The following is a 55,825-nucleotide window of genomic DNA, read 5'->3' as shown; positions in this document are numbered from 1 at the left end:
TGTTGGGTCACAACCATGGTATAAAACCGTCAACAGAGGTTACGCCGTCAGTAGCCTCGCATCTTGCCGTGATGGCCCCTGCTTTATTTTTTTAACGCGATGACGACGGCTCAGGTTCACCGCTGGCGCTTTAAGAGGAGAGACGATGTTTCACGGATTAAGTGCATTTCCGTTGACCCCCCTGAAAGAGGGAAAGATCGACGAGCAGGCTTTCACAACCCTTCTGCGCACACTGGTGGATGCGGGCGTAGATTCGCTGGGTATTCTTGGTTCCACGGGCAGCTACGCGTACCTTACCGTTGCAGAACGGGCCCAGGTAACACGCTGTGCGGTTGAGCATGCGGGCCGCATCCCTGTGATGGTGAGCATCGGCGCACTTCGGCTGGACGATATTCTGCGTCTGGCCGACGACGCGCAGGCGGCCGGGGCGGCTGGCGTGCTAATGGCCCCGGTCTCGTACCAGCGGCTGACGGCGGAGGAGGTCTATTCGCTGTACGAGCGGGTTACCCGCCAGCTCTCCGTTCCGCTGTGCGTTTACGATAACCCGGCCACCACCGGCTTTACATTTAGCGATGAGCTGATGTTTGCCGTGGCGGCGCTACCGAACATCGGCTCCGTGAAATTTGGCCGCGTGCCGGAGGATATCGCGCAGGTACGCTCGCGCCTTCCGGACAACGTTACCATGGGCATCAGCGGTGACTGGCAGGCAGCACCAGCCCTGCAGGCCGGGTTCGACGTCTGGTACTCGGTTATCGCAGGCGTGTTCCCACAGACCGCGCTGGCGATTGCGCGTTCAAAAGAGACGACGCAATCTGAACGGCTTGAGCCGCTGTGGGCGCTGTTCCGCCGTTATGGCAGCCTGCGCGTCATGGCGGCCGCAGCCGAGATGATGGGAAAAGTCACGGTGCCCGCACTGCCGTTTCCCCTGCAGGCGATCCAGGGCGAGCCGCGTGAAGCGCTGGCGAGACTGATTGTCAGCCTTGAGCTGGCCTGAACCACCCGCTGGTGCTCCGCGTACCCGGCAAGCGGGATTTACACTCCACAGGCCCGGTCCGCGTTGCGCCACCGGGCAAGACCGTTATTCCGGCAACAACCCGACAAAACAGCGTTTTTTACGCGGCTCCGACATCAGTTCCTCGAGCTTATCCACGCAGGCCAGATAGTGCGGCGTCTGCTTATGCGCTAATACTGCCTCTTCGTCTTTGTAGGCTTCATAGATAAAGAACCGGGTTTTCACCCGCGGATCCTGCAGTACATCAAAGCGCAGATTGCCCGGCTCCTGAATCGCCCCTTCATGATTGGCGCGAAACACCTCCAGAAACTCATCTACCCGTTCGGGTTTGATATTGATCTCTACCAGCGTCACATTCATTTTGCTTCTCCCTGTTTCTCTTCCTGCCAGAACTGGAACGCGTCCCGCGCGCCCATGTTCTCGTGGACCACTTTTTTCACCGCCTTCAGCATGGCGAGCGGCGCGCTGGACTGGAAGATATTGCGCCCCATGTCCACGCCGGATGCCCCCTGGTCGATGGCGCGCCAGCACATCTCCAGCGCCTCGTTTTCCGGCAGCTTCTTGCCCCCGGCGATGACAATCGGCACCGGGCAGCTGGCGGTCACTTTCTCAAAGCCCTCGTCGACATAATAGGTCTTAACGAACTGCGCCCCCATCTCGGCGGCGATGCGGCTGGCGAGCGAGAAATAGCGGGCGTCGCGCGTCATCTCTTTGCCCACCCCCGTTACCGCCAGCGTCGGCATGCCATAGCGCCCGCCCGCGTCCACCAGCTTGATGATGTTGTTGATGGACTGGTGCTCAAATTCACTGCCGATATAGACCTGCGCCGCTACCGCGCAGACGTTCAGGCGCAGCGCGTCCTCCATCGCGACCGCCACGCACTCGTTGGAAAGCTCGCCCAGAATCGAATTCCCCCCGGAGGCGCGCAGCACCACCGGTTTGTTGGTGGCCGCGGGCACCTGGCTTCGCAAAATGCCGCGGGTGCACATCAGCACGTCGGTCTCGCCAAACAGCGGGGCAATGGAGAGATCGATACGTTCAAGGCCGGTGGTTGGCCCCTGGAAGTAGCCGTGGTCAAAAGCCAGCATTACCGTGCGGTTGCTTTGCGGGTTGAAGATGCGTGAAAGCCGGGACTGCATGCCCCAGTCCAGCGAACCGCAGCCCTTCAGGGTGTAAGGTACGTTGACCTGCGGCGTACCGATACCAAAATCCTTGCCGTCTTTGATGTCGTCTAAATCAGCCATGTTCTCCCCCGTCAGAAGTCGTACTTATCAATGTTCTCTTTGGTGAACACCACCCGCTCCGGCAGCAGCACGATGCCATTGCCCTTCGCCTCATACTGGTAGCCCTGCACGCTGTTCGGCTCAACCTTCAGCGTCCCAATGTCTTTAATCTCTACGCTGTCGCCAACGTTAACATCGCCCGTTTTCAACATATGATCGGCGACGTTGACCGCAATTTTGCCCTGCTGCACCACATCCCACAGCCCAAAGGCTTTTACCGTGCCGCGCTCAACGTAGGGGCGCATTACGTTCGGCGTACTAAACCCGACGATCGCGACCCCTTCCCGCTTCAGGTTTTCTGCCGCCTGCGCTGCCGCCGGCAGGGCGTTAGCGTCCGGGGCGATGATCGCATCCAGATCCGGATAGGCTTTTAAGATCCCTTCGGCGGTTTGCAGGGATTTGGTGGCGTCGTTATAGCCAAACTGGGTGGTGACGACCTGCCATTGAGGATGGTCCTTCTCGATTTTGGCTTTCGCCTCTTTGACCCACTGGTTCTGGTCGGTGACGGTCGGGCTGGAGTAGAAGAAGGCGACTTTGGCATTCGGTTTGGTGACCTGCTTGCCGGCCATTTCTACCAGCAGGCCGCCCAGCTGTTCCGGTGTGCCCTGGTTGATGTAAATGCTGCGGCACTCCGGTTTGGTGTCGGAATCCCAGGTCAGCACCTTCACGCCGCGCTGCATCGCGCGCTTCAGCGCCGGGCAGAGACCGTCCGGCGACACGGCGGAGACGATAATGGCGTTGTACCCCTGGTTGACGAAGTTGTTGATCAACTGCACCTGGCCGGAGACGCTTGGCTCGGTCGGGCCATCGTAGGTCACATCCACGCCGAGATCTTTACCCGCCTCTTTCGCGCCGTTACCGCCGCTGGTAAAGAAGCCGACACCCACCAGTTTCGGGATAAAGGCGATGCGGTCTGCCGCCTGCGCCGAGGCGAAGCTGAGGGCCATCGCCAGCACTATCAGTTTTGTTTTCATCGTACGCTCCGGGTAGTTTTCAGGAAGATATTGCGCACCCATTCACGGTGCAGACTCAGCGAACGTCCCATCACCACCACAACCAGTAGCGCCCCTGATAGCGCGCTCGACACCTGGTTGGGGATGCCGACCATCTGTAACCCCTGTTGCAGGTAGCCCACCAGCAACGCCGCCAGCGCCGTACCCACAATCGAACCTGACCCGCCGTAGATATTCGCCCCGCCGAGCACGGCGGCGGTGAGGGCCGGCATCAGTAAATCGCGCCCGAGATCCGAACGCGCCGAACCGAAATAAGAGACCATCACCAGGGCGGCAATCGCCGCAGCCACGCCCACCAGACCATACAGCGCGTAAGGCATGCCGTTTACCGACAGCGCCGCATAGCGTGCCGCACGGGGGTTCTGGCCGATCAGGAACAGATGCCGGCCAAAGCGTCCGCGATGGGTGATCAGCCAGAAGAAAAGAGTTACGACGGCGAAGAGCACCAGCGGGATCGGCACGCCGAAGAGCGTCAGGTTAGCGAAGGCGGTAAAGCTCTCCGGGAAGCCGCCAATCCCCTCATAGCCGGTCGCCCCCGCCATGCCAGAGAGCAGCAGCGCCCCGCCGCCGTAGAGGTAGAGCGTGCCGAGAGTAATGACCAGCGGGCTGATACCGGTGTAGTGAATCAGCGCGGCGTTGAGCAATCCGCACAGCAGACCGAGCAGCAGCGTCATCGGAATGGCGACGGCCATTGGCCATCCCGCCTGCGTCATCACCCCCAGCGCAATGGCGCACAGGCCGATAGTCGACCCCAGCGAAATATCAATCCCACCGCTGACGATCACCAGCGTCAGAGGCAGCGCCACAATGCCGATGCAGATAAAGTCGCTGGTGCTGAACAGCAGCATGTTGATATCGAGCATCCGCGGGTTAATGGCGCCAAAGAGCAGGATCTCCAGCACCAGCAAGATCAGCAGCGCGCTTTCCCAGTTAAGCTTCATTTACGCCACCTCTTTTTTGCGTTTTGGAAAGGGGGTGACGTGTTTTCCCCCTTTGTTGCCCGGCTGGAAACGGCTGTATTTCAGCGCCCGCTGATGTCGTGCCAGCGCCTGACGCAAGCGCCCGTCGAGCACCAGCACCCCCAGCAGCACCAGCCCGGCGATAAAGTCGTTCCACCAGGCCGGGAGCCTGAACAGCACCAGCACGGTGTCAATTTGGGTCAGGAAGAAGGCGCCGAGCAGCGCGCCAATTAGCGTGCCCGTCCCGCCCAGCAGCGAAATTCCGCCAAGTACGCAGGCGGCGATCGCTTTCATCTCCAGTCCGCTGCCGGTCTGGTTTGGCACAAAGCCGATCTGCGCGGCAAAGATAATGCCCGCACAGGCCGCCAGCATGCCGTTCAGAGTAAAAGCGAGCATGCGGGTGCGGTTTACCGCCACGCCCAGCTGGCGTGCGGCGGCGAGGTTGTCGCCCACCGCATAAAAATCACGCCCGAAAGCGGTGCGCGACAGGATCCACGCCCCCACGGCGGCGATAAACAGCACCACAAAGCCCAACGGTGAAATCCCGAGGGCGACCGGCGCTGAGAGGCCTTTCAGGGCCGGTGGCAGCCCTTCTATCCACTTCCCACCGGTCCAGAGCAGCATGCCACCGCGATAGAGCCCCAGCGTGCCGAGGGTGGCCACAATCGCCGGGATACGCAGCCCCACCACCAGCAGCCCATTAAACGCACCGGCCAGCGCGCCTATCATCAGCGCAAAGAGCATAGAGACCGGCAGGCTATAGCCGTTATTAAGCGCCACGCCTACAGCAATGGCGCAGAGGCCGACGGTCGATCCCACTGAAACATCAATATTACGGGTCAGCATCACCAGCGCCGCGCCGATCGCCAGCAGGATCAGGATCTGCGCGCTGGCGAAGATCATTCCCAGCGTCTGTAGACTTAAATAGGTCGGATTCAGTGCCACCAGTACGGCAAACAGAGCGAGGATCGCCAGTAAGGCGCTCAGTTCACGGTTCTTTAATAAGGTCTTCATGCCTGGCCTCCGAACGCCAATGCCATCATGCGATCGAGGCTGACCGCCTGGCGGGGCAACTCGCCGCTGAGCCTCCCCTGGTACATCACCAACACGCGATCCGCCAGACCGGGAAACTCATCCAGATCGCTTGAGATCATCAGCACCGCCACGTTTTGCGCCGCCACGCTCTTAAGCAGCTGATAGATATCGGCGCGCGCCGAGACGTCTACACCGCGCGTAGGTTCATCGACGATCAACAGCAGTGGATTGGCCTCCAGACAGCGTGCCAGCAGGACCTTCTGTTGATTACCGCCGGAGAGGGTGCGCACGGTTTGATCTGCATGGTTGAGTTTGATCCCCAGCGCCCGGTGATAACGCTCCACCACCGCAGATTCCCGCTTGCGCTGTTGCCAGACAGAGGGCTCGTTCAGCGCCACGGTGTTCCAGCGGATCGGTGCATCCAGAAACAGGCCCGATACCTGCCTGTCTTCCGGCAGGTAGACCAGCCCCTTCCCGAGGCGGGCCGAAACGGTATCGTGGCCGATCTCCTGATTCTCCAGCCAGACGCGCCCTCCGCGTGCCGGACGCAGGCCATAGAGGGTTTCCGCAAACTCCGTGCGCCCGGATCCCACCAGCCCGGCGAGGCCGACAATCTCGCCGGCGTAAATTTCCAGGCTGAGATCGATAAACCCCTCCCCGGTGAGATCGTCCACCCGCAGGACCGGGAAATCCTGCGCCTGGGTACGGCGGTTTCCCGGCAGGGCCAGCCACAGTTTTTGTGTATCGCTTAAGCTGCGATCCCGGCTGACCGGGGTCATGGCAGCGATCAGCGCATTGTCATCCAGCTGCGCGGTTTCGCCGCTGAGTACCACCGCGCCGTCACGCATCACCGACACGTGGCTGGCGAGCGCGCGGATCTCCGGCAGCTTATGAGAGATAAAAACAATGCCGACCCCCAGCGCCTGGAGCGCGCGGATCTGGCGGAACAGGCGCTCGGTTTCCCCGGGCGTGAGCGATGCGGTAGGTTCATCAAGGATCAGGATCTGCGCCTCGCGCATTAACCCGCGGAGGATCTCCACCATCTGCTGATCTGCCACCTCCAAAGTACTGGCGGCCGCGTCGAGATTTAGCTGGCACTGCAGCTGCTGGAGCTTATCGGTCAGGCGTGTATTAAGGTCGTTGCCGCGCGGCAGGCGGAAAAGAATGTTTTCGCGCACCGTGAGATTGGGAAACAGCATCGGCTCCTGCGGCACCAGATAGATGCCAAGCCCGTGCGCCTGACCGGGCTTAAGACGCGCAAATGCGTGACCGGCCACAGAGAGTTCACCGCGATCGGGCGTCTCAACCCCGGCAATGATCTTCATTAGCGTCGATTTTCCCGCACCATTACCGCCCATTAACGCATGCACCTGGCCTGACAGCAGTGTGAAATCAATGCCTTTCAACACCGGAACGCCAGAGAACTGCTTATGGATATCGCGTGCCTCTAAGAGTGTTTTCATCATCACGCCGCCATTGAACAAAAGATTTTTAGATTTAATAATGTTCAAAAGCGTAGACCCTGAACTATATTTACAACCGTGCAGGGATCACAGTTTTATGGTTTGAGATCCAGAGATTAGCCAAACAAATTAAAAGATCCGTTTTGTCGCGTGGCTCACATTTTCGCGGCGCAACATCACGAACATATGATCTAAATTTTTATAAGAGTTCATCTATGAGCGAGAAACGCATTGTCGAAGAGAGCCGGTTTGCCGGACTGGCGCTGTCAGAGGAAGAGCTGGTGGCTCGCGTGGCCTGGTGTTACTACCACGACGGCCTGACCCAGAACGACATAGGCGAACGGTTAGGCCTGCCGCGCCTGAAGATCTCCCGCCTGCTGGAGAAGGGGCGTCAGTCGGGGGTGATCCGCGTACAGATTAACTCGCGCTACGAGGGGTGCCTGGCTCTGGAAACCGAGCTGCAACAGCGTTTTGGCCTGAAGCTGGCCCGCGTGTTACCGGCCCTGAATACCCCAGCGATGAGCGTACGCCTGGGCATTGGTGCCGCCCAGTCGTTAATGGGCGTACTGGAACCCGGGCAGCTGCTGGCAGTGGGATTTGGTGAAACCACCATGAGCTGCATCCAGCACTTAAGCGGTTTTATTGGTTCACAGCAGGTACGGCTGGTGACCCTTTCGGGCGGCGTCGGGCCCTATATGACCGGTATTGGCCAGCTGGATGCGGCCTGTAGCGTAAGCATGATCCCCGCCCCGCTGCGCGTGTCGTCAGCATCCGTTGCCGGGATCTTAAAGCGTGAAGCCAGCGTAAGGGATGTGATCCTCGCCGCCACGGCCGCCGATGCAGCCGTAGTCGGTATCGGATCGGTGAACCAGCGTCGCGATGCCACGATTTTACGCTCCGGCTACATCAGCGAGGGAGAACAGTTGATGTTCGCCCGTAAGGGCGCCGTGGGGGACATCCTCGGTTACTTCCTTAACGCCGGCGGCGAGCGGGTTGAGGATCTGGAGATTCATCAGGAGTTACTCGGCGTGACCCTCGAAGAGCTGGCGCAACTGCCCACTATCGTTGGTGTGGCCGGTGGCGAAGAGAAAGCCGATGCGATTTATGCCGCACTGAAAGGTCGCCGTATCAATGGCCTGGTGACGGAAGAGACCACAGCCCGCGCGGTGCTGGCCCTGGCAAAATAGGGGCGTAGCTCGTGCAAACCACGAGGCATGCTCATGAGTTACCTTTTAGCGTTAGATGCAGGGACAGGCAGCGTTCGCGCCGTGATTTTCGATCTACAAGGCAACCAGATTGCCGTCGGCCAGGCTGAGTGGAAACACCTGAGCGTGGAGAATGTGCCTGGGTCGATGGAGTTTGACCTCGATACCAACTGGCGGCTGGCTTGCCAGTGCATTCAGCAGGCGCTGACGCGCGCGCATCTGAACGCGGCGGATATTCAGTCCGTCGCCTGCTGCTCGATGCGCGAAGGGATTGTGCTGTATGACCGCAACGGCGAGGCCATCTGGGCCTGTGCCAACGTCGATGCCCGCGCCAGCCGCGAGGTAGCCGAACTTAAAGAGATCCACGATTACCGTTTCGAATCCGAGGTGTATGACGTTTCCGGCCAGACCCTGGCCCTCAGCGCCATGCCGCGCCTGCTGTGGCTGGCGCACCATCGCCCGGATATCTATCGCAAAGCCGCCACCATCACCATGATCAGCGACTGGCTGGCGGCAAAACTCTCCGGCGAGCTGGCGGTCGATCCGTCCAACGCGGGGACCACGGGCATGTTAGATCTCTTCTCCCGCGACTGGCGTCCGGCGCTGCTCGACATGGCCGGGCTGCGCGCCGATATTCTCTCTCCGGTGAAAGAGACGGGGACCGTGCTGGGGGCCATCACCCGCGAAGCCGCGCAACAGAGCGGCCTGCGCGAAGGCACGCCGGTAGTGATGGGGGGCGGCGACGTACAGCTGGGTTGCCTGGGATTAGGGGTTGTGCGCGCCGGGCAAACGGCGGTATTAGGCGGCACTTTCTGGCAGCAGGTGGTAAACCTGCCGCAAGTGAGAACCGATCCTGATATGAATATTCGCGTTAACCCGCACGTCATCCCCGGTATGGCCCAGGCGGAGTCGATCAGCTTCTTTACCGGGCTGACCATGCGCTGGTTCCGCGATGCCTTTTGCGCGGAAGAGAAGCTCATTGCCGAGCGGATGGGAGTAGATACCTACAGCCTGCTGGAAGAGATGGCGAGCCGCGTGCCGGCGGGATCCCACGGTGTGATGCCGATCTTCTCCGATGCGATGCACTTTAAGCAGTGGTATCACGCAGCACCGTCGTTTATCAATCTCTCCATCGACCCGGAAAAGTGCAACAAAGCCACGCTATTCCGCGCGCTGGAAGAGAACGCGGCGATTGTCTCCGCCTGCAACCTGACGCAAATTTCGCACTTTTCCGGGGTGACGTTTGACAGCCTGGTCTTTGCGGGCGGCGGAGCGAAAGGCGCCTTATGGAGCCAGATTTTAAGTGACGTCACTGGCCTGCCGGTGCGCGTGCCAGAGGTAAAAGAGGCGACGGCGCTCGGCTGTGCAATTGCGGCGGGTACTGGTGCCGGGCTGTTTGCGGATATGGCCTCAACGGGGGAGCGGCTGGTGAAATGGAGCCGCGAATTTACGCCGAACCCGGAACACCGGGAGCTGTACGACGGCATGATGCAGAAATGGCGGGCGGTATACGCGGATCAGCTTGGGCTGGTGGATAGCGGGTTGACCACGTCAATGTGGCAGGCGCCTGGGCTGGTGCGGGTATCCCCCTCACCCCGGCCCTCTCCCTGAGGGAGAGGGAGTAAAAGTCCCCCGCACTGGGTGTGTAAGTCCCCTCTCCCCGTGGGAGAGGGTTAGGGTGAGGGCATCAGGCCGCACAATATTTGAATCCCATCACAATCACCGCATTCCCCTTTTCCCTTTTACTCTCCGCTGGCTAAATTAGTAACTCATCCGACCACATAACAATAAATTAACACTGGAAGAGAGTATGAGCCGCTACCCGTCGTTATTCGCCCCGCTCGACCTGGGGTTCACCACCCTCAAAAACCGTGTACTGATGGGATCGATGCACACCGGTCTGGAGGAGCGTCCGGACGGCGCTGAGCGCCTGGCGGCTTTCTACGCCGAGCGCGCCCGCCATGGCGTGGCGCTGATTGTGACCGGCGGCGTGGCCCCCGCCCTTTCTGGCGTCACGATGGAGGGCGGCGCGGTACTGAATGACGCCAGCCAGCTTCCCCATCACCGCCTCGTGACCGACGCCGTCCATCGTGAGGGAGGCAAAATCGCGCTGCAGATCCTGCATACCGGCCGTTACAGCTATCAGCCGCATCTGGTGGCGCCCTCTGCCATTCAGGCACCGATTAACCGCTTCAAACCGCAGGCGCTCAGTCACGATCAGATCCTGGCGCTGATTGACGACTTCGCCCGTTGCGCCGCACTGGCACGGGAAGCAGGATATGATGGCGTAGAGGTCATGGGGTCGGAAGGCTACCTGATAAACGAGTTTCTCGCCGCCCGCACCAACCAGCGCGACGACGAATGGGGCGGCGATTATGCCCGCCGCATGCGTTTTGCCGTCGAGGTGGTGCGCGCCGTACGGGAACGGGCGGGTGCAGATTTTATTATCGTCTACCGTCTCTCGATGCTCGACCTGGTGGAGGGCGGCGGCACCTTCGACGAAACCGTCCAGCTGGCCCAGGCAATAGAGGCCGCCGGAGCCACGATCATCAACACCGGCATCGGCTGGCACGAGGCGCGCATCCCGACTATCGCTACCCCGGTACCGCGCGCCGCGTTCAGTTGGGTGACGCGTAAGCTGAAAGGCAAAGTCTCTATTCCGCTGGTGACCACCAACCGTATTAACGATCCGCAGGTGGCGGACGATGTGCTTTCACGCGGTGATGCCGATATGGTCTCCATGGCGCGCCCGTTCCTCGCCGATGCGGAGATCCTTTCTAAAGCGCAGAGCGGACGCGCAGATGAGATCAACACCTGCATCGGCTGTAACCAGGCCTGTCTGGATCAGATCTTTGTGGGCAAAGTCACCTCCTGCCTGGTCAACCCGCGCGCCTGCCACGAAACCAAACTGCCGGTGATCCCGGCGATCGTTAAAAAGCGTCTCGCCGTGGTCGGTGCAGGGCCGGCAGGGTTAGCGTTTGCGGTAAATGCCGCCGCTCGAGGGCACAGCGTCACGCTGTTTGACGCGGCGGCCGAGATTGGCGGGCAGTTTAATATCGCCAAACAGATCCCCGGCAAAGAGGAGTTTTACGAGACGCTGCGCTACTACCGCCGGATGATCGAGGTCACGGGCGTCGATCTGCAGCTCAACCAGAGAGTGAATGCGCCCGATCTGATCGGTTTCGACGAGGTGATCCTCGCCAGCGGGATTGCCCCGCGTACCCCGGCGATCGCGGGTATCGATCATCCGAAGGTGCTGAGCTATCTCGACGTGCTACGCGATAAAGTGCCGGTGGGCGAAAAGGTGGCGATTATCGGCTGCGGCGGAATCGGCTTTGATACCGCCATGTACCTGAGTCAGCCAGGGGAGGCCACCAGCCAGAACATTGCCGAATTTTGTGTGGAATGGGGAATCGATACCAGCCTGAACCAGTCCGGTGGGTTACGCCCGGAAGGGCCGCAACTGCCGCGAAGCCCGCGCCAGATTGTGATGCTGCAGCGTAAAGCCAGCAAACCGGGTGAAGGGCTGGGTAAAACCACGGGCTGGATCCACCGCGCCACCCTGCTCTCACGGGGGGTGAAGATGATCCCGGCGGTGAGTTACCAGAAGATCGACGACGACGGTCTGCATGTGACGATCGGCGGAGAGTCGCAGCTGCTGGCGGTGGATCAGGTGATTTTATGTGCCGGGCAGGAGCCGAAACGCGATCTGGCAGATCCGCTGCGCGATGCCGGCAAAACGGTGCATCTGATTGGTGGATGTGATGTGGCGATGGAGCTGGATGCCCGACGGGCGATTGCGCAGGGGACGATGCTGGCATTAAGCATTTAATTTTTCCCCTCACCCCGGCCCTCTCCCCACAGGGGCGAGGGTGTATTCGTCCCCTCTCCCCCGTGGGGAGAGGGTTAGGGTGAGGGGGTAATCATCTTACCGACGACGTCCCAGCTTAACCGCTTTCAGCACCACAAACTTATTGTTCGTCGCGATGGTGACGCAGTTACCGAAAATCTTCTTCAGCTTGTGGAAGTAGTCCAGGTGGCGGTTCGCCACGATGTACAGCTCGCCGTTAATTTTCAGGCAGCGGCGGGCATGGTGGAACATCTCCCACGCAACGTTATCCGTCAGGGCGTGCTTCTGGTGGAACGGCGGGTTACAGAAGACGGCGTTGAAGCGGAAAGGCTCCACGCCCGACAGCGCGTTGTTGATCATAAACTCGCAGCGATCCAGCGCGTCCGGCATGTTGGTTTCGACGTTCAGACGGCTTGATGCCACCGCCATTGGCGACTCATCGCTAAACACCACGCTGGCGTCCGGGTTCTTCGCCAGCAGCGTCAGGCCAATCACGCCGTTACCACAGCCCAGGTCTACAATCTCCCCTTCGAGGTTCTCCGGCAGGTGCTCCATAAAGAAACGCGCCCCAATATCCAGCCCGGTGCGGGAGAAGACGTTCGCATGGTTGTGGATGGTCCAGTCGGTACCTTCCAGCTTCCAGCTCAGGGTTTCGGGTGCGTCAGCCAGTTCCGGTGCGCTGAAGGTACAGTTGATCAGGCGCGCTTTTTTCCAGGCCAGCGTGGTGGTGGTTGGGCCGAGCACTTTCTCGAACAGTTCCAGCGTCGAGGTGTGGATATCGCGCGCCTTGGCACCGGCGATGATACGCGTTTGCGGGGTGACAACCTTACGCAGCGCGCGCAGCTGCTGCTCCAGCAGCGCCATGGTTTTTGGCACTTTAATCAGCACCACGCCCGGCGCCTGCGGGTAGTCCGCGGTGCTGTCGAGGAACTTCACGCTGCCTTCATCGATATCGTTATGGCGCAGGTTCTCACGCGTTGCCAGTTCGCTCAGGTAAGAGTCGCCGATGCTGTAGGGCGTGTGCTCTGCCAGCGCGCAGGCCAGCGCGCCAAAGGCGTCATTCAGGATCAGAACCGGGCCGCTGATTTCAGTGTCATCCAACTGCTGCAGCAGATACTCATCCGCCGCTTCCCACGCCTGAAGCGGGTTAACGTCATCCGTTTCCGGGAAACGTTTAAGGTTGAGTGAACGGAAACCGTTGTCTAAGTGGCTCATCGGCCCTCCTGAATGGTAAAATTTGGCGTATCCCTGAAAAGGGTGCGTGAGTATACCCGTTTTATTGTCGATTTGGGGCGTTGATGAACCAACTTACTTATCTCCAGGGCTACCCGGAGAACTTACTGACTCAGGTTCGCAGCCTGATTGCCGAGCAAAAGCTGGGCGCGGTGCTGGAAAAACGCTACCCCGGCACGCACGATTTCGCGACCGATAAGGCGCTCTGGCAGTATACGCAGGATCTGAAAAACCGGTATCTGAAGAGCGCGCCGCCGATCAATAAGGTGATGTACGACAACAAGATCCACGTCCTGAAAAACGCCCTTGGCCTGCATACCGCCATCTCCCGCGTGCAGGGCGGTAAGCTAAAAGCCAAAGCCGAGATCCGCGTAGCGACGGTGTTTCGCAACGCCCCCGAGGCGTTTTTGCGAATGATCGTGGTGCATGAGCTGGCGCACCTGAAAGAGAAAGAGCACGACAAAGCGTTCTACTCCCTGTGCTGCCATATGGAACCGCAATACCACCAGCTGGAGTTTGATACCCGGTTATGGCTTACGCATTTATCGTTAAAAGGTAATGCGGAATAGCGCACTCATTTTGTCACGCGGCCGTGCTACAGTGGCTAAAGGTTCCCAGCTACGGAGTACGTAAACGTTTATGATACGTTTCGCAGTCATTGGAACGAACTGGATCACCCGTCAGTTCGTTGACGCCGCCCACGAGACCGGCAAATTCAAACTCACCGCAGTCTTTTCCCGTAGCCTTGAACAGGCCCAGACTTTTGCCGGTGATTATCTCGTCGAACACCTGTTTACCTCTCTGGAAGAGATGGCTCAAAGCGATGCCATTGATGCTGTCTATATCGCCAGCCCAAACTCTCTGCACTTTACGCAAACGGCACTGTTCCTCAGCCATAAAAAACATGTCATTTGCGAAAAGCCGCTGGCCTCGAATATTCAGGAAGTAGAAGCCGCCATTGCGCTTGCCCGCGAAAACCAGGTGGTGCTGTTCGAAGCCTTCAAAACCGCCAGCCTGCCAAATTTCCTGCTGTTGCAGCAGTCCCTGCCGAAAATTGGCAAGGTGCGTAAAGCCTTTATCAACTACTGCCAGTATTCGTCGCGCTATCAGCGCTATCTTGACGGCGAAAACCCAAACACCTTTAATCCGGCTTTCTCTAACGGCTCGATTATGGATATTGGGTTCTACTGCCTCGCCAGTGCCGTGGCGCTATGGGGCGAACCGCACGGTGTAACCGCCACCGCCAGTCTGCTGGAGAGCGGCGTCGATGCCCACGGGTTAGTAGTACTGGATTACGGTGATTTCAGCGTCACGCTGCAACACTCCAAAGTGAGTGATTCGGTGCTGCCAAGCGAAATTCAGGGCGAAAACGGCTCGCTGGTGATTGAAAAAATCTCTGAGTGCCAGAAACTGAGCTTCGTGCCGCGCGGCGGCAAAGCGCAGGAGCTGACGCAGCCTCAGCATATTAACACTATGCTTTATGAGGCAGAGGTATTCGCGCGACTGGTTGAAGACAACGAAGTGAATCACCCGGGCCTCGCGGTCAGCCGCACCACGGCGAAACTGCAGACGGAAATCCGCCGACAGACCGGTGTGGTCTTCCCCGCTGACGGTCTGGGCGCTGAAGTCACCGCGTAAAGCTATGTAATAAAGTCTGGCGGGAGATTGACGAAATCATTGACCTGACATATTTTGTTACGTGCAAAGGGGAGTAACTTCCTTGCCGGTGGATCGTCATTACGATGCGTGCAAAACCGCATCCGGTCGCCGGGCAACCTTCATGGTTGTAAGTGAGACCTTGCCGAAAGGCGAGGTCTATGCATAAAAAGCTAACGGCTATCGTCTTTCGACCATAGCCGTTTTTGTTTTTTATGTGCGAGGAAAAAAATTATGCACTCTGTCGGCACTCCAATGTTGTGGGGCGGATTCGCGGTTGTCGTGCTCATCATGCTGGCGATAGACCTCTTTTTGCAGGGTCGTCGCGGCGAACACGGCATGACCATGAAGCAAGCCGCCGCCTGGTCCCTGGTGTGGGTCACCCTCTCTCTGCTCTTCTGCGCCGCTTTCTGGTGGTACCTGGCGACAACCCAGGGCCGCGCTGTCGCCGATCCGCAGGCGCTCGCCTTCCTCACCGGTTATCTGATTGAAAAAGCGCTGGCGGTGGATAACGTCTTCGTCTGGCTGATGCTGTTCAGTTACTTCGCGGTACCGGCGGCGTTGCAGCGCCGGGTGCTGGTTTACGGAGTACTGGGTGCCATTGTCCTGCGTACCATCATGATCTTCGCCGGTAGCTGGCTGATTACGCAGTTCGAATGGCTGCTGTATGTCTTTGGCGCGTTCCTGCTCTTCACCGGGGTCAAAATGGCGCTGGCGAAAGAGGACGAAACCGGCATCGGCGAAAAGCCGATGGTCAAGTGGCTTCGCGGCCATCTGCGCATGACCGATACCATCGAGAGCGAGCACTTCTTTGTGCGCAAAAATGGCCTGCTGTTTGCCACGCCGCTGCTGCTGGTGCTGATTCTGGTTGAGCTGAGTGATGTGATATTCGCGGTGGACAGCATTCCGGCGATCTTCGCGGTGACCACCGACCCGTTCATCGTCCTGACCTCAAACCTGTTTGCGATTCTGGGCCTGCGTGCCATGTACTTCCTGCTGGCGGGCGTCGCGGAGCGCTTCTCAATGCTGAAGTATGGCCTGTCGGTTATCCTGGTCTTTATCGGTATTAAGATGCTGATTGTCGACTTCTATCATATTCCGATCGCCATCTCGCTGGGCATAGTGTTTGGCATTCTGGCGCTGACCTTAATCATCAACGCCTGGGTGAACCATCAGAACGATAAAAAGCAGCAGACGCAGTAAGGTCGGATATCGCCTCCTGACGCGTTAAATTCGACTGAAAACGGTAACCTCCGGGTTGCCGTTTTTTTTGGATATTGCTCTGCTCCGCAAAAATGTAAACAGACAGTTAAAAAACATGACGCAGTGCGTAAATTCCAGCATTTTGCGCTTCCCCCTTACCGCACATTCTTTATACTCAACCAGGCAAACATTTAGTTACATCCAGACATAAGCGTGACTGAGATCACGGCCAGGATGGAACGCAATTTCACTTTAGGAATTTCTATGACGACACAATCTTCGGGTCTGCTTCAACGCCTCGTGCATGGCAGCCTGGTAAAACAAATACTGGTGGGCCTGGTGCTGGGTATCTTGCTGGCGCTGGTCTCTAAATCTGCGGCAATTGCCACCGGTCTGCTCGGTACACTGTTTGTTGGCGCGCTGAAAGCGGTGGCGCCGGTGCTGGTGTTAATGCTGGTGATGGCCTCTATTGCTAATCACCAGCACGGCCAGAAAACCAACATCCGCCCTATCCTGTTCCTTTACCTGTTAGGCACATTTTCTGCTGCGCTGACGGCGGTCATTTTTAGCTTCCTCTTCCCTTCAACGCTGCATCTGACCAGCGCTGCGGGAGACATTACCCCACCATCCGGCATCGTTGAGGTGCTGCGTGGCCTGCTGATGAGCATGGTCTCTAACCCGGTGGATGCCCTGCTGAATGCGAACTATATCGGCATCCTGGTGTGGGCAATTGGCCTGGGCTTCGCGCTGCGTCACGGTAACGAAACGACGAAAAACCTGGTCAACGATATGTCCAATGCCGTGACCTTTATGGTGAAAATCGTGATTCGCTTCGCCCCTATCGGTATCTTCGGCCTGGTCTCTTCCACGTTAGCAACCACCGGCTTCGACACCCTGTGGGGCTATGCCCAGTTGCTGATGGTATTGATTGGCTGCATGCTGCTGGTTGCGCTGGTGATTAACCCGCTGCTGGTCTTCTGGCAAATCCGTCGTAATCCGTACCCGCTGGTACTGATGTGCCTGCGCGAAAGCGGTGTATACGCCTTCTTTACCCGCAGCTCCGCAGCGAACATTCCGGTGAATATGGCTCTGGCCGAGAAGCTGAACCTGGATCGCGATACCTATTCGGTGTCGATTCCGTTAGGCGCAACCGTGAATATGGCCGGCGCGGCGATTACCATTACCGTACTGACTCTGGCGGCCGTACATACGCTGGGTATTCCGGTTGACCTGCCAACGGCGCTGCTGTTGAGCGTGGTGGCTTCACTGTGCGCCTGTGGCGCATCCGGCGTGGCGGGCGGCTCGCTGCTGCTGATCCCACTGGCGTGTAATATGTTTGGCATTCCAAACGAGATCGCCATGCAGGTGGTGGCGGTGGGCTTCATTATCGGCGTATTGCAGGACTCTTGCGAAACGGCGCTGAATTCATCGACTGATGTACTGTTCACCGCAGCAGCCTGCCAGGCAGAAGATGCGCGTCTGGCGAAAAACGCCCTGCGCAGTTAACACTCAAGCCCTTCCGTCAACGGACGGAGGGGCGCTCTTCCCGCAAGTCTTTCTCTACTTTAAACGGATCGATCCCCCTGCGCTGCATGCGCCAGAAACGGATGATGTTCAGCCCGTTCATGACCAGAAAACTCCCTTCGATTAAGGTCCCGCCAATCGACCCCAACCAGAAGTTATGAATCACCCAACAGAGCGTGGAGCACCAGATAATGCAGCGCATCGTCAGCCCTTTGCTGCGAAACAGCGCCCAGGTGCTAACGATGGTGCTGGCAACCGGCAGCAACTCCATGGGGTGATGGAATTTAGCCAGCCCGATGCCGCCCGTCAGGACAATAAACACCGTCATCACCCACAGACTGCGGGTGCGCAGGGTAATAAGCGTGCGCACGGTATTGAGCATGGCGCTGGAGCCAGCCGGAAAGGCTCCCATCAGAAAGAAATGGATGCCAATAACGGCGCTGTAGAGGGAGAGCTGAATTTTGAATTTCCGCTCGTCGCGGTTGAGGAAGGTGGTAATGCCGATCAGAAAGGCGAGGACACCAACGCCCTGGGCAAGCCAATACGCGGTCATGAAAGTTTCCTGTGGTCAGGCAAAAAGAAACGGCGCTTCCTTAAGAAACGCCGCTTTAATTCGATCCCTGTGATTTACAACGTCACGCCGCTTTTGAAGATCGCCAGCTCACGGAAGTCGTTTTTCTCGTTACAGGTAGATTTGCCGTTTGCAATATCAACAATCAGATCAACAAACTCATCCAGCACCTGGGGCATCCCTTTGCCGTGGATCAGCTGGCCTGCGTCGAAATCGATCCAGTGCTTCTTCTTCGCCGCCAGCTCGCTGTTGGTGGCAATTTTCACCGTAGGGACAAAGCCGCCGTACGGCGTACCGCGCCCGGTACTGAACAGCACCATATGACAGCCTGCTCCCGCCAGGGCGCTGGTGGCGACCGCGTCGTTGCCCGGCGCGCTCAGCAAGTTCAGGCCGTGCGTCTTCAGGCGTTCGCCGTAGCGCAGCACATCAACCACCTGGCTGGCCCCAGCTTTCTGCGTACAGCCGAGGGATTTCTCCTCCAGAGTGGTGATCCCGCCCGCTTTGTTGCCCGGCGACGGGTTTTCATAGATGGGCTGGTTGTGGGCGATAAAGTACTGTTTGAAGTCGTTGACCATGGTCACGGTCTTTTCAAAGGTCGCTTCATCGCGGCAGTGGCTCATCAGAATACGCTCTGCGCCGAACATCTCCGGCACTTCAGTCAGCACGGTGGTGCCGCCGTTGCCAATCACGTAATCAGAGAAACGTCCCAGCATCGGGTTAGCGGTGATGCCGGACAGACCGTCAGAACCGCCGCACTCGAGGCCGAATTTTAGCTCGCTCAGCTTACCTGGCTCGCGTTTATCGTGGCGCATCGCCTCATACAGCTGGTGCAGCTGCTCAAGCCCCGCTTCCACTTCATCGTCCTGATGCTGACAGACCATAAAGTGCACGCGATCGGGATCATACTCCCCCAGGGTCTCGCGGAAGGCATCCACCTGATTGTTTTCACAGCCGAGACCTACCACCAGCACTGCACCGGCATTCGGGTGACGCACCATATTTTGCAGCATGGTCCGGGTATTAATGTGGTCGTCGCCCAGCTGCGAGCAGCCGTAGGTATGGCTAAACAGGTGAACGCCGTCGATACCTTCGGCGTTGTTCGTCTCTTTCAGGAAACGGTTCTGCATCTGACGGGCCATGGCGTTCACGCAGCCGACGGTCGGCAGGATCCACAGCTCGTTGCGGATCCCCACCTCACCGCTGGCGCGGCGGTAGATCTCCACGTCGCGATCCGCGGCCTGCTGCTCCCCGGCCTGGAAATCGGGTTGATAGCTGTACTCGTCCAGATCGCTCAGATTGGTGCGGGTATTGTGGGAGTGAATGAATTCACCCGGCGCAATGTCTGCCAGCGCATGGCCGATAGGCAGGCCGTATTTGACGACATTCTCCCCTTTGGCAATCAGGCGCAGGGCAAACTTATGTCCGCGCGAAACAGCCTGACGAAGCGTGACGCTCTGGTTATCAAAAGTCACTTCCGTGCCTTCGGCCAGATCCGCCAGCGCTACCGCAACGTTATCCAGCGAATGGATCTTGATGTATTGCATATCAACCCCTAACGGCCTTAGTTCAGTTCAATGGCGAAGTAGTCACGCGCATTGTTAAAGCAGATATTTTTCACCATTTCGCCCAGCAGCTGGATATCTGCCGGTGCTTCGCCCGCGGCGACCCAGCGGCCGATCATCTGGCAGAGAATGCGGCGGAAATATTCATGGCGTGTATAAGACAGGAAGCTACGACTATCGGTCAGCATCCCGACGAAGCGGCTTAACAGACCCAGCTGCGCCAGCTGCGTCATCTGACGCTCCATGCCGTCTTTCTGATCGTTGAACCACCAGCCGGAGCCAAACTGCATCTTGCCTGGCATCCCTTCGCCCTGGAAGTTACCGATCATGGTGCCCAGCACTTCGTTATCGCGTGGGTTCAGGCAGTAGAGGATGGTTTTTGGCAGCAGGTTCTCTTCGTTTTGCTTGCTCAGCAGTTTAGAGAGCTCTTCCGCCAGCGGGCGGTCGTTAATGGAGTCAAAGCCCACGTCCGGTCCCAGCAGTTTGAACTGACGCAGGTTGTTATTACGCAGCGCGCCAATGTGGTACTGCTGAACCCAGCCGCGACGGGCATATTCCGCGCCCAGCCAGACCAGTACGGCGGTTTTAAACTGCGCCACTTCGTGTTCGCTTAAGGTTTCACCTGCCAGGCGACGGGCCAGAATGCTGTCCAGCTCGGCTTCACTGGCATCGGCAAACAGCACCACGTCCAGCGCATGGTCAGACACTTTACAGCCGTGCGCCGCGAAGTGATCCAGACGTTTTGTCAGAGCCGTTTGCAGGTCGGTAAAGCGACGAATCTCGGTATCAGAGACGTCGCCAAGCTTCGCCATGTAATCGTTAAAGGTGGCCAATTCAATATTGAAGGCTTTATCCGGGCGCCAGCTTGGCAGCACTTTCACATCAAAGCTGCTGTCTTGTGCAACGATGGCGTGGTGCTCCAGTGAGTCAATCGGATCGTCGGTGGTGCCGACCATCTTCACGTTCATCTGCTTCATGATGCCGCGGGCAGAGAATTTGTCCTGCGCCAGCAGCGCGTTGCACTCATCCCAGATCTCGTCTGCCGTGGTCGGGGACAGCAGTTTGCCCGTGATACCAAACGGACGACGCAACTCCAGGTGCGTCCAGTGGTACAGCGGGTTACCGATGGTGTGCGGCACGGTTGCCGCCCAGGCATCAAATTTCTCGCGGTCTGACGCATCACCGGTGCAGAGGCGCTCGGCTACGCCGTTGGTGCGCATGGCGCGCCACTTGTAATGGTCACCTTTCAGCCAGATGTCATACAGGTTTTTGAAGCGATAATTTTCGGCAACCTGCTGCGGCGGCAGATGGCAGTGGTAGTCGAAAATCGGCTGGTCTTTTGCATAGTCATGATACAGGCGGCGGGCAAATTCGGTATCTAACAGGAAATCGTCGGTCATAAACGCGGTCATATCGTCATCCTCATTACGAGTGCGTCAGAAAGCTTATGTTCAGATGCTGCAAAGTTATCACACCAATTTCCAGAGCCAGAAGATTTTTTCGTGAGTTAGATCAATAAACGCCCACAAAAAAATTACCTCCAAAGGGGCAGAGGCCGCTGGAAGCCGCGCCAGCACTGGCTTAGCTCGCCGCAAATAATGACCTTACAAAGATTCACACTTTTGTGATGTCACTCACCTTTTAAAGTTGTATGACAAGTTATCTTCTCGCCGTCGCAATTTATAAGCCGACGGAATGATTTACCGGTTTCTATCACAACCGGAATACACGGTACGGATACCGACTTATGCACGATTCACTTATGGCAAGGTTCGGGCCGTTCCGGGAGACACTCCCGGTTACGCCCTCCCGTTAAAGAAGCCGCTCAGGTTTACCGAGAGAGGCGCTGCGCCAGAGCGCAGATATAACATAACGATGAGGTTTTACATGCGTAAAATTAAAGGGTTACGTTGGTACATGATCGCACTGGTGACGCTTGGCACCGTGCTGGGCTACCTGACGCGTAACACTGTGGCGGCTGCGGCGCCAACGTTAATGGAAGAGCTGCACATTTCGACCCAGCAATACTCTTACATCATCGCCGCTTACTCTGCGGCATACACCATCATGCAGCCCGTTGCCGGCTATGTGCTGGATATTCTCGGCACCAAAATTGGCTACGCCTTCTTCGCCGTCACCTGGGCAGTATTCTGCGGCGCGACCGCGCTGGCGGGCAGTTGGGGTGGACTGGCGCTGGCACGTGGCGCAGTAGGTGCTGCAGAAGCCGCTATGATCCCGGCCGGCCTGAAAGCCAGCTCTGAATGGTTCCCGGCGAAAGAGCGCTCCATCGCCGTTGGCTATTTCAACGTGGGTTCTTCTATTGGTGCGATGATTGCCCCGCCGCTGGTGGTATGGGCTATCGTGATGCACAGCTGGCAGATGGCATTCATCATCTCTGGCGTGCTGAGCTTTGCATGGGCAATGGCGTGGCTGGTCTTCTATAAACACCCGCGCGATCAGAAAAAACTCTCTGAAGAAGAACGTGAATACATCATTGGTGGCCAGGAAGCACAGCACCAGACCAACAACGGTAAAAAGATGTCTGTCTGGCAGATTCTGGGCACCCGTCAATTCTGGGGTATCGCCCTGCCACGCTTCCTGGCAGAACCGGCCTGGGGTACCTTCAACGCCTGGATCCCGCTGTTCATGTTTAAAGTTTACGGCTTTAACCTGAAAGAGATCGCCATGTTTGCCTGGATGCCAATGCTGTTTGCTGACCTGGGCTGCATCGTAGGGGGTTACCTGCCGCCACTGTTCCAGCGCTGGTTTGGTGTTAACCTGATTGTGTCACGTAAGATGGTTGTGACCATGGGCGCACTGCTGATGATTGGCCCAGGCATGATCGGCCTCTTCACCAGCCCGTACGTGGCGATTGGCCTGCTGTGCATCGGTGGTTTTGCTCACCAGTCTCTGTCTGGCGCGCTGATTACCCTCTCTTCCGACGTCTTTGGGCGTAACGAAGTGGCAACCGCCAACGGCCTGACCGGTATGGCAGCCTGGACCGCCAGCACCCTGTTTGCACTGGTTGTGGGCGCACTGGCAGATACTATCGGCTTTAGCCCGCTGTTCGCGGTACTGGCGGTGTTCGACGTGCTGGGGGCCATCGTTATCTGGACGGTACTGAAAAACCAGTCTGCCGAGGAGCTGGCAAAGAGCACCATAGGCGGCCCCGCCGCCCAGAGTTAGCGAAGAAAAGTGTGAACTAAAGCCGCCTGTCAGGGCGGCTTTTTTGATAGCGAAATCTGGTGGGGGTTTAGCAAAAGTGGTATAACAAATATCATCTGCCGTACCCTGCCTGGAGCGCATATGGAAATCAACGAACCCCGTCGTCTTTATCAGCAACTTGCTGCCGAGCTGAAAGATCGCATCGAGCAAGGCGTCTATCTGGTGGGCGATAAACTGCCTGCGGAGCGTTTCATTGCCGATGAGAAGAGCGTCAGCCGCACCGTGGTTCGTGAAGCTATCATTATGCTGGAGGTCGAAGGTTACGTCGAAGTGCGTAAAGGCTCCGGCATTCATGTTATCTCCAGCCAGGCAAAACACTCCCCGGCACCGGACGAAAGTCTGGAATTTGCCAGTTACGGCCCCTTTGAGCTTCTGCAGGCGCGTCAGCTTATTGAAAGTAATATCGCCGAGTTTGCCGCCACCCAGGTGACCAAACAGGACATCATGAAGCTGATGGAGATCCAGGATAAAGCGCGACAGGAAAAATGTTTCCGCGATTCCGAATGGGATTTGCAATTCCATGTCCAGGTGGCGCTCGCAACGCAAAACACGGCACTGGCGGCGATTGTTGAAAAAATGTGGACTCAGCGCGTTCATAACCCGTACTGGAAAAAACTGCACGATCATATCGATTTGCGCACCGTCGATAACTGGTGTGACGATCATGACCAGATCCTTAAAGCCTTGATTCGAAAAGATCCGCATGCGGCGAAGCTGGCCATGTGGCAGCACCTGGAGAACACTAAACAGATGCTGTTTAACGAAACGAGTGATGACTTCGAATTTAACGCTGACCGTTACCTTTTTGCCGAAAATCCGGTTGTTCACCTTGATACTGCCGCAAGCGGCACAAAATAGTTTTCTTCTCTGCTGGCGGGCGCATCATTGCGCCTTCTGGCGTCTTTGGGTAAGCAAACCTCTATAGTGTCAGCCTTTGTAAATACCCTCGCGTCCCCTCCCTGGGTTAAGCCAAAATCACATCATTATCCTCGCGAAATTCTGTGACGCAGAACCGCGGGGTTTGTTACAATTAGATGCAATTTGCATTTCTGTAAGTTAGTGCTTGCTTACCCAGCCATTTAACAGGGAACAGTTCTGGCCACACAATGTGTCCGCGAGCGATCATAATGTCTTTATAAAAACTATCGCCGTGCTGTTTTGACCCGGTTGACGGGCATGACGTTAACCGATTTCCAGGAACACTGAATGGAACTTTTTACCCAATTACTTAATGCCTTATGGGCCCAGGATTTCGAAACCCTGGCCAATCCTTCCATGATTGGCATGCTCTATTTTGTCCTGTTTATGATTCTGTTTCTTGAAAACGGCCTGCTGCCCGCCGCGTTTTTGCCGGGCGATAGCTTGTTGGTGCTGGTAGGGGTGCTCTGCGCAAAGGGAGCGATGGCCTTCCCGCAAACGGTAGTGTTACTGACCATTGCCGCCAGCCTGGGCTGTTGGGTGAGCTACATTCAGGGGCGATGGCTGGGCAATACGCGTATTGTGCAGAACTGGCTTTCGCATCTTCCGGCGCACTACCATCAGCGTGCGCACCATCTGTTCCATAAGCATGGTCTTTCCGCCCTGCTGCTTGGCCGTTTTATCGCGTTCGTCCGAACTCTTTTACCTACCATAGCCGGCCTCTCCGGCCTGAACAGCGCCCGTTTTCAGTTCTTCAACTGGATGAGCGGCCTGCTGTGGGTACTGATTCTGACCACCCTGGGCTACGCGCTGGGCAAGACGCCGGTGTTCCTTAAATATGAAGACGCGCTAATGTCTTGCCTGATGTTGCTTCCGGTGGTGCTGCTGGTGTTTGGCCTGATTGGCTCACTGGTTGTTTTGTGGAAGAAAAAACATGGGAGTCGGGGTTAACGTGCGCCTCTCAATGCGACAGTTTACTTACGCCATGGTGGCGCTGTGTATGCTCAGCGCCATGCTGCTGGTCTGGAAAGCGCTCCAGACCCACGAGTCTACGCTGGCGATTCGCCCGGTGATTCAGGGTTCGAGCGTGCCAGATGGCTTTTCCATCTGGCACCATCTGGATGCTAATGGCATTCGCTTTAAAAGCATTACGCCTCAGAATGACGTGCTGTTAATCACCTTTGACTCCAGCGCCCAAAGCGCTGAAGCGAAAAAGGTGCTCGACCGTACGCTGCCGCAGGGTTATATCATCGCGCAACAGGATGATCCTAACCAGGCTGCACTCTGGCTCACTCGCCTGCGTGATACCTCTCGCCTGGCGGGCTAAACTTCCAGGATTCTGAATCTTTTCACCCACTTTGGTGATATCGCCGTTTACTTACTATGCTTAAGTACGCGGAGCACCTCTCGATGTACTCCGCAGCACTCTGGAAAATCGGCATTTCGTTAGGATTTGCCGTTAACAATGGAAGGTTTCAATCATGAATTACCGCATCGTTCTGGGTCTTGCCCTTTTTTCAATTAGCACAGCGTCTTTCGCCACTTCCCTGTGTCAGGAGAAGGAACAGGATATCAAGCGTGAGATCAGTTACGCCGAAAAGCATAACAATCAGAGCCGCATCAGTGGCCTGAAAAAAGCGCTGAGTGAAGTACAGGCGAACTGTACGGACAGTAAGCTGCGTGCTGAACACCAGAAAGATATTGCTGAGCAGAAAGAAGAGATTGCCGAACGCCGTCAGGATCTGGTGGAAGCAAAAGCGAAAGGCGATGCGGATAAGATCGAAAAGCGTGAAAAGAAACTGAAAGAAGCGCAGGAAGAGCTGCATGCGCTGGAGTCTCGCGATTATTAAGCCAACGGAAGTCTTAACAGGAGAGAATCATGTCCAAAGATACCACATCGGAACATCTGCGCGCTGAACTGAAATCCCTGGCGGATACCCTGGAAGAGGTGCTGAATACCTCTTCAGACAAATCAAAGGAAGAGCTGAGCAAACTGCGCAGTAAAGCCGAGAGCGCCCTGAAAGACAGCCGTTATCGCCTGGGTGAGACAGGTGACGCGCTGGCCAAACAGACCCGTGAAGCAGCCGCTCGCGCGGATGAATATGTACGTGATAACCCGTGGACCGGAGTGGGCATTGGCGCCGCTATCGGTGTCGTTCTGGGTGTCCTGCTGACGCGTCGTTGATTATGGAAGATCCTCGTCAAGCACAAGGCCCTGCAAAAAACGTCCTCGGCATTGGGCAGCGTATTTTAACCACTCTGGTTGGCATCGTGGAGACACGCGTCAGGCTGGCTGTGGTTGAACTTGAAGAGGAGAAGGCCAACCTCTTCCAGATGCTGCTTATGCTGGGGCTGACCATGCTCTTCGCCGCCTTTGGCCTGATGAGCTTGATGGTGCTGATTATCTGGGCGATTGATCCTCAGTATCGTCTGAACGCCATGATCGCGACTACCGTAGTATTGCTGGTGGCAGCCCTGATTGGCGGGATTTGGACGATGCGCAAAGCGCGTCAGTCAAGCCTGCTCCGTCATACTCGTCATGAACTGGCCAACGACCGGTCTCTGCTGGAGGATGACAAGTCGTGAGTGACAAATCAGATCGTCAACAGCGAAAGGCGTTTCTGCTGAGCCAGATCCAACAGCAGCGGTTGGATCTGTCCGCCAGCCGTCGCGACTGGCTAGCCGTAACGCGTTCGTACGATCGCGGCTGGAATACCTTTCTGAGCTTACGCTCATGGGCGCTGGTTGGCAGCAGCGTGATGGCTATCTGGACGGTACGCCATCCCAATCTTCTTGTTCGCTGGGCACGTCGCGGTTTTGGCGCATGGACCGCATGGCGACTGGTTAAGTCGACCCTTCGCCAGCAACAGCTGGGTAATTAGCCCCACTCCGCAGGCCGGGTTAGTCCTCTTCCGGCCTGCGCACCCCTTTCTGATTGCTCAATATCTTTGATTAAGATTGACAGTTTTCCTTGCTAACAATTGCCAATCGCCCCGTTTAATATCCTCTCCATCGACAGCAAATGCGCGGCAGGTGCCCGGATTTGCGGAAAAATAAAAATCAGCAGCCCTTGTGGTTTCGTGGAGAGTAAAATGAAAAAATTAGAAGATGTTGGTGTACTGGTTGCGCGTATTTTGATGCCGATTCTGTTTATTACAGCAGGCTGGGGCAAAATCACTGGTTACGCAGGAACGCAACAGTATATGGAAGCCATGGGCGTACCGGGGTTCCTGCTGCCTCTGACCATCCTGCTTGAGTTTGGCGGCGGTCTGGCAATTCTGTTCGGTTTCCTGACCCGTACCACCGCGCTGTTCACCGCAGGCTTTACTCTGCTGACGGCATTCATCTTCCACAGTAATTTTGCAGAAGGCGTGAACTCTCTGATGTTCATGAAAAACCTGACTATCGCAGGCGGTTTCCTACTGCTGGGTATCACCGGTCCAGGCGCATTCAGCATCGACCGTGTGCTGAATAAAAAGTGGTAAGCCGATTACCCGAGTAAACTTGAAGCGAGGAGATATCTCCTCGCTTTGGCTATCTGAAGGAGGAAAAAATGGGACAACTTGTTGACGGCGTCTGGCAGGATACCTGGTACGACACCAAATCTACCGGAGGACGTTTTAAGCGTTCTGTTTCTGCCTTCCGCAACTGGCTCACCGCCGACGGCTCCGCCGGCCCGAGCGGTGAAGGCGGCTTCGCGGCGGAGAAAGACCGTTATCATCTCTACGTTTCACTCGCCTGTCCGTGGGCGCATCGCACACTGATTGTCCGCACGCTGAAAGGGCTGGAATCGCTGATTCCTGTTTCGGTCGTTAACCCGCTGATGCTGGAAAACGGCTGGACCTTCGACAAGGATTTCCCGGCCGCCACGGGCGATGACCTCTATCACCACGATTTTCTCTATCAACTCTATCTGCGCGCCGATCCACACTACACTGGACGCGTCACCGTTCCGGTATTGTGGGATAAGAAAAACCAGACCATCGTCAGCAATGAATCAGCTGAAATTATCCGCATGTTCAATACCGCTTTTGATGCTCACGGCGCGCGGGCGGGCGATTATTATCCCACTGAACTGCGGGAAAAAATTGATGAGCTGAATAGCTGGATTTACGACAACGTCAATAACGGTGTTTACAAGGCCGGGTTTGCCACCAGCCAGGAAGCTTACGACGAGGCTGTCGAGAAAGTCTTTGAGTCGCTGGAGCGCATTGAGCAGATCCTTGGCCAGCATCGCTACCTCACCGGCGATCGACTGACAGAAGCCGATATTCGTCTGTGGACAACGCTGGTACGTTTCGATCCGGTCTATGTCACCCACTTTAAATGCGATAAGCATCGCATCAGCGATTATCTGAACCTGTATGGTTTCCTGCGCGACATCTACCAGATGCCAGGGATTGCCGAAACGGTCGATTTTGACCACATCCGCACCCACTATTACCGCAGCCATAAAACCATCAACCCAACGGGTATTATCTCCATTGGTCCATGGCAGGATCTGAACGAACCGCATGGCCGTGACGTCCGTTTCGGCTAAATATTCAGGGCATCAATTGATGCCCTTTTTTTATTCACAATCTCCGTCTATTCTTACCTCGATCGCTTATAAAACAAGTGATTGACTGATTATTGAGGCAAGATATATGGACTGGTATCTCAAAGTACTGCGCAACTACATTGGATTTGGTGGCCGCGCCCGCCGCAAAGAGTACTGGATGTTTGTTCTGGTGAACTTCATCCTTATCCTCGTGCTGGGCATCCTCGATAAAATGCTCGGCTGGGAGCGCGCCGGGGGCGAAGGGGTGCTGACGACGATTTATGGTCTGCTGGTTCTGCTGCCGTCCTGGGCCGTTCTGTTCCGGCGCCTGCACGACACTGACCGATCGGCGTGGTGGCTGTTGCTGGTGCTTATTCCTATCGTCGGCTGGCTAATTATTCTGATCTACAACTGCCAGGCTGGCACGCCGGGTGAAAACCGCTTCGGGCCGGATCCTAAACGGCAAGCCTGATACCTTGCCCGGCGGCATTGCGCCACCGGGCATGCGCTTATTTGACGGTAAACAGCTTCTGGATCTCGCGCAGGCACCAGGATTTGGCCTCGCCCATGCTGTCCCGACGCCACGCCATAATGATATCCACTTCGCTGGTGTACTCCGGGCTGACCACGCGCAGGCGCCCTTCAGCAATATCTTTTTCCACAAACGGATAAGGCATAGTGGCGACGCCCAGCCCGGCCAACAGCGCCTGGCGTTTATCTTCCAGCGTACTGACGGTGAGACGCGGCTGCTTATCCAGCAGCTGCACGGTCAGTACCGGACGTTCACGGGCGGTATCGGCCACCGCCACACCACGGTACTTCACGCGGGTAACTTCTGAGAGCGGCTCGGGCTCGTCATGAATCGGATGATCCGGGGCAGCAACATAGACATTCATTACGCTATAGAGCTTACGGGAGTTGATCTCAGACGAGGATCGGAAGTGCATGTCCGGCGCAATGACAATATCTGCCCTGCCCGTTTCAAGACGCTCCCACGCCCCTGCCAGCACCTCGGTGATGATCGACAGCTGCGTATTGGCTTTATCCGCCAGTCTTTCTACCAGCGGGAAGAGCGCGTGCGTCGGGACGAGCGCTTCTGTTACCAGAGTGAGATGAGTCTCCCAGCCGCGAGCCAGAGCCTCTGCATCGGTAGTGAGTTTATCAGCCGCCTCCAGCAGTACACGCCCGCGCTCAAGCAACATGCGGCCAACATTGGTGAATTTTGTTCGATGACCGGAGCGGTCAAATAACACCACATCCAGCTCTTCTTCCAGCTTCTGCATGGTGTAACTCAGGGCTGACGGCACGCGCCCCAGCTCGTCTGCAGCCGCAGCAAAGCTGCCACGTCTGTCAATCGCGTCCATGACGCGCAGCGCTTCAAGCGTCAGTGCTCTCTCTTTAGCCATAACGTTATCATTCAGGAAATTTGAACATAGTGGGCAGAATATCTGGCTAACAATGCAGCGTCCATACCTTTACCATTGTTTTAGTGTAAAGAGAGGTCAAGCATTATGATTACTACAAGAACTGCAAAGCAGTGTGGACAAGCCGACTTCGGTTGGTTACAGGCCCGCTATACCTTTTCCTTTGGACACTACTTTGACCCGAAACTGTTGGGCTACGCCTCACTGCGCGTGCTGAATCAGGAAGTGCTTGCACCAGGCGCCTCCTTCCAGCCACGTACCTATCCTAAAGTGGATATCCTTAATGTGATTCTGGAAGGCGAAGCCGAGTACCGCGACAGCGAAGGCAATCATGTCCAGGCGAAGGCCGGTGAAGCGCTGTTGATTGCCACCCAACCAGGCACAAGTTATAGCGAGCATAATCTCAGCAAAGACAAAACGCTGACCCGCCTGCAGCTGTGGCTGGACGCATGCCCGGAGCGTGAAAATGCACCGGTTCAGAAGATGGTATTGCAGGACGGTAAGCAGCAACTGCTCGCTTCGCCGGACGGCAGCCAGGGTAGCCTGCAACTGCGCCAGCAGATTTGGCTGCATCATATTGAGCTGAAGAAAGGCGAGGAGCTTAGCTTCCAGCTGCATGGCCCGCGCGCCTATCTGCAGTCGATTCACGGCACGGTACATGCCGTCACGCATGCGGAAGGGAAAGAAGCGCTAACCTGTGGTGACGGGGCGTTTATTCGTGATGAAGCGAATATTACCCTGGTCGCCGATTCACCGCTGCGGGCATTGCTGATTGATTTGCCGGTGTGACGATAATCCCTGCTGACCCTCTCAGAAAGAGAGGGTCAGGGGAAAGGCGTTACACTTTGCTCATCATAATCTCAATGATCTGCTTATCCGTGGCCTGCATTGAGCGGCATGCCAGCGCGCACAGATTTGCGATCGACTGTTCCACATCCTGCGCAACTATCCCTTCATTGCCCGTCACGGCAGACTCCTCCAGTGCCATCATCACCGCTTTCCAGGCACTGGATACGCTGGTAGAGACCTTCATGGCGCAGCTGTTCGCCGCCCCGTCACAGATGATGCCACTGACATCCCCGATCATACTGCCGATCGCCATCGCCATCGTCTGGTAGTTGCCGCCCATTAGCCAGGCCATGCCTGCTGCTGCTCCCATTGCTGCCGTCGTGGCGGCACACAGTGCCGACAATCGCGGAAGCTGGTTATGGATGTAGATGGCCACCAGATGAGACAGCATTAACGCCCGTGCCAGCATGTTCTCGTCGGCCTGAACATATTCAGCAACGACCACGACCGGCATAGTGGCAGCGATCCCCTGGTTGCCAGAGCCTGAGTTACTCATCGCCGGCAGTGTCGCTCCGCCCATGCGTGCGTCCGAGGCGGCGCTGGTGCGAATAACAATCTCCGACGCAAGATCCTGCGCCATCCAGCCACGCTCGCGCTGTTTTTGCAGCGTAGCGCCGATATGGAGACCCCATTTCCCGCTCAGCCCCTCGCGGGAAAGCGCATCGTTGAGCCGGGCGGCCTCCAGGATGAAGCGGATATCCGCAAAGGGAATGTGCCCGGCAAATTCAAAGATCTGCGACAGCGTAGCCGTGGAAAGTACAGCCAGGGGATCATCGTCGTTGTGCTCTACCTTCTCATTGCGATGAAAACATGTTTTTCCGCCGCAGGTAATCTCGATCACACGCGTATGTTCACCGGCAATGGTCACCGAGGCTGACTCATCATCTGCATAGACGCAGGCGCGGGAATAGAGGATCTCATCGCACGGCACCTGCAAGTTTATCTGCACTTTACCGGCATCCAGCAACGCTTTAGCCCTGGTGAGCGCCTCGGCTGAGGCCTCTTTGAGCACTTCCAGCCCGCCCTGTGGATTGCCCCCCAGCGCCCCCAGCGCCGCGGCAACAGGCAGCCCGACCATCCCGGTTCCTGGTACCGTTACCCCCAGCCCGTTTTTCATCAGATTTGGCGATACCCACGCTTCAATGTGCGTTACCGGCTTCGTGAGTTGCCCGGCGGCAATCGCGCAGGCCAGTGCCAGAGAGATGGGTTCGGTACAGCCAAGGGCAGGTTTTACTTCCGCCCGGACAGCGCGAATAAAAGGGTTCCATAAAGGATTCGTGAACTCAGATATCTTAACCACCTAAATGAACCTCAGGAGAAGGCGAGGAAAGGAGAAACGCAAAGCAGCACGCCGGTGATAATAATGATCATCAGCGATACGCCTTTGTATTTATGCAGTGCGGGGACTTTATAGACCAGCCAGGCAGGAATTAAGCACCCCACCATGCCAAAGATAGGACTGCAAATAGAGGTGAAGCTCAGTACCGGCGCATTTAAGACAATGGCGCTCCAGGCCAGTAAAATGGCGAAAAGCATGATGCCGCGCTGTACCAGGGATTCATTAATTTTTTCTGCCGGCATCCTGCGGCGCAGAATATTCATCACGATGCCCTGTGTGGCTTCGCGAAAGCCGAGATACACACCGAAGAACGCGGTCATAACGGCAAAAATATTGAGGATGACGCTGACAATTTTGACCCAGCTCGCCCCCTCGCCGCTAATAAATTGTGCCGCAATCGCCAGCGCGGAAATATTCTGTTCATACGCTTTTACCGCATCGTCATGCCCCATCGCCAGCGTGAAAGAGACCGCGTAAAAGAAGACCGTGACAAACAGAATGCCGAAGGCGATATTCATCGCCCGCAGCGCTTTATAGCGCGCGACTTCTACCGACTTTTCTCGCGAGCGATAAGAGATCACCATCGGGCTTAACGTCTGAATAAAAAGAATCGAAGTGAGCGTAAAGGGCAGCGTGATAATGGCGTTTTTAATCAGCAGTCCGACGGGCGGCAGCATACCCACGTTGGCTAAGTGCCAGAGCCCAATCATCGACAGCCCCAGCGCCGCGACGACAAACAGCTTTGTAAGCACCATCAGACTTGAAACCTTAAATAAGAGCTTTTCACCGCGCGATGAGATCGCCACCAAAATACAGATCAGCAGCAAGCCGTAGAAGGGATTTTCCGAAAGCAGGCCGTCGGTAATGCCAAAGGTGTGTAAATAAGAGGCGCTGTCATTGGTGATCGCGGTGGAGTAGACAAACATCCAGATCACCAGCATCACGAAATAGAGTGCGCCCAATAAAATCCCCCAGTTCTTGCCCAGGTAGCCGCTAATAACGCTCGGATAATCTTTGCATTCTGGTGATTCCGCCAGCGTATTAATAAAGAGACGCTGGAAGAGATACATCGCCGGATAACCGATTATCGAGGAGAGCAGGAATACCCACAGGCCCATTAATCCCACCTGGACCGGGAGAAAAACAATTCCCGCACCTATCGCCATGCCGATACTCATAATGATCCAACCGGTATCGGTACTGTCGAATTTAATGGCTTCTTGCCATTCACTTTCACCCATTCCCGCTCGCATTGCCGCAGGGGAATCCGTGACCATCACGCTGCTATTTTTCGCCGTATCCATAAGGCTCTCGCTTATTGTGTAGGGTATAGAGTTCTCATTTTTGGGTCTGTGCTCATCAGCGATAATGAGCCAGAGATGTGCAGGCGCGAATTATTGGAATGGGGAAAATCATACCCGCAGGTGAAGAGAAAAAAGTCACAATATTAATAAGGCTTTTCGAAAATTAGAGCAAAAATTGCTCCTGATTGTGTGCCTAAAGGAATGATTTTCTTGGTATTAGCGTTGCACGTTAAAAAACATGCCAAAGCAAAAACCCCGCCGAGGCGGGGTTTTATTGAAGAGTTGAAGCTGACCGATAAGCCGGGTTCTGTCGTTGGACAGTCATTCATCTAGGCCAGCAATCGCTCACTGGCTCAAGCAGCCTACCCGGGTTCAGTACGGGCCGTACCATGTGAACCCCTATTTGGCCTTGCTCCGGGTGGAGTTTACCGTGCCACGGACTGTTACCAGCCGCGCGGTGCGCTCTTACCGCACCCTTTCACCCTTACCTGATCCCACTTGCGCGGGCCATCGGCGGTTTGCTCTCTGTTGCACTGGTCGTGGGTTTCCCCCCCAGGCGTTACCTGGCACCCTGCCCTATGGAGCCCGGACTTTCCTCCCCTCCGCCCGTCTCCCCCGAAAGGGACGACGACGAAGCGGCGACTGTCTGGTCAGCTTCGGCGCGAAGTATAGAGGGTTTGCGCCCCGCTGTCACCCTCGCGTGTGCATCCCCACCCTTAAGGTGGCGGCAACATTGCGCGAAGCGCGATAAATATTATCCGATGCGTTACCGAAGGCCTCTTCCAGCGTCCCAATACTGTTCAGCACGCTGAATACGGCATCGATACCATACTGATGCACCACCGCGACGTCGCGGGTCAGACTGCCGGCGATACCAATCACCGGTTTATGATATTTTTTGGCTACGCTTGCCACGCCCACCGGCACTTTGCCGTGAATACTCTGGCTGTCGAGGCGCCCTTCCCCTGTGACTACCAGCGTACAATCGTGAATATGTTCTTCCAGATGCAGGGCCTGGGTGACAATTTCGATGCCGCTACGCAGTTCCGCACCAAGGAAGGCGGTCAGCGCCGCGCCCATACCGCCTGCCGCGCCGGCACCCGGCATATTTTTCACGTCGATACGCAGCGATGCTTTAATCACGTCGGCGAAGTGCCCAAGATTGGTATCCAGCTCGACAATCATCGCCTCCGTCGCCCCTTTCTGTGGGCCGAAAATCCTCGAGGCGCCCGTCTCCCCCACCAGCGGGTTGGTCACGTCACAGGCCACGCGGATAGCGCAATGCTTCAGGCGCGGGTCGAGGCCGCTGGTATCAATATGATTCAGCGCCACCAGGCTTCCGCCGCCATAACCAATGTCGGTGCCATTAGCATCCACCAGCCGGGCCCCCAGTGCCTGGACCATGCCCGCGCCGCCGTCGTTAGTGGCGCTACCACCGATGCCAATAATGATATTACGCGCCCCTTTATCCAGCGCAGCGAGGATCAGCTCCCCGGTGCCGCGAGAGGTGGTTGTTAAGGGGTTACGTTGTGCCGGAGGCACCAGCGCCAGGCCGCTGGCCGCCGCCATCTCGATAAAAGCCGTGGTGCCATCGCCAGAGATACCCCAGCAGGCATTCACCGTTTCACCCAGTGGCCCGGTGACGGCAGCATGCTGTAGCGCGCCGTTAGTGGCGGCGATCATCGCTTCAACCGTGCCTTCGCCGCCGTCGGCGACCGGAACAGAGACATATTCTGCGTCGGGGAAAATTTCCCGAAATCCTTTTTCTATTGCCTGCGCTACCTCGGTAGCGGAGAGACTTTCTTTGTAAGAGTCAGGGGCAATTACGATTTTCATAGTTATAGCCTGTTACCGCTCGAGGCAGAAATACCGGGCGCGTCCCCGCGCCCTTCTTCGTTAGCGCGTGATTTCCACTTTCGCCAGTTTTTCGTAATAGCATGCGATTGCGCTGTGATCCGCCGTGCCCAGTCCATCTGCACGCAGCGCCTGCATCATCTCCATAACCGCTGCGGTGAGCGGCAGCTGCGCCCCTACGCCGTGAGAGGTATCCAGCGCGTTCGCCAGATCTTTGATATGCAGATCGATACGGAAGCCAGGCTTGAAGTTACGATCCATCACCATAGGTGCCTTCGCATCCAGCACGGTACTGCCCGCCAGGCCGCCACGAATGGCCTGATAGACCAGGTCCGGGTTAACACCTGCTTTGGTTGCCAGGCTCAGCGCTTCGGACATCGCGGCGATGTTCAGCGCGACGATCACCTGGTTCGCCAGCTTGGTCACGTTACCGGCACCGATTTCGCCGGTATGAACCACGGAGCCCGCCATCGCTTTCATCAGGTCATAATATTTGTCGAAGATCGCTTTATCGCCGCCCACCATCACGGACAGGGTGCCGTCGATCGCTTTCGGTTCACCGCCGCTGACCGGCGCATCCAGCATATCTACGCCTTTCGCCTTCAGCGCTTCGCTGATTTCGCGGCTCGCCAGCGGGGCGATAGAACTCATATCAATGACCACCAGGCCCGGCTTCGCCCCTTCAATAATGCCGCCTTCACCCAGCGCCACCTCTTTTACGTGCGGGGAGTTTGGCAGCATCGTGATAATCACATCGCACTGCTCTGCAATGGCTTTCGCAGAGGCGGCTGTTTCTGCCCCGGCGGCAATCACATCCGCAATAGCGTCGGGATTACGGTCAGCAACCACCAGTGAGTAACCTGCTTTGATGAGGTTTTTACTCATTGGTTTACCCATGATACCCAGGCCAATAAAACCAACTTTCATCGTCATAATTGCGTCTCTCTCTTTCTCTCAGTGGTGATTATTTTTTAAAGGAATCCGCTAATTTCTGCGTGGCGGAACGGAATACGCCCAGGTCACTGCCTACGGCGACGAAGGTTGCGCCCCACTCCAGATAACGACGGGCATCAGCCTCAACCGGCGCCAAAATGCCGCACGGCTTACCGTGTGCCTTGGCGCGGGCAAAAATATGCTGAATAGCACGCTGTACGTCCGGGTGGTTGGCATTACCCAGGTGACCAAAAGCGGCAGCCAGATCGCTTGGCCCGACAAAGATACCGTCTACACCGTCGGTGGCGGCGATAGCGTCCAGGTTATCCACCCCCTGCTGGCTTTCAATCTGTACCAGGATGGTGATGTTTTTGTTGGACTGCGCTAAGTAGTCCGGCACGGTGCCAAACATGTTGGCGCGATGAGAAACCGATACGCCACGGATCCCCTCCGGCGGGTAACGGGTAGAGGCCACCGCCTGCACCGCCTCTTCTTCACTCTCCACAAACGGAATCAGGAAGTTGTAAAACCCGATATCCAGCAGGCGTTTGATGATCACAGGCTCGTTGGTCGGCACGCGCACGACCGGCGCACTGTGGCTCCCCTTCAGCGCCATCAGCTGAGGAATAAAGGTGGTGACATCGTTCGGGGCATGTTCGCCGTCCAGTACCAGCCAGTCGAAACCTGCCAGGCCCAGCACTTCGGTGCTGATGGGGCTCGCCAGAGCAGACCAGCAGCCGATTTGGATCTCTTTTGCCGCCAGCGCAGCTTTGAATTTGTTCGGGAAGATATCGTTACTCATCGCTTATACCTTTGCTTATTTCTGCAATTCCATACGTTTGATGTCGCCTACCACGAACAGGTAGCAGACCATCGCCATCAGCGCCGAACAGCCTACGAAGACCAGCGCCGCGTTAAACGAATGCAGCTCACTTACCAGATAGCCAATCACCAGCGGAGTGACGATTGACGCTACGTTACCGAATACGTTGAATACCCCACCGCACAGGCCGACAATCTCTTTCGGCGCGGTATCGGAGATAACGGGCCAGCCCAGCGCGCCAAAGCCTTTTCCAAAGAATGCCAGCGCCATCAGCATCACCACCAGCGTGGTGTTATTGGTGTAGTTACACAGAATGATGGTCGAGGCCAGCAGCATCCCGAGCACGATAGGTAATTTACGTGCCAGCGTCAGTGACATACCGCGTTTAATCAGGTGATCCGAGAACACACCGCCCAGAACACCACCGGCAAAACCACACAGCGCAGGGATGGAGGCGACCAGGCCCACCTTCAGAATCGACATCCCCTTCTCCTGCACCAGGTAGATAGGGAACCAGGTGAGGAAGAACCAGGTAATGGTGTTGATAAAGTATTGACCAAAAAAGACGCCCAGCATCATGCGGTTAGTCAATAACTGCTTGATATAATGCAGCTTTGGACCATTCGCTGCTTTGTCGCCGGGCTTTTTGTGATCCATATCGACCACGGCGCCATTCTCAGAGATGAATTTCAGCTCTTCAGCAGACATGCGCGGATGGTCGGTCGGGTTGTGAATGAACTTCACCCACATGCCGGTCAGCACAAAGCCAATGACACCCATAACGGTAAAGACATGTTCCCAGCCCCAGGCAAAGGTCAACCAGCCCAGCAGCGGGGAGAACAGCGCCAGCGAGAAGTACTGCGCAGAGTTAAAGATCGCCGATGCGGTGCCACGCTCTTTGGTCGGGAACCAGGCAGCCACGATACGGGCGTTTGCCGGGAAGGAGGGCGCTTCCGAGAAGCCGAGCATAAAGCGCATGAAGAACATCGACACACCGGCCCAGGCCAGCGGGAACATATCGACAAAGCCCTGCAGGAAGGTAAACAGGGACCAGAAGAACAGACTGTAGGTATAGACTTTTTTGGAGCCAAACTTATCCAGCAGCCAGCCGCCCGGGATCTGCATCAGCAGATAAGCCCAGCCGAATGCGGAGAAGATATATCCCATCGACACGGCACTTAACTGCAGCTCCTTTGCCACTTCCGTCCCGGCAATCGATAAGGTCGCGCGGTCAGCGTAGTTAACCGCAGTCACAATAAAAATAATCAGCAATATTAAATGACGGGTATGAATACCCTTTTTCGTTTCTACAGCAGTATCCAGGCTCATATATAATTCCTCGGGCACATCGCTATACTTTTTATTATTTTAAGAAGAAGTTTCCCTGGTTATTTTAGACAGCAGGCAATATCAATTAATTAACCAGATACAATGAAATCGAGAATAAGTATAAACATCAGAATCAACCTGCACATTGTGTTAAAGCTCAATTATCAGGCCAATAAAGAATAATATCTTGAGCATATGCACAACATCCTGGGCGCTGATGCACAGATTTACGCATAAGCCGCCAGTCGCAGCGCCCTCTCTCCCCGATGAGTGATCATGATCACATTTTTATTCCCGGAGTCCTGACATTCTTTATTCAACAAGACCGAGACTTTATTTCTGACAATAAGAAAATAAGCATCCTCTTATCGACTTTTAATATCTAAAACTTCGCTGGAGAATACTGAACAATGGCCGACATCGAAATTCGTCAAGAGTCGCCGACGGCGTTTTATATAAAGGTGCATGACACCGATAACGTGGCGATTATTGTTAACGATTATGGGTTAAAAGCAGGAACCCGCTTCCCGGACGGACTGGAGCTGATTGAGCATATCCCGCAGGGACATAAGGTGGCGCTGGTGGATATTCCGGCGAAAGGCGAAATTGTTCGTTACGGTGAAGTTATTGGCTACGCGGTGCGTGCTATTCCACAGGGCAGCTGGATCGATGAATCACTGGTCGAACTGCCAAAAGCCCCACCGCTGAATACCCTGCCGCTGGCGACCCGCGTGCCGGAGCCGCTGCCGCCGCTCGAGGGTTACACCTTTGAAGGCTACCGCAACGCAGACGGCAGCGTAGGTACAAAAAATCTGCTCGGCATTAGCACCAGCGTACACTGCGTAGCAGGCGTGGTGGATTATGTAGTGAAAATCATTGAGCGTGATCTCCTGCCCAAATACCCGAACGTCGATGGCGTGGTAGGACTTAACCACCTGTACGGCTGCGGCGTGGCGATCAACGCCCCGGCGGCCATCGTCCCCATCCGGACCATTCATAACATCGCCCTGAACCCCAACTTCGGCGGCGAGGTGATGGTCATCGGGCTCGGCTGTGAAAAACTGCAGCCAGAAAAACTGCTGATGGGCACCGAAGATGTGCAGGCTATTCCGGTGGATGACGCCAGTATCGTGCGTCTGCAGGACGAGCAGCACGTAGGCTTCCGTTCGATGGTCGACGACATTTTACAGGTGGCCGAACGCCATCTGGCGAAACTTAATCAACGCCAGCGTGAAACATGTCCGGCTTCCGAGCTGGTTGTGGGTACCCAGTGCGGCGGCAGCGATGCGTTTTCAGGCGTGACCGCGAACCCGGCGGTCGGCTACGCCTCGGACCTGTTTGTACGCTGCGGTGCCACGGTAATGTTCTCTGAGGTCACGGAAGTGCGTGACGCAATCCATCTGCTGACCCCGCGCGCCGTCAATGAAGAGGTGGGTAAACGTCTGCTGGAAGAGATGGCCTGGTACGACAACTATCTTGATATGGGTAAAACCGACCGCAGCGCTAACCCCTCTCCGGGCAACAAAAAGGGCGGCCTGGCAAACGTGGTGGAGAAAGCCCTCGGCTCGATTGCCAAATCTGGCCAGAGCGCCATTGTGGAAGTGTTGTCCCCGGGTCAGCGCCCAACCAAACGTGGCCTGATCTACGCGGCGACCCCGGCGAGCGACTTCGTCTGCGGCACCCAGCAGGTGGCCTCCGGTATCACCGTACAGGTGTTCACTACCGGACGCGGCACCCCGTACGGCCTGATGGCGGTTCCGGTGATCAAGATGGCCACCCGCACCGAGTTAGCAAACCGCTGGTTTGACTTAATGGATATCAACGCTGGCACCATCGCCACCGGTGAAGAGAGCATTGAGGATGTGGGCTGGAAGCTGTTCCACTTTATTCTGGATGTGGCGAGCGGCCGTAAGAAAACCTTCTCTGACCAGTGGGGCTTGCACAATCAACTGGCGGTGTTTAACCCGGCGCCAGTTACCTGAGTTGGCAGTAAACCTTGCTTAGCATGGCTTCGGCCATGCTTTTTTTTATTCTGCATTCAGCGCAGGATGCCGGCCGAGGGTGTCTGCCGTTAAGCGATCTCAACGGCCTGATTGAGGCTGGCCGGTGTGATACCGGCTCACCGCTTACTCCCCTTGCTGCTCCAGGGCGTATTTATACAGCGCATTTTTTTTCACACCGTGGATTTCGGCGGCCAGCGCGGCGGCTTTCTTCAGGGGAAGCTCGGCCTGCAACAGCGCCAGGGTGCGCAGCGCATCGGCAGGCAGCGCGTCCTCTTCGGCTTTGTGGCCTTCCACAATCAGCACCATCTCGCCCTTACGACGGTTCTCGTCCGCTTTAACCCACGCCAGCAGATCGCCGACGGGCAAGCCATGGATCGTCTCCCAGGTTTTAGTGAGCTCGCGTGCCAGCACCACGTAGCGCGACGTTCCCCAGACGGCGACCATATCTTCTAAGCTCTCCAGCAGGCGGTGGGTGGATTCATAGAAAATAAGCGTGCGCGATTCGGCTTCCAGCGCTTTAAGAACGTCGCGACGTCCTTTCGATTTTGCCGGTAAGAAACCTTCATAGCAGAAACGATCGGAAGGCAGACCCGCAGCGCTTAAGGCCGCGATGGCGGCACAGGGGCCAGGCAGTGGCACTACGCGGATGCCCGCTTCCCGGCAGGTACGCACCAGGTGGTATCCAGGATCGTTGATGAGCGGCGTGCCGGCATCTGATACCAGGGCAATGTTCTGCCCCTCTTTCAGCTTCGCGACCAGCGTCTCTGCCTTTTGCTGCTCATTATGGTCGTGCAGCGCGAACAACCGCGCGCTGATAGCGAAATGCTGTAGCAGTAATCCCGTATGGCGAGTGTCTTCAGCGGCAATTAAATCAACGCTTTGCAATACGGTGAGTGCACGTTGGGTAATATCAGACAAATTCCCGATGGGAGTAGGTACAATATACAGTTGACCCTGAGAATTATCTGCCGTTTCGTGTTGTTTCATTGTTTCATCCGTATTGCCGATTTAATATTGAGCATGCGTAAAAAAATATCACTGGATACAGTATGGTACCCTTAACGTTTCTTCGTAACAAAGTCACGCGCAGCCTTCCCCTTGTGGTAGCCGCGCTGATTTTTGCAGGCTGTGGCACCCAGGCGCCCGATCAGACGACTCCTCACATGGAGGGCACTGCTCAGGCTGATTCCGGCTATTATCTGCACCAGATGGAGCAGAGCTCGAATGATACCAGGATCAACTGGCAATTACTTGCCATTCGTGCACTGCTGAAAGAAGGCCAAACCCAGCGGGCAAGCGAACTGTTTAACCAGTTGCCGCAGGATCTCACCGACAGCCAGCGTCGCGAGCAGCAGCTTCTTGCCGCTGAGCTGAAAGTGGCACAGAACGACGCTGCTGGCGCGAAAAAGATCCTTGCCGATATTGACGTCAATGCACTGGAAAACAACCAGCAGGCACGTTACTGGCAGGCCGTCATCACCACCGAGCAAGGCCGCCCTTCCCTGACGCTTCTCCGTGCTCTGATTGCACAAGAGCCTTTGCTGGCAGGGGACCTGAAGCAAAAGAATATTGATGCCACCTGGCAGGCGCTGTCGTCCATGACGCAGGATCAGGCCAGTAAGCTGGTGATCAACGCCGATGAAAACATTCTGCAGGGCTGGCTGGATCTTCAGCGCGTCTGGTTTGATAACCGCAATGATCCCACGATGTTGAAAGCGGGTATTACCGACTGGCAGACCCGTTATCCCAACAACCCTGGTGCTAAAATGCTACCAACGCAGCTGGTGAACGTGCAGAATTTCAAACCTGCCTCCACCAGCAAAATAGCGCTGCTGCTGCCTTTAAATGGCCAGGCAGCCGTATTTGGACGCACCATCCAGCAAGGCTTTGAAGCCGCGAAAAACGGCACCACGGCGGTGACGGGGAGCGCAGTACCGGCGCAGACAGCTCAGGCTGCAAACGTGAATGACGTTGTTAGCCCTTCTGCGGCAGAGACCAGCGATCTGACGGCGACCCAGCCGCAGGGCACGATGCAGAACCCGGTTACCGCCCCTACCACCCCATCCGCAGCCCCGGCGACCCAGCAAGCTCCGCAATCGCAGGCTACCCCGGCGACGAATGCGGCAGCCACGGAGCAGCCGCAGAGCACGGAGCCACAACAACAGGCGGCACAACCGCAGACTACTGAGCCACAACAACCGGCTGCGCAACCGCAGGCCGTAGCAGCGACCACGGCGAACCCGGGCGCTGAGCTGAAGATTTATGACACCAGCGCACAACCTTTGGATCAGGTGCTGGCTCAGGTTCAACAGGATGGCGCCAGCATCGTGGTGGGGCCGCTGTTGAAAAACAACGTGGAAGAGCTGATGAAGAGCAACACCTCGTTGAACGTGCTGGCGCTTAATCAGCCAGAGCAGGTACAGAACCGCGCCAATATCTGCTATTTCGCCCTCTCTCCTGAAGACGAAGCCCGCGACGCCGCACGTCATATTCATGAACAAGGTAAGCAGGCTCCCCTGTTACTGACCCCACGCTCTACGCTGGGCGATCGCGTCGCGAATGCCTTTGCCCAGGAGTGGCAACAGCTGGGTGGCGGCATCGTGCTGCAGCAGAAATTCGGCTCAAGCTCAGAGCTGCGCGCCGGAATTAACGGCGGCGCAGGTATCGCGCTGAGTGGCAGCCCGGTCACCGCCAGTCTGCCGCAGCAGCAGGGTGTGACCATCGGCGGCCTGAACATACCGGCTCCACCAACGGATGCGCAAATCTCGGGTGGCGGTAAGGTCGATTCAGCGTACATTGTGGCCACGCCGGAGGAGATCGCCTTTATCAAACCGATGATTGCCATGCGCAATGGTAGCCAGAGCGGCGTGACGCTGTATGCCAGCTCCCGCAGCGCGCAGGGCACCTCTGGCCCTGACTTCCGTCTGGAGATGGAAGGTCTACAGTACAGTGAGATCCCTATGCTCGCCGGCAGTAACCCGGCGCTGATGCAGCAAGCACTCGGCAGCGTACGTAACGACTACTCGCTGGCCCGCCTGTACGCCATGGGCGTTGATGCCTGGGCGCTGGCAAACCACTTCTCTCAGATGCGTCAGGTACCCGGCTTTGAAATTAGCGGCAACACCGGCGATCTGACCGCGACTCAGGACTGCGTGATTAACAGGAAGTTATCATGGCTCAAATACCAGCAGGGGCAGATCGTCCCGGCCAGTTAAGCCGTAAACAGACCGGCGACGCATGGGAATTACAGGCGCGTCGCTGGCTGGAGAGCAAGGGACTGCGCTTTATCGCCGCGAACGTCCGCGCGCGCGGCGGTGAAATTGACCTCATCATGAAAGAGGGCCGGGTGATGGTGTTTGTCGAGGTTCGCTACCGACAAACATCCCACTTTGGCGGTGCCGCCGCCAGCGTGACCCGGGCCAAGCAACAAAAATTATTACAGACCGCCCGCGTGTGGCTTGCCCGCCATAATGGGAGTTTTGATACTGTGGATTGCCGGTTCGATGTGGTAGCCTTCACCGGAAACGCCATCGAATGGCTTAAAAACGCCTTCGGCGAAGACGCGTAAACCAGATCGTTAAGGGATATTGTGCTCGATAGAATTAAGGTGTGCTTCACAGAAAGCATTCAGACTCAGATAGCCGCGGCAGAAGCGCTGCCGGATGCCATCTCACGCGCCGCGATGACGCTGGTGCAGTCCCTGCTCAATGGCAACAAAATTCTGTGCTGCGGTAATGGTACCTCGGCCGCCAACGCCCAACATTTCGCCGCCAGCATGATCAACCGGTTCGAAACGGAGCGTCCGAGTTTACCCGCCATTGCACTTAATACCGATAACGTGGTCTTAACAGCGATTGCTAACGATCGTCTTCACGATGAAATCTATGCCAAGCAAGTCCGTGCGTTAGGGCATGCCGGTGATGTGCTGCTGGCTATCTCTACGCGCGGTAACAGCCGCGACATCGTCAAAGCCGTAGAAGCGGCCGTCACTCGCGATATGACTATCGTGGCGCTGACGGGATACGACGGTGGCGAGCTGGCCGGGCTTTTGGGTCCGCAGGATGTGGAAATTCGCATTCCCTCTCACCGCAGTGCGCGCATCCAGGAGATGCATATGCTGACGGTGAACTGTTTATGCGATCTGATCGATAACACGCTTTTCCCTCACCAGGATGATTAAGGAGTCAACATGAAGGCATTTTCGCCCCTCGCAGTCCTTATTTCTGCGCTGCTGCTTCAGGGATGTGTCGCCGCAGCGGTCGTGGGTACTGCCGCAGTGAGCACCAAAGCCGCAACCGACCCACGCTCCGTGGGCACGCAGGTAGATGACGGCACCCTTGAGTTGCGTGTAAACAGCGCGTTGTCCAAAGACGAACAGATTAAGAAAGAAGCGCGCATCAACGTTACCGCTTATCAGGGCAAAGTTCTGCTGGCAGGCCAGGCGCCCACCACCGAACTGGCATCCCGTGCGAAGCAGATCGCCATGGGCGTTGAAGGTGCGACAGAGGTGTTCAACGAAGTGCGTCAGGGGCAGCCAATCGGTCTGACCACTGCGTCATCGGATACCTGGATCACCACCAAAGTGCGTTCGCAGCTGTTGGGTAGCGATCAGGTGAAATCTTCCAACGTAAAAGTGACCACCGAGAACGGTGAAGTCTTCCTGCTCGGTCTGGTTACCGATCGTGAAGGCAAAGCGGCAGCGGATATCGCCAGCCGGGTGAGCGGCGTGAAGCACGTCACTACCGCCTTTACCTTCATCAAATAACCTTCTTGCCCTCAAGAAGGTCTTACAACAGGCCGGATGCGCTTAATGCCATCCGGCTTTTTTTATACCAGCGCAATGCTTCCCACAATGATTCCACTCAGCGCAACCAGCATCCCCGTCAGCCACAGCGCTTTTGCCGGGAATGATTTACGCAGCATGATAAGCGATGGCAGGCTAACCGCCGGAAGCGTGATGAGTAGCGCCAGCGCTGGGGCGACGCCCATACCCGCCAGCATCATGGTTTGCACAATCGGGATCTCGGCGGCAGTAGGAATTACAAATAACATACCGGCCACGGCCAACGCGATCACCCACAGCAGCGAGTTTTCAACGGCACCGTCCGCATGCGGGAAGAGCCAGACGCGGGCTGCGCCAAGAACCAGTACCGCAAGGATATAGACCGGGATCGTGCTCCAGAAGAGCTGCCAGAGCGCTTTACCCCAGCGCGACAGGAAACTGCCCTGCGGCTCCGGGAGTTCGACCTGCAGCGGCGCAGGGGTCACGGCGGTCTCTTTCACCAGTCTCTGTACGAGGGTTGCCACCACCAGCACAGTCAACAGACCCGCGACCAGACGAATAAAGGCAAAATGCCAGCCAAGCACGAAGCCCATAAACACCAGCGTGGCGGGGTTGAGCAGCGGGTTGCCCATCCAGAATGCCAGCGCCCCGCCCATCGACACCTGCTGGCGACGCATCCCGGCGGCCACCGGCGCGGCACAGCAAGTGCACATCATGCCCGGCAATGAGAAGAGCGTACCCAGCAGCGTCCCCTGAAAACGGGGTTTCCCTAAAGTTCGCAGCAGCCAGTTACGTGGGATCAGCACCTGGATCAGCGAGCCAAGTAATACCCCTAGCACCGCAGCTTTCCATACGGCCAGGAAGTAGACCAGCGCATAGTCCCACGCCGCCTGCAGCGGGCTGCTGTTGGCGTTAGCGAGAATTGATTTACCGATCGAGTGGGTATCGGCGGCAGTAAAGGCTTTGCCGTAATAGGGCTGCCACTTCACATACCAGAGCCCAATAATAACAACGAGAAAAAAGAGAGCGGGCTTCCACCACTGCAGTGGTGTTGCCGCCTGAGATGAAGACTGACCAGTCATAGCATTCCCCGGGGAGTGTTTTTAATTTTGCCCGGGGATATTACGCCTCGCCTTTTGAAATTTCATGCAGTTTTGCTGAAGGGATAATATTTACCCCCTCTCTGGAGGGGGAAAGCCCCTCGCTCAGCATCGCTCTGGCCACTTCGCGTCCGTCGATTGATTTCCAGTTGCCCGGTAGCAGTGAGAAGAGAGGGGCAAACAGCGACTCGCTAAAACGGTGCTTTTCACGCTCACCCAGGAGCATGGAAGGGCGAACGATGGTCAGCCGTTCCCACTTCTGCGCGATTAGCGCCTCCTCCATCTTCCCCTTCACTTTGTTGTAAAAGAAGGGAGAGCGGGCGCTGGCCCCCATTGCGCTGACCACCAGGAAGTGTTTAGCGCCCAGCTTTTTCGCCGTCAGGGCGGTATCCACGACCAGGGTGTAGTCCGCATGGATAAAAGCCTCTTTGCTGCCCGCTTCGCGCCGGGTGGTTCCCAGACAGCAAAAAGCGATATCAATCGGGTCCTGGACCTGCGCCAGCGCATCGCTCAACTGCGGATCGTGAGGGTTAAAAACGCCCGAAATATCCGCCAGCGGACGACGCGTGGGGGCGGCAATATAATTTACCCGCCGATCCTGAATTAACATCCGCAGTAGATGCCCGCCCACCAGTCCGGTGGCGCCGGTAATTAGCACCTGACTCATTTTTTTCCCCTTTGCAGAATAGTCCGTAGGCGATTTTGCCCTGCTCGACCACACTTAAAAGTCTGTGAGGTAAGTATTTACCACAAACGTAGAAAAATCTGTCTGAAGCCAAATCAACGGAGGAAACATGAGCAAGAAAATTGCGGTCCTGATTACCGACGAGTTTGAAGATTCAGAATTCACCTCACCCGCTGAGGCGTTCCGCAAAGCGGGACATGAGGTCATCACCATTGAGAAAGAGACCGGCAAAACCGTCACGGGGCATAAAGGCGAGGCGAAAGTGACCATCGATAAAAACATTGATGAGGTCAGCCCGTCAGATTTCGACGCCCTGCTGTTACCCGGTGGCCACTCCCCGGACTCGCTGCGCGGAGATGACCGTTTCGTTACCTTTACGCGCGATTTCGTTGCCAGCGGGAAACCGGTGTTCGCCATTTGCCATGGCCCCCAACTGCTGATCAGCGCGGATGTGGTGCGCGGACGTAAGCTGACCGCGGTTAAACCGATCGTCATTGATCTGAAAAATGCCGGGGCAGATTTTTACGACCAGGAAGTGGTGGTCGATAAAGACCAGCTGGTCACCAGCCGTACGCCAGACGATCTGCCTGCCTTTAACCGGGAAGCGCTACGCCTGCTCGGCGCGTAACCAGTGCAGTTTTTTACCAAAGCCCAGCGTGTTATCGATGAACTTCAGTTCATCGAGTCGGATCTCCCATACCGGCGCTAACATTGCTGCGGCAATTGGGAAGCGGCGGATGTAATGCTTACGCATCGCGTCGCTTTCCTCTCCCTCCAGGCGGCGAATCTCCCCTTTAAACTGCACACCGCGGATCAGCGCCACGCTTTTTGGCTGGCCATTGACAGTGCCTGCTACTTTCGCCTGATGCCCGGTCATTTGTGCGTGACGCGTCTTATCTTCGCTTAAGACGTAGAAAGCCACAGCCTGGGGATCGTAATAATAGAAGGCATTCGCACACCACATTTCGCCCTCGTGATGTACGCACCAGGTCACGACGTGCTGCTTTGCCAGCCAGCGGTTAATGGTGGGCAGTGTTTCCATTTTGCGTCTCTCTTGCTAAGGTGCGTTCACCTTAACATAACGAATTGATAGCCGTGTGCTGGTTTCTCTATCTTATCCGTACCGCTGATAACGCACTTTACACGGGGATCACCACCGATGTGGCGCGGCGTTTCTTGCAACATCAAACCGGAAAAGGGGCAAAAGCCTTGCGGGGAAAAGGTGAGCTGCAGCTCGCGTTTGCGGCACCGGTGGGTGAGCGCTCGCTGGCGCTGCGGCTGGAATACAGGATCAAGCAGCTTACGAAGCGCCAGAAAGAGCGCCTCGTCGCCGGGGATGGATCGTTCGAGGCGCTACGCGAGAGCCTGCTAACGCCGTGAGTTAAAAACGGTTAAAGTGGTCGTGATACTCAACCAGGCCGCTTACCCCCTGCAGCGCGTCATCAGCCAGACGATGCACCTGGAAGGCAGATTCCGTCCCCGGCCAGCGGCAATGCAGGTCGTAATGGGCTGCCTTTTCAAAGCCTAGCTTGCTGTAAAAGGCAGGGTCGCCCAAAGTGACCACGGCGGCGTAGCCAAACTCGTTCAGGGAGTCCAGCCCTTCATAAACCAGCTGGCGTGCCAGCCCCTGGCCACGGTAACTTTCGTCTACCGCCAGCGGAGCCATACCGACCCACTGCAGCTCTTCACCCTGTACGGAAACCGGGCTGAACGCGACGTAACCAACGACCTGCCCCTCATCATCGGTCGCCACCAGCCCAAGGGTGATCAGGCCATCTTCACGAAGATTATGCACCAGCTGCGCTTCACCCTCACCTTCGAAAGCGCGACGTAACAAGGCATCGATGCCGGGGGCATCAATCCCAATTTCAACTCGAATCAGCATGGCTCACCTACTGAAGTGTGTTTACTCTCCGGCGGGCTTTTCAGACCTGCCTCGACAAAATCGGCCATTTGCAGCAAGGCCATGCGTAACGCTTTTGGCATCTGCTCCAGCTCAATGGCATCCATCAGGTTTTTCACATACAGACCTAACTCGGTATCCCCTTCAATCACCAGACGGCGTTGGAAAAAGAGTGTGTCAGGATCCTGTTTACGCGCTGCGATCATCAGGAGATCGCTGGCATCTGCGCTGAAACTGACATCGGCTTCGGCAGATTCACGAACGACCAGCCGACCCTTTTCGACAGAGGTAAACCAGCAAAGACCGATATCACGAACGGTGATGCTTAACCAGCGCCCTTCCAGAAATTCCAGCTCGCCCTCTTCCAGCGCCTGGCGGAATTGCCAGCTTAGCAGTTGTTCCAGCACCTGGCGCTTCAGTGCAAAGGGGGTGAGCTTCACCGGCAAACTTAACAGTGACGGGCCTGCCTGTACGAGTCGTGAACGCAGTTTTTCCAGCACGAACTTTTCTCCCTGATATCTATAGTCCCGATATATTGCCATATCCAGTCGTCGGTATAGCGGCGTAAATCAACAAACCAGCGACCTTCATCAGCCATTATTGGTCCCATCAATACGCGATTAACTGCCTCAAATCAAAATTTGTCCCCAGGGGGTTCATTAAAATCCCTGTTTTATAACATTTTTGCATCCCCTGGGCTGCGAACGTCAGGATACATTATGGAACTGCTCTGTCCTGCCGGAAATCTTCCGGCGCTTAAGGCGGCTATCGAAAATGGCGCCGATGCGGTTTACATCGGTCTGAAAGATGACACTAACGCCCGCCACTTCGCAGGCCTCAATTTTACCGAGAAAAAGCTGCAGGAAGCCGCCCGTTTTGTGCACCAGCATCGCCGTAAACTGCATATTGCGATTAACACCTTCGCCCACCCGGATGGCTATTCCCGCTGGGAGCGCGCGGTGGATATGGCAGCTCAGTCAGGTGCCGATGCGCTGATCCTGGCCGATCTCGCTATGCTGGAGTATGCCGCAGAACGCTATCCTCATATTGAGCGCCATGTCTCGGTACAGGCCTCGGCGACCAATGAAGAAGCGATCCGTTTTTATCATCGTCACTTCGATGTTGCCCGCGTCGTATTGCCGCGGGTGCTCTCTATTCATCAGGTTAAGCAACTGGCGCGCGTCACGCCAGTTCCGCTGGAAGTTTTTGCGTTCGGCAGCCTGTGCATCATGGCCGAAGGGCGCTGCTACCTCTCCTCTTATTTAACCGGGGAATCACCCAATACCGTTGGCGCATGTTCCCCTGCCCGCTTTGTACGCTGGCAGCAGACACCGAAAGGGCTGGAGTCTCGCCTGAACGATGTGTTGATCGACCGCTACCAGGAGGGGGAAAACGCAGGCTACCCAACGCTGTGTAAAGGGCGCTACCTGGTGGACGGCGAGCGCTATCACGCTCTTGAAGAGCCCACCAGCCTTAACACGCTGTCGCTATTACCAGAGCTGCTGGCTGCGAATATCGCCTCGGTGAAAATTGAAGGCCGCCAGCGTAGCCCGGCCTACGTTAGCCAGGTGGCAAAAGTGTGGCGTCAGGCGATAGATCGCTGTATGGCCGATCCACAAAACTATGCGCCACAGCCCGCCTGGATGGAGACGCTCGGCGCCATGTCCGAAGGCACCCAAACTACGCTTGGCGCGTATCACCGTAAATGGCAGTGAGATAACCATGAAATATTCCTTAGGGCCGGTACTTTACTACTGGCCGAAAGAGACGCTGGAAGCGTTCTATCAGCAGGCGGCCACCAGCAGCGCCGATGTGATCTATCTTGGCGAAGCAGTGTGCAGTAAACGCCGCGCCACAAAAGTGGGTGACTGGCTGGAGATGGCAAAAAATCTGGCGGGCAGCGGCAAACAGGTGGTGCTTTCAACGCTTGCGCTGGTGCAAGCCTCCTCTGAGCTGGGCGAAATAAAACGATACGTTGATAACGGTGAGTTTTTACTCGAGGCCAGCGACCTGGGGGTGGTGAACCTGTGCGCCGAGCGCAAGCTGCCGTTTGTCGCAGGCCATGCGCTGAACTGCTATAACGCCGTAACCTTGCGTCTGCTGCTTAAACAGGGGATGACCCGCTGGTGTATGCCGGTTGAGCTGTCGCGTGACTGGCTGGTCAATTTGCTAGACCAGTGCGAAACGCTGGGGATCCGCAATCAGTTTGAAGTGGAGGTGCTGAGCTATGGTCATCTGCCGCTGGCTTACTCTGCCCGCTGCTTTACCGCCCGCTCGGAAGACCGTCCGAAGGACGAATGCGAAACCTGCTGCATAAAGTACCCGAACGGGCGCAGCATGCTGTCGCAGGAAAATCAGCAGGTGTTCGTCCTCAACGGTATTCAGACCATGAGCGGCTATGTCTACAATCTCGGTAACGAGCTGACGTCGATGGACGGGCTGGTGGATATGGTGCGCTTGTCCCCACTGGATACTAACGTTTTCGCCATGCTCGATGCGTTTCGCGCCAATCAACACGGCGAAGCTCCCCTGCCGCTGACTGCCAACAGTGACTGCAACGGCTACTGGAAACGCCTTGCCGGGCTGGAGCTGCAGGGCTGACGTAATAGCTCACTTTGTTAACAACTTTAGCTAATCTTTAATGCAGTATGGAAAGATTAACCGGAACAAAGTGAGCTCTTATGACTGATAAAACCATTCCGTTTTCGGTGCTGGATCTGGCACCGATCCCTGAAGGCTCCTCTGCCCGAGAGGCTTTTTCACACTCCCTGGATCTCGCGCGTCAGGCTGAACAGCGTGGCTATCATCGCTACTGGCTGGCGGAACATCACAATATGGTGGGCATCGCCAGTGCGGCAACCTCTGTGCTGCTGGGCTATCTGGCCGCGAATACCACCACGCTGCACCTGGGCTCAGGTGGCGTCATGCTGCCGAACCACTCTCCGCTGGTCATCGCCGAGCAGTTCGGGACCTTAAATACCCTCTACCCGGGGCGCATCGACTTAGGTCTGGGCCGTGCGCCTGGTAGCGATCAGCCCACGATGCGCGCGCTGCGCCGCCATATGAGCGGCGATGTGGACAATTTCCCTCGCGATGTGCTTGAGCTCGTCGAGTGGTTCGACGCTCGCGACCCGAACCCTCATGTCCGCCCGGTGCCGGGCTATGGCGAGAAGATCCCCGTCTGGCTGCTGGGCTCTAACCTCTATAGCGCCCAGCTCGCAGCCCAGCTTGGCCTGCCTTTTGCCTTCGCGTCGCACTTCGCGCCAGATATGCTGCACCAGGCGCTGCATCTTTATCGTACCCAGTTCAAGCCGTCTGCGCGACTTGAGAAGCCGTATGCGATGGTCTGCATTAACATTGTTGCTGCCGATAGCAACCGCGATGCAGAGTTCCTCTTTACCTCTATGCAGCAGGCGTTTATGAAGTTGCGTCGCGGCGAAAGCGGGCAGTTACCGCCGCCGGTCGAGAATATCCATCAGCTGTGGTCAGCCTCCGAGCAGTACGGGGTTCAGCAGGCGCTTAGTATGTCGCTGGTGGGCGATAAAGCGAAAGTACGCCACGGGCTGGAAGCGGTTCTGCGTGAAACCCAGGCCGACGAGATTATGGTCAACGGCCAGATTTTCGATCATCAGGCTCGTTTACACTCGTTTGATCTGGCGATGCAGGTGAAAGAAGAATTGGTGGGTTAGTTGTGATTCTGCCCTCTCCTGTGGGGAGAGGGTAAAATGATCCGATTTACGGATATACCGGCAACAGATTAAAGCTCGACAGGATGTGCACCAGGGCGTTGCCCACCCCGAAGACCAGAATCAGGGCAATCATCGGCTTTCCACCCCAGACGCGGAATGTTGGACTGCCGAAGCGTTGACGCGATTTACGCGCGAGCAGCGCAGGAACAATTGCCGCCCAGATGGTGGCCGCCAGCCCCGCATAGCCGATAGCATACAGGAAACCATTCGGCCACATCAGACCACCCACAATCGGGGGCAGGAAGGTCAGCAGCGCGGTTTTGAAGCGCCCCGGCGCGGAATCATCAAAGCCAAACAGATCCGCCAGGTAATCAAACAGGCCCAGCGTCACGCCGAGGAAGGAACTTGCCACCGCGAAGTTCGAGAAGATAACCAGCAGCAGATCCAGACTGCGGCTGTTCAGTACACCGCTTAACGCCTGCACCAGCACATCGATGTTTCCGCCCTTCTGCGCAATGCCGATAAATTCCGGACGCGGGATGTTACCCATCGTCCCCAGCAGCCAGATGACATACAGCCCCAGCGCCAGCAGCGTGCCGTACACCAGGCACTTCACAATGGTACGCGGATCTTTGCCGTAATACTTCATCAGGCTCGGCACGTTACCGTGATAACCGAACGACGCCAGACAGAACGGTAAGGTCATCAGCAGGTACGGCGTGTAGCTGGCATGACTTTCCGCCACGTTAAACAGCGTTGCTGGCGTCACATGCCCCAGCAGGCTGCCAAAGGTGAGGAAGAAAGTGATGACTTTGGCGCCCAGTACAATGGCCGTCATGCGGCTGACGGCCTTTGTGCTCAGCCAGACGATAAAGGCCACCGCCAGCGCAAAGCACAACCCCGCCAGACGCGCCGGCACGTCTAATGACAGTTCTGAAAAGGTGTGATGCAGAATCGAACCGCTCGCAGAAATGTAGGCGTACGTCAGGATATAAAGCACGAATGCGATGGAGAGACCGTTTACCAGGTTCCAGCCTTTGCCCAGCAAGTCTTTCGTAATGGTGTCGAAGCTGGAACCTATGCGGTAGTTCAGGTTGGCTTCCAGAATCATCAGCCCGGAGTGCAACATACAAAACCAGGTGAAGACCAGCGCTGCCAGTGACCAGAAGAACCACGCCCCGGACATGACCACCGGCAAGGAGAACATCCCCGCGCCGATAATGGTGCCGCCGATGATCACCACGCCGCCGAGCAGCGAAGGTGACGTTTGGGTGGTGGTTAGTGTCGCCATACAGCCAGATCTCCAGTCATAAATTTGGTACAGCATATCAATGCGCTGCACTGTACCAGTACAAGAGTACAAAAGGAATAAAAAAAGCCCCGATAATGATTACCGGGGCTGTATAGATTACTTTACGCTAGTTAACCCAGGGGTTACGCATCGCCACCGAAGCGGCGACGGCTGGTGCCTTCGTCACGACGTGGACCACGGTTTTCGCGACGTTCACCGCTGAAGCGACCCGCGCCTGGCGCTGCGCCTTCACGACGAGGACCACGACCGCCTTCACGACGCTCACCGCCGCCGAAGCTACGACCACCTTCACGACGCTCACCACCGCCACGACGTTCGCCGCCACGGTCAGGACGCGGCTGAGCATCGCCCAGCAACTGCATGTTCATCGGTTTGTTCAGAATGCGGGTGCGAGTAAAGTGCTGCAGAACTTCGCCCGGCATACCTTTCGGCAGTTCGATAGTAGAGTGGGTACCGAACAGCTTGATGTTACCGATGTAACGGCTGCTGATGTCGCCTTCGTTAGCGATAGCGCCAACGATATGACGAACTTCAACACCATCATCACGGCCAACTTCAATACGGTACAGTTCCATATCGCCAGCGTCACGACGCTCACGACGTGGACGGTCTTCACCACCACGCTCTGGACGATCGCCACGTGGGCCACGGTCGTTACGATCACCACGACGCTCGAAACGGTCGTCACGGTCACGGAACTCACGCTTAGGACGCATTGGCGCATCTGGCGGAACGATCAGGGTACGTTCGCCCTGAGCCATTTTCAGCAGTGCCGCAGCCAGAGCTTCCATATCCAGCTCTTCGCCTTCTTCCACCGGCTGAATCTTCGCCAGCAGACCACGGTACTGATCCAGATCGCTGCTTTCCAGCTGCTGCTGAACTTTGGCGGCGAATTTTTCCAGACGGCGTTTGCCCAGCAGCTCTGCGTTTGGCAGGTCTGCTTCTGGAATGGTCAGTTTCATGGTGCGTTCGATGTTGCGCAGCAGACGACGCTCGCGGTTCTCAACGAACAGCAGCGCACGGCCAGCACGACCCGCACGACCGGTACGACCGATACGGTGAACGTAAGACTCGGAGTCCATTGGAATGTCGTAGTTCACAACCAGGCTGATACGCTCAACGTCCAGACCACGTGCTGCCACGTCGGTTGCAATCAGGATATCCAGACGACCATCTTTCAGACGCTCCAGCGTCTGCTCACGCAGAGCCTGGTTCATATCACCATTCAGCGCTGCGCTGTTATAGCCGTTACGCTCCAGCGCTTCAGCCACTTCCAGGGTCGCGTTTTTGGTACGCACGAAGATAATCGCCGCATCAAAATCTTCCGCTTCCAGGAAGCGTACCAGCGCTTCATTTTTACGCATGCCGTAGACAGACCAGTAGCTCTGGCTGATGTCAGGACGCGTGGTCACGCTGGACTGAATACGTACTTCCTGCGGCTCTTTCATGAAGCGGCGGGTAATACGACGGATAGCTTCTGGCATGGTTGCAGAGAACAGAGCGGTCTGATGACCTTCCGGGATCTGCGCCATAATGGTTTCTACGTCTTCGATGAAGCCCATACGCAGCATTTCATCTGCTTCATCCAGTACCAGACCGCTCAGTTTAGAGAGATCAAGAGTACCGCGCTTCAGGTGATCCAGCAGACGGCCCGGCGTACCGACGACAATCTGTGGGCCCTGGCGCAGGGCGCGTAACTGCACGTCATAACGCTGGCCGCCGTACAGGGCTACCACGTTTACGCCGCGCATATGTTTAGAGAATTCAGTCATTGCTTCTGCAACCTGAACAGCCAGTTCACGGGTTGGAGCAAGAACGAGGATCTGCGGTGCACGCAGGTCCGGATCAATGTTGTTCAGCAGCGGCAGCGAGAACGCCGCAGTTTTACCGCTACCCGTCTGGGCCATGCCCAGCACGTCACGACCAGAGAGCAGATGTGGGATACACTCTGCCTGGATCGGAGATGGTTTTTCGTAACCCAGATCGTTAAGGGCTTCAAGGATAGGAGCCTTCAGGCCCAGATCTGCAAAAGTGGTTTCGAATTCAGCCATGTAGTACAAGTGCCTCGATATTAATGGCGGCCAGTCTACTTAGCTCATCGTGAAAATGATTAGCAATTTTCATTGAAAAGTGTGAACCGGCTCAAAGTAGGTGTATTGACGAACAACAACGCCCTCACCAGTGAAGGTGATGGCAATCAAAAGATTACGGGCTGATGTTTATGTCGTCAGCTATTGCTGGTC

The 55,825-nt window shown here is 56.5% G+C and carries 57 protein-coding genes and 1 other RNA gene (1 of these 58 running past the window's edge); 30 read left to right on the top strand and 28 right to left on the bottom strand.

Annotation, left to right across the window (positions count from 1 at the left end):
* Positions 1–145: 145 nt before the first annotated feature.
* A complete protein-coding gene (locus tag B2Q93_RS05310) occupies positions 146–994 on the top strand; it encodes a dihydrodipicolinate synthase family protein (RefSeq protein ID WP_046885822.1) in 849 nt (282 codons plus the stop codon).
* 84 nt (positions 995–1,078) lie between these two features.
* On the opposite strand, the gene lsrG is transcribed toward B2Q93_RS05310, so the two are convergent.
* From lsrG to lsrA, 6 genes are read right to left on the bottom strand one after another with little or no spacing between them, the layout of a single operon-like run.
* Positions 1,079–1,372, bottom strand: a complete 294-nt coding sequence (lsrG, locus tag B2Q93_RS05305) for a (4S)-4-hydroxy-5-phosphonooxypentane-2,3-dione isomerase (protein WP_022649458.1) — start codon at positions 1,370–1,372, stop codon at positions 1,079–1,081.
* Positions 1,369–2,256, bottom strand: a complete 888-nt coding sequence (gene lsrF / locus B2Q93_RS05300) for a 3-hydroxy-5-phosphonooxypentane-2,4-dione thiolase (RefSeq protein ID WP_046885821.1) — start codon at positions 2,254–2,256, stop codon at positions 1,369–1,371. The genes lsrG and lsrF overlap by 4 nt, the downstream gene beginning before the upstream one ends.
* A gap of 11 nt (positions 2,257–2,267) precedes the next feature.
* On the bottom strand, positions 2,268–3,269 hold the full coding sequence (gene lsrB, locus B2Q93_RS05295; protein ID WP_286932072.1) for an autoinducer 2 ABC transporter substrate-binding protein LsrB: 1,002 nt from the start codon (positions 3,267–3,269) through the stop codon (positions 2,268–2,270).
* Positions 3,266–4,249: an autoinducer 2 ABC transporter permease LsrD gene (lsrD, locus tag B2Q93_RS05290; RefSeq protein ID WP_046885819.1), complete on the bottom strand. Its 984-nt coding sequence runs from the start codon at positions 4,247–4,249 to the stop codon at positions 3,266–3,268. Before lsrD ends, lsrB begins: the two co-directional genes overlap by 4 nt.
* Positions 4,250–5,281, bottom strand: coding sequence for an autoinducer 2 ABC transporter permease LsrC (gene lsrC, locus B2Q93_RS05285; RefSeq protein ID WP_040073945.1), 1,032 nt, complete (start codon positions 5,279–5,281; stop codon positions 4,250–4,252).
* Positions 5,278–6,765, bottom strand: coding sequence for an autoinducer 2 ABC transporter ATP-binding protein LsrA (gene lsrA, locus B2Q93_RS05280; protein ID WP_046885866.1), 1,488 nt, complete (start codon positions 6,763–6,765; stop codon positions 5,278–5,280). Before lsrA ends, lsrC begins: the two co-directional genes overlap by 4 nt.
* A 215-nt stretch (positions 6,766–6,980) precedes the next feature.
* On the opposite strand from lsrA, the gene lsrR reads away from it, so the two are divergent.
* The 3 genes from lsrR (at position 6,981) to B2Q93_RS05265 (ending at position 11,802) form a co-directional block, all read left to right on the top strand.
* On the top strand, positions 6,981–7,952 hold the full coding sequence (gene lsrR / locus B2Q93_RS05275; protein ID WP_040073944.1) for a transcriptional regulator LsrR: 972 nt from the start codon (positions 6,981–6,983) through the stop codon (positions 7,950–7,952).
* Between the two features lie 33 nt (positions 7,953–7,985).
* Complete coding sequence (gene lsrK / locus B2Q93_RS05270) at positions 7,986–9,581, top strand: autoinducer-2 kinase (RefSeq protein WP_286932070.1); 1,596 nt, start codon at positions 7,986–7,988, stop codon at positions 9,579–9,581.
* A gap of 199 nt (positions 9,582–9,780) precedes the next feature.
* The gene (locus tag B2Q93_RS05265) at positions 9,781–11,802 is read left to right on the top strand and encodes an NADPH-dependent 2,4-dienoyl-CoA reductase (protein WP_286932068.1); all 2,022 of its coding nucleotides are present in this window, start codon (positions 9,781–9,783) and stop codon (positions 11,800–11,802) included.
* 96 nt (positions 11,803–11,898) lie between these two features.
* Here B2Q93_RS05265 and rlmG read toward each other — a convergent pair whose 3' ends face one another.
* Positions 11,899–13,035 carry a 23S rRNA (guanine(1835)-N(2))-methyltransferase RlmG gene (gene rlmG, locus B2Q93_RS05260; protein WP_046885816.1) on the bottom strand — a complete coding sequence of 379 codons (1,137 nt, stop codon included), beginning with the start codon at positions 13,033–13,035 and terminating at the stop codon, positions 11,899–11,901.
* 83 nt (positions 13,036–13,118) lie between these two features.
* On the opposite strand from rlmG, the gene B2Q93_RS05255 reads away from it, so the two are divergent.
* The 4 genes from B2Q93_RS05255 to sstT all read left to right on the top strand — a co-directional run bounded on the left by B2Q93_RS05255 (position 13,119) and on the right by sstT (position 17,418).
* Positions 13,119–13,622 (top strand): YgjP-like metallopeptidase domain-containing protein, encoded by a 504-nt coding sequence (locus B2Q93_RS05255; RefSeq protein WP_046885815.1) that lies wholly within the window; start codon positions 13,119–13,121, stop codon positions 13,620–13,622.
* 70 nt (positions 13,623–13,692) lie between these two features.
* Positions 13,693–14,691: a Gfo/Idh/MocA family protein gene (locus tag B2Q93_RS05250; protein WP_286932065.1), complete on the top strand. Its 999-nt coding sequence runs from the start codon at positions 13,693–13,695 to the stop codon at positions 14,689–14,691.
* Positions 14,692–14,943: 252 nt separating this feature from the next.
* Positions 14,944–15,912, top strand: a complete 969-nt coding sequence (locus B2Q93_RS05245; RefSeq protein WP_207292442.1) for a TerC family protein — start codon at positions 14,944–14,946, stop codon at positions 15,910–15,912.
* A gap of 264 nt (positions 15,913–16,176) precedes the next feature.
* Positions 16,177–17,418: a serine/threonine transporter SstT gene (sstT, locus tag B2Q93_RS05240; RefSeq protein ID WP_046885812.1), complete on the top strand. Its 1,242-nt coding sequence runs from the start codon at positions 16,177–16,179 to the stop codon at positions 17,416–17,418.
* A gap of 16 nt (positions 17,419–17,434) precedes the next feature.
* Here the strand turns inward: sstT and B2Q93_RS05235 are convergent, their stop codons facing one another.
* The 3 genes from B2Q93_RS05235 to uxaC form a co-directional block, all read right to left on the bottom strand.
* Positions 17,435–17,989, bottom strand: coding sequence for a YgjV family protein (locus B2Q93_RS05235; RefSeq protein ID WP_046885811.1), 555 nt, complete (start codon positions 17,987–17,989; stop codon positions 17,435–17,437).
* 74 nt (positions 17,990–18,063) lie between these two features.
* A complete protein-coding gene (locus tag B2Q93_RS05230; RefSeq protein ID WP_046885810.1) occupies positions 18,064–19,551 on the bottom strand; it encodes a UxaA family hydrolase in 1,488 nt (495 codons plus the stop codon).
* 17 nt (positions 19,552–19,568) lie between these two features.
* The gene (gene uxaC, locus B2Q93_RS05225; RefSeq protein ID WP_046885809.1) at positions 19,569–20,981 is read right to left on the bottom strand and encodes a glucuronate isomerase; all 1,413 of its coding nucleotides are present in this window, start codon (positions 20,979–20,981) and stop codon (positions 19,569–19,571) included.
* 475 nt (positions 20,982–21,456) lie between these two features.
* On the opposite strand from uxaC, the gene B2Q93_RS05220 reads away from it, so the two are divergent.
* The 11 genes from B2Q93_RS05220 (at position 21,457) to B2Q93_RS05170 (ending at position 28,724) form a co-directional block, all read left to right on the top strand.
* Positions 21,457–22,755 (top strand): MFS transporter, encoded by a 1,299-nt coding sequence (locus B2Q93_RS05220; RefSeq protein WP_046885808.1) that lies wholly within the window; start codon positions 21,457–21,459, stop codon positions 22,753–22,755.
* Positions 22,756–22,875: 120 nt separating this feature from the next.
* Positions 22,876–23,652 carry a transcriptional regulator ExuR gene (exuR, locus tag B2Q93_RS05215; protein ID WP_046885807.1) on the top strand — a complete coding sequence of 259 codons (777 nt, stop codon included), beginning with the start codon at positions 22,876–22,878 and terminating at the stop codon, positions 23,650–23,652.
* A 348-nt stretch (positions 23,653–24,000) separates the two neighbouring features.
* A complete protein-coding gene (gene yqjA, locus B2Q93_RS05210) occupies positions 24,001–24,663 on the top strand; it encodes a DedA family general envelope maintenance protein YqjA (protein ID WP_040073932.1) in 663 nt (220 codons plus the stop codon).
* Positions 24,647–25,039 carry an EnvZ/OmpR regulon moderator MzrA gene (gene mzrA, locus B2Q93_RS05205; protein ID WP_286932062.1) on the top strand — a complete coding sequence of 131 codons (393 nt, stop codon included), beginning with the start codon at positions 24,647–24,649 and terminating at the stop codon, positions 25,037–25,039. The genes yqjA and mzrA overlap by 17 nt, the downstream gene beginning before the upstream one ends.
* Positions 25,040–25,193: 154 nt before the next feature.
* The gene (locus B2Q93_RS05200) at positions 25,194–25,562 is read left to right on the top strand and encodes a DUF1090 domain-containing protein (RefSeq protein WP_040073930.1); all 369 of its coding nucleotides are present in this window, start codon (positions 25,194–25,196) and stop codon (positions 25,560–25,562) included.
* Positions 25,563–25,591: 29 nt separating this feature from the next.
* Positions 25,592–25,897, top strand: coding sequence for a DUF883 family protein (locus tag B2Q93_RS05195; protein WP_040073929.1), 306 nt, complete (start codon positions 25,592–25,594; stop codon positions 25,895–25,897).
* A gap of 2 nt (positions 25,898–25,899) precedes the next feature.
* Positions 25,900–26,298, top strand: coding sequence for a phage holin family protein (locus B2Q93_RS05190; protein WP_040073928.1), 399 nt, complete (start codon positions 25,900–25,902; stop codon positions 26,296–26,298).
* Positions 26,295–26,594, top strand: a complete 300-nt coding sequence (locus tag B2Q93_RS05185; RefSeq protein ID WP_046885805.1) for a YqjK-like family protein — start codon at positions 26,295–26,297, stop codon at positions 26,592–26,594. The genes B2Q93_RS05190 and B2Q93_RS05185 overlap by 4 nt, the downstream gene beginning before the upstream one ends.
* 210 nt (positions 26,595–26,804) lie before the next feature.
* Positions 26,805–27,197, top strand: a complete 393-nt coding sequence (locus tag B2Q93_RS05180) for a DoxX family protein (protein ID WP_040073926.1) — start codon at positions 26,805–26,807, stop codon at positions 27,195–27,197.
* Between the two features lie 68 nt (positions 27,198–27,265).
* Positions 27,266–28,252, top strand: a complete 987-nt coding sequence (locus B2Q93_RS05175; RefSeq protein ID WP_263617234.1) for a glutathione S-transferase family protein — start codon at positions 27,266–27,268, stop codon at positions 28,250–28,252.
* A gap of 106 nt (positions 28,253–28,358) precedes the next feature.
* Positions 28,359–28,724, top strand: coding sequence for a DUF805 domain-containing protein (locus B2Q93_RS05170; protein ID WP_286932058.1), 366 nt, complete (start codon positions 28,359–28,361; stop codon positions 28,722–28,724).
* 37 nt (positions 28,725–28,761) lie between these two features.
* Here the strand turns inward: B2Q93_RS05170 and B2Q93_RS05165 are convergent, their stop codons facing one another.
* A complete protein-coding gene (locus B2Q93_RS05165; RefSeq protein WP_040073923.1) occupies positions 28,762–29,658 on the bottom strand; it encodes a LysR family transcriptional regulator in 897 nt (298 codons plus the stop codon).
* Between the two features lie 105 nt (positions 29,659–29,763).
* On the opposite strand from B2Q93_RS05165, the gene B2Q93_RS05160 reads away from it, so the two are divergent.
* Positions 29,764–30,465 (top strand): pirin family protein, encoded by a 702-nt coding sequence (locus tag B2Q93_RS05160; RefSeq protein ID WP_233800511.1) that lies wholly within the window; start codon positions 29,764–29,766, stop codon positions 30,463–30,465.
* 49 nt (positions 30,466–30,514) lie between these two features.
* On the opposite strand, the gene B2Q93_RS05155 is transcribed toward B2Q93_RS05160, so the two are convergent.
* The 7 genes from B2Q93_RS05155 to garP form a co-directional block, all read right to left on the bottom strand.
* Positions 30,515–31,816 carry a serine dehydratase subunit alpha family protein gene (locus tag B2Q93_RS05155; RefSeq protein ID WP_233800509.1) on the bottom strand — a complete coding sequence of 434 codons (1,302 nt, stop codon included), beginning with the start codon at positions 31,814–31,816 and terminating at the stop codon, positions 30,515–30,517.
* Positions 31,817–31,836: 20 nt separating this feature from the next.
* Positions 31,837–33,168: an amino acid permease gene (locus tag B2Q93_RS05150; protein ID WP_233800507.1), complete on the bottom strand. Its 1,332-nt coding sequence runs from the start codon at positions 33,166–33,168 to the stop codon at positions 31,837–31,839.
* A 280-nt stretch (positions 33,169–33,448) separates the two neighbouring features.
* Positions 33,449–33,826, bottom strand: an RNA gene (gene rnpB, locus B2Q93_RS05145) — RNase P RNA component class A.
* A 32-nt stretch (positions 33,827–33,858) separates the two neighbouring features.
* Positions 33,859–35,004 (bottom strand): glycerate 2-kinase, encoded by a 1,146-nt coding sequence (garK, locus tag B2Q93_RS05140; RefSeq protein WP_046885799.1) that lies wholly within the window; start codon positions 35,002–35,004, stop codon positions 33,859–33,861.
* Between the two features lie 60 nt (positions 35,005–35,064).
* Complete coding sequence (gene garR, locus B2Q93_RS05135; RefSeq protein ID WP_046885798.1) at positions 35,065–35,955, bottom strand: 2-hydroxy-3-oxopropionate reductase; 891 nt, start codon at positions 35,953–35,955, stop codon at positions 35,065–35,067.
* 31 nt (positions 35,956–35,986) lie between these two features.
* Positions 35,987–36,757, bottom strand: a complete 771-nt coding sequence (garL, locus tag B2Q93_RS05130; RefSeq protein WP_046885797.1) for a 2-dehydro-3-deoxyglucarate aldolase — start codon at positions 36,755–36,757, stop codon at positions 35,987–35,989.
* A 15-nt stretch (positions 36,758–36,772) separates the two neighbouring features.
* Positions 36,773–38,107 (bottom strand): galactarate/glucarate/glycerate transporter GarP, encoded by a 1,335-nt coding sequence (garP, locus tag B2Q93_RS05125; RefSeq protein WP_040073917.1) that lies wholly within the window; start codon positions 38,105–38,107, stop codon positions 36,773–36,775.
* A 410-nt stretch (positions 38,108–38,517) separates the two neighbouring features.
* On the opposite strand from garP, the gene garD reads away from it, so the two are divergent.
* A complete protein-coding gene (garD, locus tag B2Q93_RS05120) occupies positions 38,518–40,089 on the top strand; it encodes a galactarate dehydratase (RefSeq protein ID WP_040073916.1) in 1,572 nt (523 codons plus the stop codon).
* A 144-nt stretch (positions 40,090–40,233) separates the two neighbouring features.
* On the opposite strand, the gene rsmI is transcribed toward garD, so the two are convergent.
* Complete coding sequence (rsmI, locus tag B2Q93_RS05115) at positions 40,234–41,097, bottom strand: 16S rRNA (cytidine(1402)-2'-O)-methyltransferase (protein WP_286932055.1); 864 nt, start codon at positions 41,095–41,097, stop codon at positions 40,234–40,236.
* 62 nt (positions 41,098–41,159) lie between these two features.
* Here rsmI and B2Q93_RS05110 point away from each other — a divergent pair, with 62 nt between their 5' ends.
* The 4 genes from B2Q93_RS05110 to dolP are packed head-to-tail and all read left to right on the top strand — an operon-like array spanning position 41,160 to position 44,875.
* On the top strand, positions 41,160–43,325 hold the full coding sequence (locus tag B2Q93_RS05110) for a penicillin-binding protein activator (protein ID WP_286932054.1): 2,166 nt from the start codon (positions 41,160–41,162) through the stop codon (positions 43,323–43,325).
* On the top strand, positions 43,283–43,678 hold the full coding sequence (locus B2Q93_RS05105) for a YraN family protein (RefSeq protein ID WP_286932052.1): 396 nt from the start codon (positions 43,283–43,285) through the stop codon (positions 43,676–43,678). Before B2Q93_RS05110 ends, B2Q93_RS05105 begins: the two co-directional genes overlap by 43 nt.
* A gap of 21 nt (positions 43,679–43,699) precedes the next feature.
* Positions 43,700–44,290, top strand: coding sequence for a DnaA initiator-associating protein DiaA (gene diaA / locus B2Q93_RS05100; RefSeq protein WP_006178740.1), 591 nt, complete (start codon positions 43,700–43,702; stop codon positions 44,288–44,290).
* Positions 44,291–44,299: 9 nt separating this feature from the next.
* Complete coding sequence (gene dolP / locus B2Q93_RS05095) at positions 44,300–44,875, top strand: division/outer membrane stress-associated lipid-binding lipoprotein (protein ID WP_040073912.1); 576 nt, start codon at positions 44,300–44,302, stop codon at positions 44,873–44,875.
* A 62-nt stretch (positions 44,876–44,937) separates the two neighbouring features.
* On the opposite strand, the gene B2Q93_RS05090 is transcribed toward dolP, so the two are convergent.
* Together B2Q93_RS05090 and B2Q93_RS05085 are read right to left on the bottom strand one after the other, a co-directional pair.
* Positions 44,938–45,975 (bottom strand): permease, encoded by a 1,038-nt coding sequence (locus B2Q93_RS05090; RefSeq protein ID WP_046885794.1) that lies wholly within the window; start codon positions 45,973–45,975, stop codon positions 44,938–44,940.
* Positions 45,976–46,015: 40 nt separating this feature from the next.
* The gene (locus B2Q93_RS05085) at positions 46,016–46,660 is read right to left on the bottom strand and encodes an NAD(P)H-binding protein (RefSeq protein WP_046885793.1); all 645 of its coding nucleotides are present in this window, start codon (positions 46,658–46,660) and stop codon (positions 46,016–46,018) included.
* Positions 46,661–46,787: 127 nt separating this feature from the next.
* Here B2Q93_RS05085 and B2Q93_RS05080 point away from each other — a divergent pair, with 127 nt between their 5' ends.
* Complete coding sequence (locus tag B2Q93_RS05080) at positions 46,788–47,306, top strand: type 1 glutamine amidotransferase domain-containing protein (protein WP_040073909.1); 519 nt, start codon at positions 46,788–46,790, stop codon at positions 47,304–47,306.
* On the opposite strand, the gene B2Q93_RS05075 is transcribed toward B2Q93_RS05080, so the two are convergent.
* Positions 47,286–47,720 (bottom strand): YhbP family protein, encoded by a 435-nt coding sequence (locus tag B2Q93_RS05075; RefSeq protein ID WP_286932049.1) that lies wholly within the window; start codon positions 47,718–47,720, stop codon positions 47,286–47,288. The two genes, B2Q93_RS05080 and B2Q93_RS05075, sit on opposite strands and share 21 nt — an antisense overlap.
* 53 nt (positions 47,721–47,773) lie before the next feature.
* On the opposite strand from B2Q93_RS05075, the gene B2Q93_RS05070 reads away from it, so the two are divergent.
* Complete coding sequence (locus B2Q93_RS05070) at positions 47,774–48,058, top strand: GIY-YIG nuclease family protein (RefSeq protein WP_040073907.1); 285 nt, start codon at positions 47,774–47,776, stop codon at positions 48,056–48,058.
* Between the two features lies 1 nt (position 48,059).
* Here the strand turns inward: B2Q93_RS05070 and B2Q93_RS05065 are convergent, their stop codons facing one another.
* The gene (locus tag B2Q93_RS05065) at positions 48,060–48,563 is read right to left on the bottom strand and encodes a GNAT family N-acetyltransferase (RefSeq protein ID WP_046885792.1); all 504 of its coding nucleotides are present in this window, start codon (positions 48,561–48,563) and stop codon (positions 48,060–48,062) included.
* Positions 48,557–49,081: a ubiquinone anaerobic biosynthesis accessory factor UbiT gene (gene ubiT, locus B2Q93_RS05060; protein WP_212476752.1), complete on the bottom strand. Its 525-nt coding sequence runs from the start codon at positions 49,079–49,081 to the stop codon at positions 48,557–48,559. Before ubiT ends, B2Q93_RS05065 begins: the two co-directional genes overlap by 7 nt.
* A 219-nt stretch (positions 49,082–49,300) precedes the next feature.
* On the opposite strand from ubiT, the gene ubiU reads away from it, so the two are divergent.
* The 3 genes from ubiU (at position 49,301) to B2Q93_RS05045 (ending at position 52,270) form a co-directional block, all read left to right on the top strand.
* Positions 49,301–50,296, top strand: a complete 996-nt coding sequence (gene ubiU, locus B2Q93_RS05055; protein ID WP_212476754.1) for a ubiquinone anaerobic biosynthesis protein UbiU — start codon at positions 49,301–49,303, stop codon at positions 50,294–50,296.
* Positions 50,297–50,303: 7 nt separating this feature from the next.
* Positions 50,304–51,182: a U32 family peptidase gene (locus B2Q93_RS05050; RefSeq protein WP_040073903.1), complete on the top strand. Its 879-nt coding sequence runs from the start codon at positions 50,304–50,306 to the stop codon at positions 51,180–51,182.
* A gap of 80 nt (positions 51,183–51,262) precedes the next feature.
* Positions 51,263–52,270: a luciferase-like monooxygenase gene (locus B2Q93_RS05045; protein WP_286932046.1), complete on the top strand. Its 1,008-nt coding sequence runs from the start codon at positions 51,263–51,265 to the stop codon at positions 52,268–52,270.
* 46 nt (positions 52,271–52,316) lie between these two features.
* Here the strand turns inward: B2Q93_RS05045 and mtr are convergent, their stop codons facing one another.
* From mtr to nlpI, 4 genes are all read right to left on the bottom strand, one after another.
* The gene (gene mtr / locus B2Q93_RS05040; protein ID WP_207292464.1) at positions 52,317–53,561 is read right to left on the bottom strand and encodes a tryptophan permease; all 1,245 of its coding nucleotides are present in this window, start codon (positions 53,559–53,561) and stop codon (positions 52,317–52,319) included.
* 143 nt (positions 53,562–53,704) lie between these two features.
* Entirely contained in the window at positions 53,705–55,633 is a 1,929-nt protein-coding gene (locus B2Q93_RS05035) for a DEAD/DEAH family ATP-dependent RNA helicase (protein WP_040073900.1), read from the bottom strand.
* Positions 55,626–55,706, bottom strand: a complete 81-nt coding sequence (yrbN, locus tag B2Q93_RS05030; RefSeq protein ID WP_097397692.1) for a protein YrbN — start codon at positions 55,704–55,706, stop codon at positions 55,626–55,628. The genes B2Q93_RS05035 and yrbN overlap by 8 nt, the downstream gene beginning before the upstream one ends.
* Before the next feature lie 107 nt (positions 55,707–55,813).
* Positions 55,814–55,825, bottom strand: partial view of a lipoprotein NlpI gene (gene nlpI / locus B2Q93_RS05025; protein ID WP_286932044.1) — the final stretch only. The gene runs 873 nt beyond the window's last position; 12 of the gene's 885 nt are visible here — the last part of the coding sequence; the start codon falls outside the window, past its right edge; its stop codon occupies positions 55,814–55,816.

Origin of the sequence: Leclercia sp. UBA5958 (assembly GCF_002430365.1) — a bacterium.
Taxonomy (GTDB): Bacteria; Pseudomonadota; Gammaproteobacteria; order Enterobacterales; family Enterobacteriaceae; genus Enterobacter; species Enterobacter pneumoniae.
This window is presented reverse-complemented; position numbering and strand designations above follow the sequence as displayed.

Coding starts and splice junctions, on each gene's coding strand:
- yqjA (WP_040073932.1), top strand. CDS start 24,001: ATGGAACTTTTTACCCAATTACTTAATGCCTTATGGGCCCAGGATTTC.
- B2Q93_RS05190 (WP_040073928.1), top strand. CDS start 25,900: ATGGAAGATCCTCGTCAAGCACAAGGCCCTGCAAAAAACGTCCTCGGC.
- B2Q93_RS05170 (WP_286932058.1), top strand. CDS start 28,359: ATGGACTGGTATCTCAAAGTACTGCGCAACTACATTGGATTTGGTGGC.
- B2Q93_RS05110 (WP_286932054.1), top strand. CDS start 41,160: ATGGTACCCTTAACGTTTCTTCGTAACAAAGTCACGCGCAGCCTTCCC.
- B2Q93_RS05250 (WP_286932065.1), top strand. CDS start 13,693: ATGATACGTTTCGCAGTCATTGGAACGAACTGGATCACCCGTCAGTTC.
- mtr (WP_207292464.1), bottom strand. CDS start 53,561: ATGGCGACACTAACCACCACCCAAACGTCACCTTCGCTGCTCGGCGGC.
- uxaC (WP_046885809.1), bottom strand. CDS start 20,981: ATGACCGCGTTTATGACCGACGATTTCCTGTTAGATACCGAATTTGCC.
- mzrA (WP_286932062.1), top strand. CDS start 24,647: ATGGGAGTCGGGGTTAACGTGCGCCTCTCAATGCGACAGTTTACTTAC.
- exuR (WP_046885807.1), top strand. CDS start 22,876: ATGGAAATCAACGAACCCCGTCGTCTTTATCAGCAACTTGCTGCCGAG.
- B2Q93_RS05165 (WP_040073923.1), bottom strand. CDS start 29,658: ATGGCTAAAGAGAGAGCACTGACGCTTGAAGCGCTGCGCGTCATGGAC.
- B2Q93_RS05045 (WP_286932046.1), top strand. CDS start 51,263: ATGACTGATAAAACCATTCCGTTTTCGGTGCTGGATCTGGCACCGATC.
- lsrG (WP_022649458.1), bottom strand. CDS start 1,372: ATGAATGTGACGCTGGTAGAGATCAATATCAAACCCGAACGGGTAGAT.
- B2Q93_RS05235 (WP_046885811.1), bottom strand. CDS start 17,989: ATGACCGCGTATTGGCTTGCCCAGGGCGTTGGTGTCCTCGCCTTTCTG.
- lsrA (WP_046885866.1), bottom strand. CDS start 6,765: ATGAAAACACTCTTAGAGGCACGCGATATCCATAAGCAGTTCTCTGGC.
- yrbN (WP_097397692.1), bottom strand. CDS start 55,706: ATGAAAATTGCTAATCATTTTCACGATGAGCTAAGTAGACTGGCCGCC.
- B2Q93_RS05245 (WP_207292442.1), top strand. CDS start 14,944: ATGCACTCTGTCGGCACTCCAATGTTGTGGGGCGGATTCGCGGTTGTC.
- garP (WP_040073917.1), bottom strand. CDS start 38,107: ATGAGCCTGGATACTGCTGTAGAAACGAAAAAGGGTATTCATACCCGT.
- rlmG (WP_046885816.1), bottom strand. CDS start 13,035: ATGAGCCACTTAGACAACGGTTTCCGTTCACTCAACCTTAAACGTTTC.
- B2Q93_RS05265 (WP_286932068.1), top strand. CDS start 9,781: ATGAGCCGCTACCCGTCGTTATTCGCCCCGCTCGACCTGGGGTTCACC.
- B2Q93_RS05080 (WP_040073909.1), top strand. CDS start 46,788: ATGAGCAAGAAAATTGCGGTCCTGATTACCGACGAGTTTGAAGATTCA.
- B2Q93_RS05050 (WP_040073903.1), top strand. CDS start 50,304: ATGAAATATTCCTTAGGGCCGGTACTTTACTACTGGCCGAAAGAGACG.
- B2Q93_RS05085 (WP_046885793.1), bottom strand. CDS start 46,660: ATGAGTCAGGTGCTAATTACCGGCGCCACCGGACTGGTGGGCGGGCAT.
- B2Q93_RS05175 (WP_263617234.1), top strand. CDS start 27,266: ATGGGACAACTTGTTGACGGCGTCTGGCAGGATACCTGGTACGACACC.
- ubiU (WP_212476754.1), top strand. CDS start 49,301: ATGGAACTGCTCTGTCCTGCCGGAAATCTTCCGGCGCTTAAGGCGGCT.
- B2Q93_RS05035 (WP_040073900.1), bottom strand. CDS start 55,633: ATGGCTGAATTCGAAACCACTTTTGCAGATCTGGGCCTGAAGGCTCCT.
- lsrC (WP_040073945.1), bottom strand. CDS start 5,281: ATGAAGACCTTATTAAAGAACCGTGAACTGAGCGCCTTACTGGCGATC.
- garD (WP_040073916.1), top strand. CDS start 38,518: ATGGCCGACATCGAAATTCGTCAAGAGTCGCCGACGGCGTTTTATATA.
- B2Q93_RS05065 (WP_046885792.1), bottom strand. CDS start 48,563: ATGCTGATTCGAGTTGAAATTGGGATTGATGCCCCCGGCATCGATGCC.
- B2Q93_RS05105 (WP_286932052.1), top strand. CDS start 43,283: ATGGCTCAAATACCAGCAGGGGCAGATCGTCCCGGCCAGTTAAGCCGT.
- rsmI (WP_286932055.1), bottom strand. CDS start 41,097: ATGAAACAACACGAAACGGCAGATAATTCTCAGGGTCAACTGTATATT.
- B2Q93_RS05255 (WP_046885815.1), top strand. CDS start 13,119: ATGAACCAACTTACTTATCTCCAGGGCTACCCGGAGAACTTACTGACT.
- B2Q93_RS05200 (WP_040073930.1), top strand. CDS start 25,194: ATGAATTACCGCATCGTTCTGGGTCTTGCCCTTTTTTCAATTAGCACA.
- B2Q93_RS05090 (WP_046885794.1), bottom strand. CDS start 45,975: ATGACTGGTCAGTCTTCATCTCAGGCGGCAACACCACTGCAGTGGTGG.
- lsrR (WP_040073944.1), top strand. CDS start 6,981: ATGAGCGAGAAACGCATTGTCGAAGAGAGCCGGTTTGCCGGACTGGCG.
- B2Q93_RS05230 (WP_046885810.1), bottom strand. CDS start 19,551: ATGCAATACATCAAGATCCATTCGCTGGATAACGTTGCGGTAGCGCTG.
- garR (WP_046885798.1), bottom strand. CDS start 35,955: ATGACGATGAAAGTTGGTTTTATTGGCCTGGGTATCATGGGTAAACCA.
- lsrD (WP_046885819.1), bottom strand. CDS start 4,249: ATGAAGCTTAACTGGGAAAGCGCGCTGCTGATCTTGCTGGTGCTGGAG.
- garL (WP_046885797.1), bottom strand. CDS start 36,757: ATGAGTAACGATATCTTCCCGAACAAATTCAAAGCTGCGCTGGCGGCA.
- B2Q93_RS05160 (WP_233800511.1), top strand. CDS start 29,764: ATGATTACTACAAGAACTGCAAAGCAGTGTGGACAAGCCGACTTCGGT.
- B2Q93_RS05310 (WP_046885822.1), top strand. CDS start 146: ATGTTTCACGGATTAAGTGCATTTCCGTTGACCCCCCTGAAAGAGGGA.
- B2Q93_RS05180 (WP_040073926.1), top strand. CDS start 26,805: ATGAAAAAATTAGAAGATGTTGGTGTACTGGTTGCGCGTATTTTGATG.
- lsrB (WP_286932072.1), bottom strand. CDS start 3,269: ATGAAAACAAAACTGATAGTGCTGGCGATGGCCCTCAGCTTCGCCTCG.
- dolP (WP_040073912.1), top strand. CDS start 44,300: ATGAAGGCATTTTCGCCCCTCGCAGTCCTTATTTCTGCGCTGCTGCTT.
- lsrK (WP_286932070.1), top strand. CDS start 7,986: ATGAGTTACCTTTTAGCGTTAGATGCAGGGACAGGCAGCGTTCGCGCC.
- B2Q93_RS05195 (WP_040073929.1), top strand. CDS start 25,592: ATGTCCAAAGATACCACATCGGAACATCTGCGCGCTGAACTGAAATCC.
- B2Q93_RS05220 (WP_046885808.1), top strand. CDS start 21,457: ATGCGTAAAATTAAAGGGTTACGTTGGTACATGATCGCACTGGTGACG.
- lsrF (WP_046885821.1), bottom strand. CDS start 2,256: ATGGCTGATTTAGACGACATCAAAGACGGCAAGGATTTTGGTATCGGT.
- B2Q93_RS05150 (WP_233800507.1), bottom strand. CDS start 33,168: ATGGATACGGCGAAAAATAGCAGCGTGATGGTCACGGATTCCCCTGCG.
- B2Q93_RS05075 (WP_286932049.1), bottom strand. CDS start 47,720: ATGGAAACACTGCCCACCATTAACCGCTGGCTGGCAAAGCAGCACGTC.
- garK (WP_046885799.1), bottom strand. CDS start 35,004: ATGAAAATCGTAATTGCCCCTGACTCTTACAAAGAAAGTCTCTCCGCT.
- sstT (WP_046885812.1), top strand. CDS start 16,177: ATGACGACACAATCTTCGGGTCTGCTTCAACGCCTCGTGCATGGCAGC.